Source organism: Mycobacterium sp. NGS61, assembly GCF_059812325.1.
Genome location: NZ_JCALCL010000008.1, coordinates 171,781 through 229,451 on the forward strand (window position 1 = coordinate 171,781; position 57,671 = coordinate 229,451).

Annotated in this window: 49 protein-coding genes and 4 pseudogenes (1 of these 53 running past the window's edge); 28 read left to right on the plus strand and 25 right to left on the minus strand. The window is 63.6% G+C overall.

The genetic code is table 11. The features are described 5' to 3' along the window. Window positions 1–89: 89 nt before the first annotated feature. Entirely contained in the window at window positions 90–2,342 is a 2,253-nt protein-coding gene (locus AC5Y3Z_RS17805) for a heavy metal translocating P-type ATPase (RefSeq protein ID WP_463828068.1), read from the minus strand. Between the two features lie 28 nt (window positions 2,343–2,370). Continuing rightward, a complete protein-coding gene (locus AC5Y3Z_RS17810) occupies window positions 2,371–2,577 on the minus strand; it encodes a heavy-metal-associated domain-containing protein (RefSeq protein ID WP_500001822.1) in 207 nt (68 codons plus the stop codon). Window positions 2,578–3,014: 437 nt separating this feature from the next. Here AC5Y3Z_RS17810 and AC5Y3Z_RS17815 point away from each other — a divergent pair, with 437 nt between their 5' ends. Continuing rightward, window positions 3,015–3,359: an NADH-quinone oxidoreductase subunit A gene (locus AC5Y3Z_RS17815; RefSeq protein WP_500001823.1), complete on the plus strand. Its 345-nt coding sequence runs from the start codon at window positions 3,015–3,017 to the stop codon at window positions 3,357–3,359. Window positions 3,360–3,625: 266 nt separating this feature from the next. On the opposite strand, the gene AC5Y3Z_RS17820 is transcribed toward AC5Y3Z_RS17815, so the two are convergent. Next, on the minus strand, window positions 3,626–3,922 hold the full coding sequence (locus AC5Y3Z_RS17820) for a hypothetical protein (protein WP_500001824.1): 297 nt from the start codon (window positions 3,920–3,922) through the stop codon (window positions 3,626–3,628). 15 nt (window positions 3,923–3,937) lie between these two features. Here AC5Y3Z_RS17820 and AC5Y3Z_RS17825 point away from each other — a divergent pair, with 15 nt between their 5' ends. The 7 genes from AC5Y3Z_RS17825 to AC5Y3Z_RS17855 are packed head-to-tail and all read left to right on the plus strand — an operon-like array spanning window position 3,938 to window position 11,295. Beyond that, window positions 3,938–4,750, plus strand: a complete 813-nt coding sequence (locus AC5Y3Z_RS17825; protein ID WP_500001825.1) for a hypothetical protein — start codon at window positions 3,938–3,940, stop codon at window positions 4,748–4,750. Continuing rightward, a complete protein-coding gene (locus AC5Y3Z_RS17830) occupies window positions 4,743–5,678 on the plus strand; it encodes a complex I subunit 1 family protein (protein ID WP_500001826.1) in 936 nt (311 codons plus the stop codon). The genes AC5Y3Z_RS17825 and AC5Y3Z_RS17830 overlap by 8 nt, the downstream gene beginning before the upstream one ends. A gap of 5 nt (window positions 5,679–5,683) precedes the next feature. Further along, window positions 5,684–6,247 (plus strand): NADH-quinone oxidoreductase subunit J, encoded by a 564-nt coding sequence (locus AC5Y3Z_RS17835; RefSeq protein WP_500001842.1) that lies wholly within the window; start codon window positions 5,684–5,686, stop codon window positions 6,245–6,247. Beyond that, a complete protein-coding gene (locus AC5Y3Z_RS17840) occupies window positions 6,244–6,546 on the plus strand; it encodes an NADH-quinone oxidoreductase subunit NuoK (protein WP_500001827.1) in 303 nt (100 codons plus the stop codon). Before AC5Y3Z_RS17835 ends, AC5Y3Z_RS17840 begins: the two co-directional genes overlap by 4 nt. Further along, a complete protein-coding gene (locus AC5Y3Z_RS17845) occupies window positions 6,543–8,390 on the plus strand; it encodes a proton-conducting transporter transmembrane domain-containing protein (RefSeq protein ID WP_500001828.1) in 1,848 nt (615 codons plus the stop codon). Before AC5Y3Z_RS17840 ends, AC5Y3Z_RS17845 begins: the two co-directional genes overlap by 4 nt. A gap of 1 nt (window position 8,391) precedes the next feature. Then, window positions 8,392–9,876, plus strand: coding sequence for a complex I subunit 4 family protein (locus tag AC5Y3Z_RS17850; RefSeq protein WP_500001829.1), 1,485 nt, complete (start codon window positions 8,392–8,394; stop codon window positions 9,874–9,876). Window positions 9,877–9,897: 21 nt separating this feature from the next. Then, window positions 9,898–11,295 carry an NADH-quinone oxidoreductase subunit N gene (locus AC5Y3Z_RS17855; RefSeq protein WP_500001843.1) on the plus strand — a complete coding sequence of 466 codons (1,398 nt, stop codon included), beginning with the start codon at window positions 9,898–9,900 and terminating at the stop codon, window positions 11,293–11,295. Between the two features lie 488 nt (window positions 11,296–11,783). Here the strand turns inward: AC5Y3Z_RS17855 and arsB are convergent. Both arsB and AC5Y3Z_RS17865 read right to left on the minus strand, forming a co-directional pair. Next, a pseudogene (gene arsB / locus AC5Y3Z_RS17860) lies at window positions 11,784–13,288 on the minus strand (ACR3 family arsenite efflux transporter). 3 nt (window positions 13,289–13,291) lie between these two features. Then, window positions 13,292–13,762 (minus strand): ArsI/CadI family heavy metal resistance metalloenzyme, encoded by a 471-nt coding sequence (locus tag AC5Y3Z_RS17865; RefSeq protein ID WP_500001830.1) that lies wholly within the window; start codon window positions 13,760–13,762, stop codon window positions 13,292–13,294. 103 nt (window positions 13,763–13,865) lie between these two features. Between AC5Y3Z_RS17865 and AC5Y3Z_RS17870 the strand changes: the two genes are divergently transcribed. Next, entirely contained in the window at window positions 13,866–14,225 is a 360-nt protein-coding gene (locus AC5Y3Z_RS17870; RefSeq protein ID WP_500001831.1) for an Rv2640c family ArsR-like transcriptional regulator, read from the plus strand. Here the strand turns inward: AC5Y3Z_RS17870 and AC5Y3Z_RS17875 are convergent. Genes AC5Y3Z_RS17875 through AC5Y3Z_RS17895 form a run of 5 tightly spaced genes read right to left on the minus strand, consistent with a single transcriptional unit; the run spans window position 14,222 to window position 20,065 of the window. Next, window positions 14,222–14,623, minus strand: a complete 402-nt coding sequence (locus AC5Y3Z_RS17875) for a DUF6262 family protein (RefSeq protein WP_500001832.1) — start codon at window positions 14,621–14,623, stop codon at window positions 14,222–14,224. The genes AC5Y3Z_RS17870 and AC5Y3Z_RS17875 overlap by 4 nt on opposite strands. Next, entirely contained in the window at window positions 14,620–16,845 is a 2,226-nt protein-coding gene (locus AC5Y3Z_RS17880) for a tyrosine-type recombinase/integrase (protein WP_500001833.1), read from the minus strand. Before AC5Y3Z_RS17880 ends, AC5Y3Z_RS17875 begins: the two co-directional genes overlap by 4 nt. Continuing rightward, window positions 16,832–18,034, minus strand: a complete 1,203-nt coding sequence (locus tag AC5Y3Z_RS17885) for a tyrosine-type recombinase/integrase (protein WP_500001834.1) — start codon at window positions 18,032–18,034, stop codon at window positions 16,832–16,834. The genes AC5Y3Z_RS17880 and AC5Y3Z_RS17885 overlap by 14 nt, the downstream gene beginning before the upstream one ends. A 20-nt stretch (window positions 18,035–18,054) precedes the next feature. After that, window positions 18,055–19,296, minus strand: a complete 1,242-nt coding sequence (locus tag AC5Y3Z_RS17890) for an ImmA/IrrE family metallo-endopeptidase (RefSeq protein ID WP_500001835.1) — start codon at window positions 19,294–19,296, stop codon at window positions 18,055–18,057. A gap of 58 nt (window positions 19,297–19,354) precedes the next feature. Continuing rightward, the gene (locus AC5Y3Z_RS17895; protein WP_500001836.1) at window positions 19,355–20,065 is read right to left on the minus strand and encodes a hypothetical protein; all 711 of its coding nucleotides are present in this window, start codon (window positions 20,063–20,065) and stop codon (window positions 19,355–19,357) included. A gap of 326 nt (window positions 20,066–20,391) precedes the next feature. Between AC5Y3Z_RS17895 and AC5Y3Z_RS17900 the strand changes: the two genes are divergently transcribed. Beyond that, a complete protein-coding gene (locus AC5Y3Z_RS17900) occupies window positions 20,392–20,799 on the plus strand; it encodes a DUF4189 domain-containing protein (RefSeq protein ID WP_500001837.1) in 408 nt (135 codons plus the stop codon). Between the two features lie 207 nt (window positions 20,800–21,006). Here AC5Y3Z_RS17900 and AC5Y3Z_RS17905 read toward each other — a convergent pair whose 3' ends face one another. Then, window positions 21,007–21,258, minus strand: a complete 252-nt coding sequence (locus tag AC5Y3Z_RS17905; RefSeq protein WP_500001838.1) for a hypothetical protein — start codon at window positions 21,256–21,258, stop codon at window positions 21,007–21,009. Between the two features lie 878 nt (window positions 21,259–22,136). Between AC5Y3Z_RS17905 and AC5Y3Z_RS17910 the strand changes: the two genes are divergently transcribed. Beyond that, entirely contained in the window at window positions 22,137–22,571 is a 435-nt protein-coding gene (locus AC5Y3Z_RS17910) for an anti-sigma factor antagonist (protein ID WP_500001839.1), read from the plus strand. Between the two features lie 298 nt (window positions 22,572–22,869). Here the strand turns inward: AC5Y3Z_RS17910 and AC5Y3Z_RS17915 are convergent, their stop codons facing one another. After that, the gene (locus AC5Y3Z_RS17915) at window positions 22,870–23,835 is read right to left on the minus strand and encodes a Mu transposase domain-containing protein (protein WP_500001840.1); all 966 of its coding nucleotides are present in this window, start codon (window positions 23,833–23,835) and stop codon (window positions 22,870–22,872) included. A 666-nt stretch (window positions 23,836–24,501) separates the two neighbouring features. Here AC5Y3Z_RS17915 and AC5Y3Z_RS17920 point away from each other — a divergent pair. Beyond that, window positions 24,502–24,870, plus strand: coding sequence for a BlaI/MecI/CopY family transcriptional regulator (locus AC5Y3Z_RS17920; RefSeq protein WP_463828082.1), 369 nt, complete (start codon window positions 24,502–24,504; stop codon window positions 24,868–24,870). 52 nt (window positions 24,871–24,922) lie between these two features. After that, window positions 24,923–25,822, plus strand: a complete 900-nt coding sequence (locus AC5Y3Z_RS17925; protein WP_463828083.1) for a M56 family metallopeptidase — start codon at window positions 24,923–24,925, stop codon at window positions 25,820–25,822. 969 nt (window positions 25,823–26,791) lie between these two features. On the opposite strand, the pseudogene AC5Y3Z_RS17930 reads toward AC5Y3Z_RS17925, so the two are convergent. Continuing rightward, window positions 26,792–28,055 (minus strand): annotated as a pseudogene (locus AC5Y3Z_RS17930) (IS256 family transposase). A gap of 676 nt (window positions 28,056–28,731) precedes the next feature. Here AC5Y3Z_RS17930 and AC5Y3Z_RS17935 point away from each other — a divergent pair. After that, a pseudogene (locus AC5Y3Z_RS17935) lies at window positions 28,732–29,794 on the plus strand (IS30 family transposase); the annotation flags it as partial. 447 nt (window positions 29,795–30,241) lie between these two features. On the opposite strand, the gene ltrA reads toward AC5Y3Z_RS17935, so the two are convergent. The 4 genes from ltrA to AC5Y3Z_RS17955 form a co-directional block, all read right to left on the minus strand. Beyond that, window positions 30,242–31,240 carry a group II intron reverse transcriptase/maturase gene (gene ltrA / locus AC5Y3Z_RS17940; protein ID WP_463828197.1) on the minus strand — a complete coding sequence of 333 codons (999 nt, stop codon included), beginning with the start codon at window positions 31,238–31,240 and terminating at the stop codon, window positions 30,242–30,244. Beyond that, a complete protein-coding gene (locus AC5Y3Z_RS17945; protein ID WP_463828204.1) occupies window positions 31,177–31,482 on the minus strand; it encodes a hypothetical protein in 306 nt (101 codons plus the stop codon). Before AC5Y3Z_RS17945 ends, ltrA begins: the two co-directional genes overlap by 64 nt. A 639-nt stretch (window positions 31,483–32,121) precedes the next feature. Next, complete coding sequence (locus tag AC5Y3Z_RS17950) at window positions 32,122–32,298, minus strand: hypothetical protein (RefSeq protein WP_463828205.1); 177 nt, start codon at window positions 32,296–32,298, stop codon at window positions 32,122–32,124. 57 nt (window positions 32,299–32,355) lie between these two features. After that, window positions 32,356–33,138: a YoaK family protein gene (locus AC5Y3Z_RS17955; RefSeq protein WP_463828084.1), complete on the minus strand. Its 783-nt coding sequence runs from the start codon at window positions 33,136–33,138 to the stop codon at window positions 32,356–32,358. 671 nt (window positions 33,139–33,809) lie between these two features. Between AC5Y3Z_RS17955 and AC5Y3Z_RS17960 the strand changes: the two genes are divergently transcribed. Beyond that, window positions 33,810–34,733: a cation diffusion facilitator family transporter gene (locus AC5Y3Z_RS17960; RefSeq protein WP_463828198.1), complete on the plus strand. Its 924-nt coding sequence runs from the start codon at window positions 33,810–33,812 to the stop codon at window positions 34,731–34,733. On the opposite strand, the gene AC5Y3Z_RS17965 is transcribed toward AC5Y3Z_RS17960, so the two are convergent. From AC5Y3Z_RS17965 to AC5Y3Z_RS17975, 3 genes are all read right to left on the minus strand, one after another. Beyond that, window positions 34,664–35,947: a DUF6262 family protein gene (locus AC5Y3Z_RS17965; protein ID WP_463828085.1), complete on the minus strand. Its 1,284-nt coding sequence runs from the start codon at window positions 35,945–35,947 to the stop codon at window positions 34,664–34,666. The genes AC5Y3Z_RS17960 and AC5Y3Z_RS17965 overlap by 70 nt on opposite strands. Window positions 35,948–36,415: 468 nt before the next feature. Then, window positions 36,416–37,660, minus strand: coding sequence for a PPE family protein (locus AC5Y3Z_RS17970; RefSeq protein ID WP_463828086.1), 1,245 nt, complete (start codon window positions 37,658–37,660; stop codon window positions 36,416–36,418). A 12-nt stretch (window positions 37,661–37,672) separates the two neighbouring features. Then, on the minus strand, window positions 37,673–37,966 hold the full coding sequence (locus tag AC5Y3Z_RS17975) for a PE domain-containing protein (protein WP_463828087.1): 294 nt from the start codon (window positions 37,964–37,966) through the stop codon (window positions 37,673–37,675). Window positions 37,967–38,904: 938 nt separating this feature from the next. Between AC5Y3Z_RS17975 and AC5Y3Z_RS17980 the strand changes: the two are divergent. From AC5Y3Z_RS17980 to AC5Y3Z_RS18015, 8 genes and pseudogenes are all read left to right on the plus strand, one after another. After that, window positions 38,905–39,452, plus strand: a pseudogene (locus AC5Y3Z_RS17980) (HAD-IC family P-type ATPase); the annotation flags it as partial. A gap of 189 nt (window positions 39,453–39,641) precedes the next feature. Continuing rightward, window positions 39,642–39,917 (plus strand): DUF732 domain-containing protein, encoded by a 276-nt coding sequence (locus tag AC5Y3Z_RS17985; protein WP_463828199.1) that lies wholly within the window; start codon window positions 39,642–39,644, stop codon window positions 39,915–39,917. Window positions 39,918–40,522: 605 nt separating this feature from the next. Further along, window positions 40,523–40,930, plus strand: a complete 408-nt coding sequence (locus AC5Y3Z_RS17990) for a hypothetical protein (RefSeq protein WP_463828200.1) — start codon at window positions 40,523–40,525, stop codon at window positions 40,928–40,930. Further along, window positions 40,854–41,144: a TFIIB-type zinc ribbon-containing protein gene (locus AC5Y3Z_RS17995; protein ID WP_463828088.1), complete on the plus strand. Its 291-nt coding sequence runs from the start codon at window positions 40,854–40,856 to the stop codon at window positions 41,142–41,144. Before AC5Y3Z_RS17990 ends, AC5Y3Z_RS17995 begins: the two co-directional genes overlap by 77 nt. Window positions 41,145–41,192: 48 nt before the next feature. Then, window positions 41,193–41,573, plus strand: a complete 381-nt coding sequence (locus AC5Y3Z_RS18000) for a hypothetical protein (RefSeq protein WP_463828089.1) — start codon at window positions 41,193–41,195, stop codon at window positions 41,571–41,573. Window positions 41,574–41,931: 358 nt separating this feature from the next. Beyond that, window positions 41,932–43,551 (plus strand): cytochrome bc1 complex cytochrome b subunit, encoded by a 1,620-nt coding sequence (qcrB, locus tag AC5Y3Z_RS18005; RefSeq protein WP_463828090.1) that lies wholly within the window; start codon window positions 41,932–41,934, stop codon window positions 43,549–43,551. 217 nt (window positions 43,552–43,768) lie between these two features. Next, complete coding sequence (locus AC5Y3Z_RS18010; protein ID WP_463828091.1) at window positions 43,769–43,993, plus strand: hypothetical protein; 225 nt, start codon at window positions 43,769–43,771, stop codon at window positions 43,991–43,993. Window positions 43,994–45,717: 1,724 nt separating this feature from the next. After that, on the plus strand, window positions 45,718–46,374 hold the full coding sequence (locus AC5Y3Z_RS18015) for a DUF305 domain-containing protein (protein WP_463828092.1): 657 nt from the start codon (window positions 45,718–45,720) through the stop codon (window positions 46,372–46,374). An 829-nt stretch (window positions 46,375–47,203) separates the two neighbouring features. On the opposite strand, the gene AC5Y3Z_RS18020 is transcribed toward AC5Y3Z_RS18015, so the two are convergent. From AC5Y3Z_RS18020 to AC5Y3Z_RS18030, 3 genes are all read right to left on the minus strand, one after another. Next, on the minus strand, window positions 47,204–48,169 hold the full coding sequence (locus AC5Y3Z_RS18020; protein WP_463828093.1) for a PPE family protein: 966 nt from the start codon (window positions 48,167–48,169) through the stop codon (window positions 47,204–47,206). Window positions 48,170–48,672: 503 nt separating this feature from the next. Beyond that, the gene (lpqS, locus tag AC5Y3Z_RS18025; protein WP_463828094.1) at window positions 48,673–49,080 is read right to left on the minus strand and encodes a putative copper homeostasis (lipo)protein LpqS; all 408 of its coding nucleotides are present in this window, start codon (window positions 49,078–49,080) and stop codon (window positions 48,673–48,675) included. A 182-nt stretch (window positions 49,081–49,262) separates the two neighbouring features. Further along, the gene (locus AC5Y3Z_RS18030; RefSeq protein ID WP_463828095.1) at window positions 49,263–49,925 is read right to left on the minus strand and encodes a hypothetical protein; all 663 of its coding nucleotides are present in this window, start codon (window positions 49,923–49,925) and stop codon (window positions 49,263–49,265) included. An 813-nt stretch (window positions 49,926–50,738) separates the two neighbouring features. On the opposite strand from AC5Y3Z_RS18030, the gene AC5Y3Z_RS18035 reads away from it, so the two are divergent. The 4 genes from AC5Y3Z_RS18035 to AC5Y3Z_RS18050 all read left to right on the plus strand — a co-directional run bounded on the left by AC5Y3Z_RS18035 (window position 50,739) and on the right by AC5Y3Z_RS18050 (window position 53,218). After that, a complete protein-coding gene (locus AC5Y3Z_RS18035) occupies window positions 50,739–51,422 on the plus strand; it encodes a hypothetical protein (protein ID WP_463828096.1) in 684 nt (227 codons plus the stop codon). 235 nt (window positions 51,423–51,657) lie between these two features. Further along, window positions 51,658–51,867 carry a CbtB domain-containing protein gene (locus AC5Y3Z_RS18040; RefSeq protein ID WP_463828097.1) on the plus strand — a complete coding sequence of 70 codons (210 nt, stop codon included), beginning with the start codon at window positions 51,658–51,660 and terminating at the stop codon, window positions 51,865–51,867. A gap of 8 nt (window positions 51,868–51,875) precedes the next feature. Continuing rightward, window positions 51,876–52,664, plus strand: a complete 789-nt coding sequence (locus AC5Y3Z_RS18045) for a CbtA family protein (protein WP_463828098.1) — start codon at window positions 51,876–51,878, stop codon at window positions 52,662–52,664. Further along, window positions 52,661–53,218 (plus strand): histidine phosphatase family protein, encoded by a 558-nt coding sequence (locus AC5Y3Z_RS18050; RefSeq protein WP_463828099.1) that lies wholly within the window; start codon window positions 52,661–52,663, stop codon window positions 53,216–53,218. The genes AC5Y3Z_RS18045 and AC5Y3Z_RS18050 overlap by 4 nt, the downstream gene beginning before the upstream one ends. Window positions 53,219–53,319: 101 nt before the next feature. On the opposite strand, the gene AC5Y3Z_RS18055 is transcribed toward AC5Y3Z_RS18050, so the two are convergent. Next, entirely contained in the window at window positions 53,320–54,579 is a 1,260-nt protein-coding gene (locus AC5Y3Z_RS18055) for a L,D-transpeptidase (protein ID WP_463828100.1), read from the minus strand. Window positions 54,580–55,308: 729 nt separating this feature from the next. Further along, window positions 55,309–56,049, minus strand: a complete 741-nt coding sequence (locus tag AC5Y3Z_RS18060) for an FHA domain-containing protein (protein WP_463828101.1) — start codon at window positions 56,047–56,049, stop codon at window positions 55,309–55,311. A 1,441-nt stretch (window positions 56,050–57,490) separates the two neighbouring features. Between AC5Y3Z_RS18060 and AC5Y3Z_RS18065 the strand changes: the two genes are divergently transcribed. After that, window positions 57,491–57,671, plus strand: partial view of a methyltransferase family protein gene (locus AC5Y3Z_RS18065; RefSeq protein ID WP_463828102.1) — the beginning only. Its footprint extends 440 nt past the window's final position; 181 of the gene's 621 nt are visible here — the first part of the coding sequence; the start codon lies at window positions 57,491–57,493; its stop codon lies beyond the right edge, outside the window.

Consider the following 57,671-nt stretch of genomic DNA (forward strand, 5'->3'; position numbering starts at 1 on the left):
GTACCGTTGCACATCCCGTACCCGATGAGCATGCCGTCAAACCCCAAAAGTTGGCTGGCCGGCAAGGGGTGTGTGGTTGGCTGCCGCGCTCACGTCAACGGCTCGAACCTACGCAGTCGCAGGCTGTTGCTGACGACGAATACCGAGGAGAAGGCCATCGCCGCACCGGCCAGCATGGGGTTGAGCAGCCCGGCCGCCGCCAGTGGCAGCGCAGCGATGTTGTAGGCGAAGGCCCAGAACAGGTTGCCCTTGATGGTGCTTAAGGTCTTGCGGGACAGCCGGATTGCGTCGGTGACAACGCGCAAGTCACCGCGAACCAGTGTCACGTCGCTCGCCTCGATGGCGACATCGGTGCCAGTGCCCATTGCGAGACCGAGGTCGGCTTGGGCGAGGGCAGCCGCATCGTTGACGCCGTCACCGACCATGGCAACGACTCTGCCGTCGGCCTGCAACTGCTTGATGGTCTCGACCTTGTCGCGCGGAAGGACGTCGGCGACTACATGTTCGATGCCGACCTGGCGGGCGATCGCAGCGGCTGCGGACCGGTTGTCGCCGGTGAGCATGATCGGGGTTAAACCCAGCGCGCGCAGCTGCGCGACCGCCTGGGCTGACGTCGGTTTCACCGCGTCGGCCACGACCAGCACCCCGCGCGGCTGGCCGTCCCAACTAACCGCGACCGCGGTCTTGCCCTGCGACTCGGCCCGGTGCATGGCGGTGGCCAACTCCGGCGCGAGCTGCTGCGACCACTCAGCGAGCAAGAGGGGCCGGCCTACCACCACCGCATGACCATCGACGATGCCCTGCACCCCAAGTCCCTGTCGGTTGGCGAAACCCTGCGCGGCTGGTAAGTCGCCGACCTTCGCCCGGGCGCCGTCGGCGATAGCCCTGGCGATCGGGTGCTCAGAAGAGTCTTCAAGCGCGCCGGCTAACCGCAGCACCTCGTCGGGGTGCTGACTTTCGGCGGTGATCACCTCGACCAATGTCATCGTCCCAGTGGTGATGGTGCCGGTTTTGTCCAGCACGATCGTATCGACCTGCCGAGTCGATTCGAGCACTTCTGGACCCTTGATCAAGATTCCGAGTTGGGCACCCCGGCCGGTGCCGACTAGCAGCGCGGTGGGTGTGGCCAGTCCCAAAGCGCACGGACAAGCGATGATCAACACCGCGACGGCCGCGGTAAACGCCCCCGACATTGATCCTCCGGTACTGATCCACACCGCGAGCGTGGCCGCCGAGAAGGCCAGGACCATGGGCACGAACACCGCCGAAATCCTGTCGGCCAATCGCTGCGTGGCGGCCTTGCCGGTTTGGGCGTCCTCGACCAGCTTGGCCATTTGCGCCAATTGGGTGTGCGCGCCGATGCGTGCGGCGCGCACGACGACGCGACCACCCACATTGAGGGTGGCACCCACCACCAAATCCCCGGGTGCGATTTCTACCGGCACGGATTCGCCGGTCAACATGGAAGCATCCACCGCCGAGGAGCCCTCCATCACCACGCCGTCGGTGGCGATCTTTTCCCCCGGGCGGACCACGAATTCGTCCCCGACTGCGAGTTGGTCGATGGGAATGCGTTGCTCCACACCATCTCTGCGCACTGCCACATCTTTGGCCCCCAGCTCCAGCAGTGCGCGAAGCGCGGCGCCGGCGCGCCGCTTCGCACGGACCTCCAGATACCGGCCGGCGAGGATGAAAGCCGTAACTCCGGCAGCAGCCTCCAAGTAGATGTTGCCGGTGCCGTCGGCGCCGTTGACGGTCAACTGAAACGAATGCGTCATGTTGGCCATCCCAGCCCTGCCCCAAAACAGCGCATACACCGACCAACCCAGCGCGGCGAGGGTGCCCATCGAGATCAACGTGTCCATCGTGGCGCTGCCGTGGCGCAGATTGGTCCATGCAGCCCGATGGAACGGCCACCCACCCCACACCACCACCGGTGTGGCCAGCGTCAGCGACAACCACTGCCAGTTGGTGAACTGCAGCGCGGGAACCATCGCCATGGCAATCACTGGCACGGTCAGCATCACCACAATCACCAACCGCTGCCGCAGCAACACCAGTGAATCGGCGTCAGCCGCGGCGGCGCCCGCCCCGTCGCCGACCGAAGTGCTTGCTGCTGGCACGGTCGCTGTGTAACCGGCTTGCTCGATTGCCGCTACCAGTCGATCGGACGAAACACCTGCACCGTAATCCACGCTGGCCTTGCCGGTCGCAAAGTTGACTGAGGCGCTGACCCCGTCGAGCTTGTTCAGGGTCTTTTCGATTCGGGTCACGCACGAGGCGCAAGTCATTCCACCGATCTCGAGCTCAATGTGTTGTGTCGATGTGGTGGCGGTCCCCATGGCTGGTTTCCCTTCCTGGGCGAGGGGTTCAGCCGGCGAGCTGATAGCCGGCTTCTTCGACGGCGTTTTTCAGCGCATACGTATCAACTGGGCCGTCGCTGTCGATAGTTACTGTGCCGCTCGCCAGATCGACGTCGACCGCTTTGACGTGCGCCACGTGCGCAAGCTCCTCACGCACCGAGGACGCGCAATGTCCGCAGGACATTCCAGCCACGGTGACTGTCATAGTGCTCATCTTTTAGCCCCTTTCCGTACCCGGGCCTTCCGCTCACAGTCAAGGATACTTTACCCCCCTGGGGTATGCAAAGGTGGTGTGGGTCACGGCGGTCGGGCGCGTGACCCGTGGCACGGGCTCATCGCCGCGCAGCGTGCGTGGACCCAAAGAATTTCTGTCAGAACCTGGTTATTCCATACCTTAGCGGGGTACCGTACGGCGGATGCGAAACTCGAGCGCCGACGCCGGGGCGAGGGTTTCCGGCCGCCGCCGTGTGGCTGGTGACCGCCGCACCGAGCGGTTATCTGCCTCGGCAACCTCATGTTGCAAGGTGTCAGCACTGGGGCGCACGAGCATCGCGTGCGCTGAGACGAAGTCACCGGTCAGCCGTTCGCGGCCGCGGTTTGCGAATCGGGGACTGCTGACGTGTACCCGCGATAGCACGCTTTAGAACCGGGATGGAAACGGGCATGGTATGGATGGCGTTGATTGGGGTGAGCGGCGTCGCCATGCTCTACTGGTTGCACCGTTTCACCGCGACATCGCCTAGTGCTCTCAGCGTGCTGCCGTTCCAATCAGGATGGCGGCCGCAGGAGCACGCCCTATCCAGGTATCACGTGCGGTGGTATCTGGCGACACTGCTCTTTCTGGCTTTTGATGTCGAGATGTTGTTCATGTACCCGTGGGCGTTGGTAGTTGCCAAAATGGGCGCAGCGGCGATCGTCGAGATGTTCCTTTTCCTGGCAGCGTTGCTGGTGGCCGTGGGGTGGGCGTGGCGGGAGGGCGCGTTGCGATGGGTGTGAGTCAGTTGCTGGCCCGGTACGCGACCCGGCGGGCGCATGTTCTCACCGTGGAGGTTGCTGGGTACTGGGTGGTGCGTGCAGAGGCCGAAAAACGTCTCGTTGCCCGTGGATGGTGCCTGGCGGCGTCACCGGCTGATGCCGACATATTGGCAGTCTGCGGGACGCCAGGACCCGAGCTGACTGGGGCTATCGATCGGGTGTGGGAACAATTGCCCGGGCCCAGGGCTCTGGTCGAGATCCCGAATGCGGAATCGGTGCAACAGGCGCTAGAGCGTGCCCTCGCACAGTTGAGCGATGTAAATACACAACGCACCGACGCCCGTAATCGCGAGTCGCCGGTCGGTGAGCGTGATGACAGCCATAGTCATCCCGACGATCACCATCCGATGACCAGCGGCGGGGATGAGAACAATCTTGCAACCCGGTGCGGCCGTGGGCATTTGGGGCACGACGTGATGGATCCGGAAGGCGTGGATCGCGGTCAACACCACCATGACGCGGCGGACCACGCCAGAGACCGGCACCTCGATTCCAGCGCGATGAGCCACAGCGACCACCGCCACACGGACCTCAGCGCGATGGGCCACAGCGACCACCACCAGAGGGACCCCAACGCGATGGGCCACAGCGACCACCACACGGACCACGGCAGCATGGACCACGGCGCGCATGGGCACATGCACCACGGCGCCATGGACATGGCGCCGGCGGGTATCCCGTTGGCCGCAGGCGGTGAGGACCGCGATGGTCTGGAAATGGATGTCCTGCGAGTGCGGTTGGGTCCGGTTTGTACCTCCTGGCCTGCTGGACTGGTGCTGGAATGCGCACTTCAAGGCGATGTCATTACCGAGGCGGACGCCTGGGTCATCGATAGCGACGCCATGCGGGAGAACCCGCGGCCGCACGTGGGTGAGGATCAGGTATTGGCGGCGGCACGACACTGTGACCACGCCACAGATCTGCTGCTGTTGGCCGGGTGGGCGCGTGCGGCCGCCGCCGCCCGGCGGGCGCGCGACGCCCTCCTCAGCGAACCAGCTCTCCAGCGGGGCACCTCGGCGCTTCAAATCCTGCACCGACAGATTGGCCGGTCACGAACGTTGCGCTGGTCGCTGCGCGACCTTGCACCGATGACCGTCGAGGACTGTGACCGCCTACAGCTGCCCACAATGTGGGCCGGCGACTGTTACGACCGGCTTCTCGCGCACGTGGACATAGCTCAGCGGATGGTGAACGATCCGCTGTGGGCCAGCACATTTCATCCGTCGGGCAGGGTGTTCGTCGCCGCACTGCCGGGTTTGGTGCGTGGTCTGGATTTGGCGACCGCTCGGCTGGTGATCGCCAGTCTCGGTCTTGAGACCGCGCCCGAGGCCGCGGGAGGTCGCGGTGGCTGAGAGCTCCGTCACGACGGTGTCGGGCGTGTGGGCGCCGGCTGCAGCGGTGCTGTTTTTGGGCCTGGGTCTGTTTACGGCGACTCTTGACGGCGCGCTTGCTGCACACGGGGCCGGGAGGGGTGCCGGCGCCGCGAGTGTCGCGGTTAGTGAAATTGCTCGGCTGATGCGGCAGCGCCGGCGCGCCACGGTGGCCGCCGACACGCTGCTGTGGCGGGTGGGGGCCACCGGTCTGCTCGTGGTGGCGGCGCTGATGGTGGCGGTGATTCCGCTGGGGCACTGGACGTTATTCGACCCTGACGTGGGAGTCGTGTGGTTCAACGCGATGGACGTGACGGTGTGGGCTTTGGTGTGGCTTGCCGGGTGGGGGCCCAATTCGGTGCATTCCCTGGTGGGGGGCTATCGGTTTCTTGCCCACGGTTTGGGCTATGAGCTGCCGCTGATGTTTGCCTTGGTGGCCCCGGTGATCGCGGCGCGAAGTCTGCGGGTTGGCGAGGTGGCCGCTGCTCAGCATGGGTTGTGGTTTGTGGTATGGATGCCCCTGGCGTTTGTTGTGTACTGCGGTGGCGTCATGGCGTTTTCGGTGTGGGGCCCGTTTTCCCCGGCGGTCGGCGCCGATGTTCTCGGCGGTGTTGCCGCGGAGCTGTCCGGGGTTGATCGACTCGTATTTCAGGCTGGGCGCTATGCGTTGTTGGTCGCCGGTGCTGCGTTCGCGGTGCCGATGTTTCTGGGCGGCGACGCGGGTCCGTGGTTACCGGGCTGGGCATGGGTGTTGGTCAAAACGCTGGGGTTGTTGTCGTTGCTGGTGTGGCTGGGCCACCGCTTGCCGGCGTTGCGGCCGGACAAGTTCATGGAGATCGGCTGGATTGTGTTGGTACCGCTCACGATAGTGCAAGATCTCGTCGTCGCCGTCATTGCAGTGAGGACGTGAAAAAAATGATCGTCGACATGGTCTATTGGGTCAGCGCCGCCGTCGCCGTGGTGGCGGGGGCAGCGGTGTTTATCGTGAATTCGATGGCCCGCGCCACCTATGCTCTTGCGGTCTCGTTCATCGCCGTCGGTGTCGCGGTGGTGTTGTTGCAGCAGAACTATATCGGCGTGATCACCATCTTGATGATGGTGATGGAGATGGCGGTGATGGCGGTCTACATGGTCATGTTCATGGGCATGAATCCGGCGTTGATGCCGATGAGCATGGTGCACGACAAGCGGCGGGCGCTGGCCGCCGCGGTGGGGACCTTCGTCATGTTGACGTCGGGAATCCTGCTGAGCGACTGGCCGGCGCGGCGCGGGACACCGCCTGCGGACATCACGGTGGCGCTAGGTGAGGAATTGATGGGTCCCCAGATGTTGGCTATGGCGGTGATCAGCCCGGTGATGGTGGCTACCATCGTTGCCGGCATCGTCCTCGCGGCTCACCGCAGCCGCTACGACCGGTTCGGCGATGACCTCAAACGCCGACCCGCCGCCGATCCGCAACCCGGCGGAGTCGGGCGATGACGCTGCAAACCGTGCTGCTGGTGGCCGCCGCGGTGTTCTGCGTCGGGCTCTATGGCGCGCTCTCGCAGCAGGTGGTGGTCATGGTGATGATGGGCCTGGAGTTGATGATCAACGCGGTCATCCTCGCCGCCGGCGGGTTTTGGTGGTTTGCCGCGCCCGTCTCGGCCGGGCAGGTGCTGCTGCTGGTGATCATCGCTGCCATGACGGTGGAGATGGCGATGGGGTTCGCGGTAGCGACCGTGTTGCACCGCGAGCGTAAGGCCGATATGACCGACATGGCCGCAGACTTGGCCGGATGAACGGGGTGAGCGCGTTAGCGCAGCTGGGCCTGTGGCTGCTGATCCTGATTCCGGCGGTCCTCGGCGCGGCGTTGCTGCTTATCCGCTGTGGCGATCGGGTCGCGGCGGGGATCTCGGTGGCGGCGTCGGCACTTGTGGTGGCCTTGTCGGCCGTGGTGGCGTTTGCCCGTCCCGCTGTCAGTGTTTCGTTTGTGGCTGGCGGGCGGTTCGCGTTGACCGTGGATGGTCTGTCGGCGCTGGTGGTCCCTGCGGTTGCGGTCGTCACCCTGGTGGTGCTGATGTTCGCCGCGGTTGATATCACGGTAGCTGCGGCCAGGTTTCACGGTTGGATGCTGCTGTTTGCTTGTGCCGCGATCTTGACGGCAACTGCGGCGACGCTGCCCGCGCTGCTGGCGGCGTGGGAGGTGATGGGGGCGACGTCCTATGCGTTGATCGGCTTTTGGTGGCGCGATGATTTCCGGATGGCAGCGGGGCTTTCCGCCTTTATCACGACCCGCACCGGGGACCTGGGGCTGTATCTGGCCGCCGGCGCGGCCCTGGCCGGCGGCGCCGGGCTAGGGTTGTCGGAGTTACCTCACGCAAACATTCTGTGGCGCAACGTAATTGCATTCGGGATGTTGATCGCCGCCCTGGGCAAAGCGGCGCAGCTGCCGTTCTCGTTTTGGCTCTCGCGGGCGATGGAGGGTCCTAGTCCGGTCAGCGCATTACTGCATTCGGCCGCCATGGTGGCCATGGGTGCGTACTTGTTGCTGCGCGTGGAGCCGCTGCTGGCGGCCACCGGATGGGCCGCGCACGCGGCGGCGTGGAGCGGCGCGGTAACGGCGGTGCTGCTGGGCGCGGTTGCGTTGGCTCAACGCGATCTCAAACAGTTGCTGGCCGCATCGACTGCGGCGCAGCTGGGCTTTGTGGTGATGGCAGCCGGTGCGGGTGCGGTCGGGGGCGGCGCCGCCCAGCTGATCGCCCACGCCTTCACCAAGGCGGGGCTGTTTTTGGCCGCTGGGGCGTGGCTTTCACTGCTGGGCACCAAACAGCTTGAGCAGTTACGCGGTGTGGCCCGGCGATGGCGCCTGGTCGGCTGGACGACCACCGTGAGCGCTGCGGCGTTGGCGGGAATCGCGCCGCTGTCGCTGTGGGCGACAAAAGACGCGATCCTGACGGTCGCCCTTGACCACTCCGTAGGGCTGTATGCGGCCGGGTTGGTGGCCGCCGCGTTGTCGGCAGCCTATGCGGCCAAGATTTTGGTCGCCATCTGGAGCGCATCATCAACGGTCGGTGATGAGAAGGAGGCAAATCGCAACGCGCGGCACGTTTTCGGGCGATTGCCACTGATGGTGTTGGCTGCCGGCGCCGCGGGGTTGGGAGTGTTGGTGTTGCCGCCGATTGCGTCGTCGGTGAGCCGTGTTCTCGCTACCGGGCCGATTGCGCATCCGGGCGTGCTCGAGCTGGCCGGCTCAGCGCTGCTGGCGTTGGTGGTGGTGGCCGCGGTGATTCGCTGGGGGATGCCCGAGCCCCGATGGGCTGCCGAGTGGCTGGGTATGGAACGCGCCGCCCATGCGGTCGTGGTGCGGCCGACGATGCGTCTTGCCGCGGCATTGGCCCGCTTCGATGACCGGATTCTGGACCGGGCCGTGGACTGGGTCGCCGCCGAATCGCTGCGCGCTGGCCGCTGGGTAGCCGGCGTTGATGAGCACGTTGTTGATGCGGCGGTGCGGGCGGTAGCGATGCGGACGCGTCAGCTCGCAGAGTTGGCCCGTAGGCCGCAAACCGGCCAGCTGCACCAGTACTACCTCGCCGCGGTGGTGGCGGTTGCGCTAAGCGTGCTGCTTCTGGTGGCGGTGAACTGAGATGCTCAGTCTGATCGTCTTTTTGCCGCTGGCTGCCGCAGCAGGAGTGCTTGGGCTACCGCGTGGCGGCGCGGCGGCCCGCTGGGTGTGGGTCGGGGTCACCGCCGTCGATCTGGCGCTGGTGGCGGCGGTGTGGCTGCGCTACACCACTCCCGGGGTTAACGGGCTGGCGTTCGAAGAACGGGCCCGCTGGATCCCGGGAGTCAACAGCAGCTACCACATCGGCGTCGACGGCTTGTCCTTGCCGCTGGTCCTGATGACCGCGCTGATTTTTGTGGCCTGCGCGCTCTACGGGTTGCGCGGCGACCGGCCTCGATCCCAGGCAGCCCTGTTCCTGTTCCTGCAAAGCGTCAGCCTGGGGCTGTTCGTCGCTGCGGACCTGATCGTGTTCTTCGTGTTCTTCGATCTGTCGATCGTGGCCATGTACTTCGTGATCGCCGGATGGGGTCACGGGGATGCCGGCCGCTCGGCACTGAAATTCTTCCTCTACACCTTTCTGGGATCCCTGGCGCTGTTGGTGGGCTTCATCGGCCTCTACATCGCCGCCCGTCCGCACACCTTCGACATGCTCGAACTGATCGCCGCGACCCCACTGGCCGCTCGCCCGCTGGCCGGCGGGCTGGTGCTGGCAGCGATCCTGGTGGGTCTGGCGGTCAAGACGCCGACGGTTCCGTTCCACACCTGGCTGCCCCCGGCCCATACCGACGCGCCTGCCGTCGGCTCGGCGGTGCTGGCCGGGGTGTTGTTGAAGATGGGTACCTACGGATTTGTCCGCATCGCGATGCCGATGCTGCCGCAGTCCTGGCGTGCGTGGGCCTGGGTCATCATCGTCGTCGGTATCGTGTCGGTTCTGTACGGCGCCCTGGTGGCGTTGGCGCAACACGACTTCAAGCGCATGGTGGCTTACACCTCGGTCAACCATATGGGTTACATCGTGTTGGCCGTCGGTGCCGCCGGTCTGGTGTCGTCGACCACCGCCGAGGCGCGTGCGGTGGCGATCAGCGGCGCCGTCACGCAGATGGTCAGTCACGGTCTGATCACCGGGGCGCTGTTCTTGCTCGCCGGGGTCTTCTACGAGCGCACCGCCAGCTACGACATGAATGCCTACGGCGGTCTGGCCGCACCCGCGCCGAAACTGGCTGCGGTGTTTGCCGTCGGGGCATTCGCCTCCCTCGGGTTGCCCGGTCTGTCCGGTTTCATCGCCGAATTCCAAATTTTCACGGGCAGTATTGCCGCTACCGCGCTGAGTGCACTCGCCCTGCCCGGCATCGTGCTGACCGCGGCACTGTTCTTGCGCGCGTTGCAGCACCTCTTCACCGGCGACATCCGAGGCCTCTCGCACGGCTTTGTGGATCTGCGGCCTTCGGAATTGGGCTCAGCGGGAATGCTTTTGACGCTTTCGGTCGTGATCGGCATCCTGCCGCGGCCGCTACTGGACGTGATCGAGCCGGCTTCGCGCACGCTCGTCGAGGTTCTGGGGAGATAACCGGTGAACACCGAGGGCGGCATGCGGCCGCTGCTGCTGCTGCCCGAGATGCTGACGTTCGGCGGTGGCCTTCTGGTGTTGATTGCCGGGTCGTTCCTGCCGCGACAGCGGCAGTGGTGGGCCCGAATCGCCGCCGCGGCAACCCTTGTCGGTGTCATCGTGGTCGCCGCGATCGCCATCACGGCCCCGGATCAGACCGCTTTTGAGGGTTCCTTCGTCCTGGACACGGCCACCGCCGTGGCGCGGGTGACCGCCGCAGCCGGCGCGCTCGTCGTCCTGGCGATAGCCGGTGACGAGATTACAGGCGCGGCCCGAGAAAGCGACACCTACGCGCTGGTGCTCTTCTCCACCACCGGCATCCTGGTGCTGGCCGGGACCGGTGACCTGCTTGTCCTGGCCGCTGGCTTTTTGCTGGCCAGCGTTCCGCTGTACGGACTCATCGGGCTGCTGCGCTCCGGGCAGGCCGCCGAGGCGACGATGAAGACGTACCTGATTGGTGCCCTGTTCAGCATCACGTTGCTACTGGGAATCACCGTTGTCTACGGGCTTAGCGGCGTCACCCGATATGACCAGCTCGCCGCCGGGCTCCGCGGCGCCCCGGGCGCGGCCGTAGCCATTGGTGTCGTCGCTGTCCTGGCGGGGCTGATGTTCGAAGCCGGAAGCGTGCCCGCCCACTTCTGGGTGCCCGACGCCGCCCAAGCCGCCAACGGCGTAGCGGCCGTGTTCTTGACAACGGTGCCCAAGATCGGCGCGCTCGTTGCGGCATACCGCGTGGCTGACGTGCTGCCCCACACGGTGGCATGGCCGCTGCTGATCGCGGTATTCGCCGTCGCGAGTATGACGTTGGGTAACTTGGCTGCCTACGGCCAACGCGATCCCCGCCGGCTCCTGGGCTGGTCGACGGTCAGCCAAGTGGGCTACCTTTTGGTGCCGGTCGCGGTGGCCGGGCGCAGCCCGCTGGCCCTCACGTCGTTGCTGTTCTATCTCGTCGGCTACACCCTGACCAACAGTGCCGCGTTCGCTGTCAGCATCGCGCTGCCCGATTGGCGTGACCTCGATGATTACCGCGGCCTGGCTCGGGCGCGGCCCTGGCTCGCTGGGGCATTGGTGGTGGCCCTGCTCGGCCTAGTTGGCACCCCACCGACCGCGGTCTTCGTCGGAAAACTGACCACGGTCACGGCTGCGTGGGACGGCGGTCAAGCGTGGCTGGCCGTAGCGGTCTTCGCCAACAGCCTACTGAGCCTGGTCTATTATCTGCGCTGGATCGCCCCGGTGTTCCGGAAACCATGTAGCGCCACCGAGTTCATTCCCCGGGGTTGGTCCACCGGCACCGCGGCGATCACGGCCTGCCTCAGCCTTGCACTCGGTATCGCCGCAGGACCGCTCTGGGACGTCCTTGCGCCGGCACCGACACGGTGAGCCAACGAGCTAGCTTCCCGACGGCGCACATCGGTGCACTGGCGATGCGGTGTCAGGAATCGACGAAGGACGTGGGCGGCGCAACACATGATTCGCCATCCCCTGGACCGAACCTCGACGCGGAGGCGCGGCAGATGCGGGCGGTTCAGCCGCGGACGAAGAAGGCAGCTAACGAGTGCCGGGCGCCCACTGTCCCGTTTATCGTAGATTCCCTCACCCAACTACTATCTGCGTACGGAACTAGTAGATAGAATTCATCAGTGCCGGGCTGGTGTTCCACCATGAGGGAACTCGACGCTGGTGTGCACCCGGGGCCCACAGCGCCCGTAGGCAGCCGCGACATGGTGTGGCAAGACAGCGTTGGTGGCCGATTTATCTGTAGGCCGTTAAGAGGTGTGTCTGACTGTGTCTGATGATGGGTTGTTGAGCTTGGATGATCGTGGGGAACAGGCTTATCTGTAGGCCTGTGTCTGGTGGCGCGTTGGGTTCTAGGTGTGTGCGGGTGTCAGCTCGGTGATGAGCGCCTGAACGCGGTCGGCGATGTCGTCGCGGATCTGTCTGACGATTTCGAGTGGTTGGCCTGCGGGGTCGTCGAGTTTCCAGTCGCGGTAGGAGACGCCGGGAAAGTAGGGGCAGGTGTCTCCGCAGCCCATGGTGATGACGACGTCGCTGGTTTGGGCGGCCTGGCTGGTGAGCACGGTGGGCGTGGCGGCGGTGATGTCGATGCCGAGTTCGGCCATGGCGGTGATCGCGACGGGGTTGATTTGGTCGGCGGGTTCGGTTCCCGCGGAACGGACTTCAATGCTGTCGCCGGCGAAGTGTTTGACGAGCGCGGCTGCCATTTGGGAGCGTCCGGCGTTGTGGATGCAGACGAACAGAACGCTGGGAATGTCGCGGGTCACGGGGTGTCCTGAGTGGTGGTTGTGGCGGGGTGGGTGAAGCGGTGTCGCAGCGCCAGGGAGAGGTAGACCAGGGCGATCAGGACGGGCACCTCGATGAGGGGTCCGACGACCCCGGCGAGCGCTTGGCCAGAGGTGGCGCCATAGGTGGCGATCGCCACGGCGATGGCGAGTTCAAAGTTGTTGCCGGCAGCGGTGAATGCCAGCGTGGTGGTGCGTGGGTAGCCCAGGTGCAGCGCGGCGCCGAGGGCATAGCCGCCGCCCCACATGATCGCGAAGTAGGCCAGGAGGGGCAGGGCGATGCGGGCCACGTCGAGGGGGCGGCTGGTGATCTGGTGGCCTTGCAGGGCGAACAGGATCACGATGGTGAACAGCAGCCCGTAGAGCGCCCAGGGACCGATGATCGGCAGGAATCGTTGCTCGTACCAGTCGCGGCCCTTGGAGCGTTCTCCGAGGCGCCGTGAAAGGTATCCGGCGATCAGTGGGATGCCCAGGAAGATCACCACGGATTTGGCGATCTGGGCCGGTGAGGTGGTGATCGTGGTTTGCGGGAGCCCGAGCCAGCCGGGCAGCACCGCCAGGTAGAACCAGCCCAGCGCGGCGAACATGAGGACTTGGAAGATCGAGTTCAGTGCGACCAGCACGGCGGCGGCTTCGCGGTCCCCGCAGGCCAGGTCATTCCAGATGATGACCATGGCGATGCAGCGGGCCAGCCCGACAATGATCAGCCCGGTGCGGTAGGTGGGCAGATCCGGCAGCAGCGCCCAGGCCAGGCCGAACATCAGCGCCGGGCCCAGGACCCAGTTGAGCAGCAGTGAGCTGATCAGCAGCCGCCGATCGCTGGTGACAGTGTGCAGCCGGTCGTAGCGGACTCTTGCCAGCACCGGATACATCATGATCAGCAGCCCGGCGGCGATCGGCAGGGAGATCCCGTCGACGCTGACCTTGCTCAACGTCACATTGATCGAGGGCACCAACCGGCCCAGCAGCAGCCCGGCGGCCATGGCCAGCCCGATCCAGACCGGCAGAAACCGGTCAAGCGTGGAAAGCGCTGCCGCAGGAGGGCTTTGAGTCTCAGCAGAGGTAGCGGTCATGGGTCAGCAGCACGCCCGCGCGGTGGCCTCGGCGTCCTGGTCGGGGGTGCAGCACACCGGCTGGCCTGCTGGGGTGATCTCGAGGTGCTCAGGGTTGGTGCCGAACGTCTCGGAGTCGGCGAGCACGGTGTAGACCTCCCAGCGCTCCCCGCCGGGTGCGGTGACCCAGACCTTGTCCTGGGTGGCAAAGCAGCAGGTGGTGTTGATCTGCTCGTCGGTGAACATCCCCGCCTCCTGCAGGCGGGCGATCTCGTCATGCACGACGTCGCTGGATTCGACTTCCACCCCAAGGTGGTTCAGCGTTCCGCCCTGGCCGGGGTTTTCCAGCAGCACCAGTTTCAGCGGCGGGTCGGCGATCGCGAAGTTGGCATAACCCGGCTTCACCTTCGCCGGTTCAGTCGCGAAAAGCGTGGAGTAGAACGTGATTGCGGCATCAAGGTCGTCGACGTTGAGCGCGAGCTGAGCACGAGACATCAGAACCAGCCTCCCGGGTGTGAGACATATATCGAACTATCGGACTGGGATCAGCATGCCCACCTTTTCGATGTATGTCAAGAAGCTGTGGCATGATGGTCGCATGCCTAAGACGTTGCCGGTGATCGATATGACCGCGCCGGTGTGTTGCGCGCCGGTGGCCGCGGGCCCGATGAGTGATGCTGATGCGTTGGCGGTCGCGTTGCGCCTCAAAGCTCTGGCTGATCCGGTACGGGTCAAGATCGTGTCGTACCTGTTCAGCTCGGCGGCCGGTGAGGAGATCTCGGGAGACCTCGCTGCGGTGCTGGGGTTGAGCGAGTCGACCGTCAGTCATCATCTGACCCAGCTGCGTAAGGCCGGCCTGGTCGTCTCCCAGCGCCGCGGCATGAACGTCTTTCATCAGGTGCGCCGGGATGCGCTGCAAGCGTTGTGCACTGCGTTGGATCCTGACTGCTGCGCTTAGTGGGTGATGTCGTGCAGTTTGTCGAGTTGGCCGTGCAGCACGGCGATGGTGTGGTCGCGGTCGCGTAGTGCAGCTTTGAGGTCGGCGATCTGGGCGTCTTTGGCGGTGAGCCGGCCGCGCAACGCAGCCACGATGCTGTTGTCGCCCTGCGGTGGTGGGGTGATGTCGTCGGTGACCGCGGTCAGGGGCCGCTGGGCGCGGATGAGCGCCAAGATTTCGGGGCGGCGGTGAATGCTGTTGCGAGTCACCCCTGCTCGGCGGGCCACGCTGCTGATGGTGATGTCGGCGTGTTCGCGGCGTAAGGCTTTGAGGGCTTTGTCGATGCGGGTGTCGACTGCGCTGCTGCGTTTGCGGGTGTGGGCGGCCAGGGCATTCACTGAGGCTTGGGTGGCGCTCATGGGGTCTTGTAGGGGTCGGCTTTGCGCAGGGCGGAGTCGTGGGCGCCGCGGGTGGCGATGACCTCCAGTGGTAGGCGCCGTGCGGTGCCGGCACCGGCGATCGCTTCGTGGTGGAGGGCTTCGTCGGCGGCCAGGCGTTCGAGGATGGCGTCCAGGGAGTTCAACTCGCGCAGTCGTTCTCGGATCCAGACGTTGTCGTCGGTGAGGTCGCGGCCGGTGCGCTCGCGGTATTGCTGGCGGCGTAGGGCGATCAGGGCGGTGGTTTTAGCCTGCTGGTCGCGCAGTTCGTCGGCGTGGGTGGCGTCGGTGGCGAAGTGCCCGCACGACAGGCATGCGTTGCCTTTGTCGCAGGTCTTCAACGGTGGGAGCAGGCATACCCCGTTGGGCAGCACCCGGTCGGTGCGCTGGGAGAGCTGGGTCATGTCCAGGATGTCGGTGGGGCTGATCGCGATGTCGACGCCGTGAGCGCCGATCTTTTTGTGTTTGAGGAATTCGGCTTCGGCGGTCGCGGCCAGGGTGGCGGCGTAGCGCAGGGTCATCTCGGGGCTTTTGTGCCCGAGGTAGCGCTGCACGACGTGGACGGGCACTCCGTCGTTGAGCAGTTCGGTGGCCCGGGTGTGGCGCAGCCGGTGGGTTTGGCTGAACCGCAACGGGTTTCCCGCCGTGTCGGTGAGGCCGTGCAGGGCGTCGAGTTTGGCCAGGGAGGCGTTGTAGGTGGCGTAGGGGCGTGGGCGGCGCCCGGCCAGGTTTTGCTTGACCCCGATGAAGAGATATTTGGGGGTGAGGTCGGGGTGGTTGGTGCTCAGCCAGGCTTGTTGTTCGGTGATGACGTTGACGACGGCTTGTTCGACCAGGATCGTGGGTACGACGCCGTCGACTTTGGTCTGCTGGTAGCGCAGCTTGGCCACGAACGCATCCGGGTCATCGGAATCGGTAGGACGTTCCGCGCCGGGAATGGGTTGCAGCGGGGCATGATCGAGCATCAGGATCTCTGAGGCCCGCCGCCCGGTCAGGGCTTGCAGCAGCCAGATCCGGGCCGCCTGCGGATCACCGAGCCCTTTGATGATCGAGAGCCTGCCATCGGGGTGGGTGATTGGCACCGGCGCGTTGTGATCGGCGGCCAGGACGTCGAGGTAGGTCAGCATCTGCTGGAGCTCGCCGGTGGAATACCACGTCAGCTCCCGGGTCCGGTTGGCCCGCCGTGCCCGAAACGCCGGCCCCCACAACCGGGTGTGGGCATCGGTCAGTGCCATCCAGCGCTGGTCGCCGGTCGCGGCGGCGGCCTCCGGGGCGTGATCGACCATGAAGGTGTAGAACACCTGGGTCTGGGACCGGGTGGCGTCAATCGCGCTGGCCGTCAACGGCTTTTCCGGTTTGGCTGCCGCGGCCGGGGAGCGCAGGTATTCGCTGAACTCGGTGAAGATCACCCGCAACTGCGCGGGATCCTGACTCAGCACAGGCTCGGTGTAGTTGTGGTCGGTGACGAAGACCCCGAAGTGCCGGGCCATGTCGCGGGCCCGGTCGGTCGCGGTCGACCAGCGCATCAACTCGGCGTCTAGGGCGGTGCGCAACCAGAACCGCACCCCTTCACGCAGCCAGATCGGAGAAATGGCCCCGATGTTCACTGATCGGTCGTGGCCGGGTTCGTGTTCGCGTTGCGGGATACGCGGGTCGGCCCGCAGGTCCCAGGTGTCATGCGCCCACCAGGGCGTGTCGGTGCAGCGCACCGACAAATACAGGTGCAGATGCTCGAGCAGGCCGGTGATGTTGCGCCGTGTCCCCGGCGAAGGCAGCCGGGCGTTGCGTCGCTCAAAACCCAGCACCGCCTGCCGGATCACCGTGGCCGGGGTCATCTCGGTGATAGACGCCGGTGACCGCCCGTGCGTTGTGCGGTGTTCGTCGGCGGAGGCCGCCAACGCGTGGCTGGCCCAGGTGAGCAGGGAGGGTTCGATTTTGCGGAGGCCCTCGTGGCGGCACAGCCATACCCACCATGCCAGTTCCTGGGCGAACCGCGGCGGCGCCCCCTCGGGAGTGAAGTCGTGCTCATCGAGGCCGCGATGGGTTCGGGTGTAGTAGCGGTTCTGCAAGAAGATTGTGTTAGCCGGGGCGGCGTCGATGCGGTAGACGGGCCGGCGCCATTCCTCGGGGACGGCTGCCCACTGCGCTTGCCAAGACGTGGCTGGCGGCAACGGTTTTGGTGCCGGGTGGTCAGTGGGCGCCATCGTGGAGGCCTTTCCAGCCCGCGACATAGTTCTTCCACTGCGCCAGTGAGCGCATCTCGGCGTCCTGGGTCACCCAGCCATACGTCGACAGAGTGGTCTGCACGTCGGCGTGGCCCAGGCGGCGCATCACCACGTGCTCGGGCACCCCGGCCAGCAGCAGGGCGGTGGCGTGGGTGTGGCGCAGCCAGTGCGGCGTCCAATCCCCGGGCAGCACCGGGTGGGCGGCTCTGATACCGCGGACCTTCTCGTAGACCGTTTCGACCCGCATCGGGGAAAACCGGGGTCCGTGGACGAGGTTGACGAACACGAAGTGGGTGGCAAGATCCGGAACCGCGACGTCGGCGGCCATGGAGACCAGCTGCCACACGTACTCCGAATACAGTGCTTCGAGGTCGTCGCCGACATAGACCCGCCGCGCGCCGGTCTTGACCCGCACCCCGTGCGGGTGGTCTTGGCGGTCGACGATCTCGATGAACGGTGTCGCCCCCGCGCCGATGTGAAAGTCCTGATGCCGCAACGACAGTGCCTCACCTAGGCGCATCCCGGTCTCGGCGAGCACGGCGAACAACAGCCGGTTGCGCACCCCGACCGGTCCGCCGGCCCAGTCTCCGTCGTGTTGCACCGCGCAGGCGTCCAGGATGGTGTTGACCTGGGCCGGGGTCAGCACCGGGGTCTGGGATCGATTCGGGCTGCGTAGCCGGTAGATCGGGTGATCGCCCTGGCGTTGCGGGCCGACGCCGTCGAGGAACCCGACGTAGCGGCGATACCGCCGCCAGCTGCCCCGTGAGGTGAACAGCCGGCGGTAGGGCTTGTCGGTGTGGTGGGCATCGGCGTGGTAGCGGTACATCGACAGCACCGCCGCTGCCCGAGGTTGCAGCGAGGAAGCCGCCATGCGCTGCTGGGGTGGCCCGATCCGCGCCGAACCGGGCAGGTCCCCGGTCCGCAGATACCGCAGGAACTGCCCGAACAGGTTGGTGGGAAAGTCATCCCACGAATGCCCGGTGTGTTCGAGCACGGTGAACCATTCCGCGATCCCAGCGGCATAGGCCCGCACCGTGTGCGGCGAAGCCCCGCCATCACGCAGGAAACGCAGATACTCCGCCGCCGGGCCAATCGGCAACCCATCAGCACCGACCACGGTGTAGGTGTCAGGCTCGTCGACGAAACTCACCCGCTGCACCCGCGCCACGACCGCTCGTTTCCTGGACTCTAGCCGCGCCGGCTGCGTGAGCTCAGCGGCACCACATTGTCGTACTCGCCCGGCAATAGCGGCGTAACACCGCTATTGACCGGCACAAAATCAATCCTCGAGCGTCTCGGCGCGGCAGGGGCCTGGCGCTGGCCGGCCAGGAAGTCCTCCAGCACGTCCTGGGGCCACATCAAGTCATACGGGGCCAGCATCGCCGCGTTACGCGCCGCGAACCCCAGCTCCAGCCACTTGCTGATCAACCGGGGTCGTTCCACCGGGCGGTCGTTCCAGCCAGGCTCCACCCGGCCCCAGGTGGTGTCGGTGTCGGTGTTGGTGCGGGTGTAGAGCTGGCGGCGCAACGCCTCAAACCGGTCCGTGCTCAACAGATTCGAGGTATGCAGATGCTTGAGCAGCGCCCCCAAAGACAGTCCCCACTTTGCTTTCACCGGTAACAACTCCGCCAGCGACGGTGTCGGGGAGACCTCCTCGGCTAGGACCGCCGCCGGCGCCAGCAACTCCGAGGCGAACGCCGAGGCCTGCTCCTCGCGCTCCTCGGTCACACTGCCCGAGGCATGCAACGCCAAATGCCCGACCTCATGCGCCAACGTCCACCGGGTGCGCTCCCAGGAATTCGACTGCCGCACAACAATTAGCGGGCGAGTGTGGAACTCCCCGACCCGCACCGAATACCCCAGGTGTTTGTCGAGCTTGCCTGTGGAGTCCTCATCACCCAGAATGCGCCGCGACGAGGACGTCAACAGCCGGCGCATCACAATGACCACCCCGCTGCGCTCCACCTCATGGGTCAAATAGTCGATCGCCACATCGGGATCTAGCCGCCACGACCGCCGCACCGCGGCCGCCGCCTGCACCACCGGGGTATCACTGGGCAGCACCGGCAGCCGCACCGGCGGCAGCTGAGCACGCGCATTCAGCTCATCAAGGAATTCACCTGCCAGCGCAGCGAACTGCGCCAGATACTCCCGCTCAGTCACCGTGATCGACCGCGGCGCCCGAAACAACAGATCCGAAGGATGTACCCGCGACGTCGGAGCTGTCGTGAAGAACTTCGCCGGGAACCGCAACACCTCAGACAACCGGGTGAAATCGTCGACCGGCAAGACCGCTGTCAGTGACTTCTCCAACCGGTTGAGCCGAGAATGCTTCCAGCCCAACGCGTCCATCACCGAGGTCACCGTCATCGCCCGCATCACCCGGGCCTGATTCACCCGCACCCCAAAGACTTCCACGCTCGCGTTCATGGCAGCCTCGATTCAACAACGACCCCACGACAAAGGACACGCCCACTCCCAGCTGGCGTTACGCAGGCTCGTCGGGATCCTCGGTGCCCGAGCCCTCCACCGGCGGCGCCTCGTCCTCGAAGTCGTCGGTCGGTGTCCGGTCGCGCCGCCCCCCGGACAACAACGGCGATTCGGTCACCGGCGGCAGATCCGCGGTCGCCAAAATCTGCACCCGCGAGGCATTGTCGACGTCCACCACCGCCGCCAGCACCGCCTCGTCGAGCCCCATCGCGTCCTCGGTCGGCCACCACAACGCGAACAACTGCGGCACCCCTGCCGGCGTCGACTTCGGCAACGCGAACACCGGAGCCTCCGCCCCCTCGTCGAGCGGCATCTGCTCTCCCGCCCCGACCGGCCGCCGAGTCAGGGGATAGTCCCCGCCGCCTGGTGTCACCACCGTGCGGACCCGTTCGCCGTGCAGCATTCTCGCCGGCCACCGCCGAACCCTGAAATCCATTCCGCGAGAATCCATCACCTGCACCGACAACCCGCTGCCACGCTCGGTCAACAATGTGTCCCCGCGCATCGGGCCGCGCACCTCGCGCATCCGCAGCAGCATCTGCCGAACGTCGGTACAAAACGCCTGACCGTGAATCTCGCGTGGGTCGGGAAACAACTCCTCCCACATCTTGCCGACCCGAGGGATGGCCCACTCCAAGTCGAAGCGCAACGTCGCCAACGACGGCCGATTGTCGGCCACCACCCGGTCCAACGACCCTTGTAGGTTCATGTGGCGAATTTCGCACACCAAAGCAGTCTAGGCAAGCAACACCACCGGCGTGGCGCGAACCGCGATATCCTGCATCCTTCACCATCGTAGGATACACGTATCGCATGATGAATACGCAGTTCAACACGCATACTTACCCGCCTTAGTAGCACCAATTACTGATAAGCGGTCTGACTCCGACGTCTTCGTCGCCGGATCCAATGCGACACAACGGTCGTGATGACCATGTGTGGGCTCACCGAAGGACTTTGTACCCTACCCCTGTGGGGTACGCGCCGGGATAGTTGAGGTCACCAGGTAAACAATTTCTGGGAAGGAGCAAGGATATGACGACCAAACTCATGCGTCGGGCCGCATTAGGGGTAGCCGGGCTGGCCGCTGTCGCCGCGACAAGCGTCACGCTGGTGGCAACGGCTGGCGCCCATGACGTTTCGATCCCCGAGCTGCCCATCCCGCCTCGCATCTACTACGGGGCGATCGCATATGCACCCACCGGTGAGGTCGGCATCGCGCGGCGCAAGGTATCTTCAACGCTCGCGGAGATAACGGCCCTTCGGGAGTGCGGCGTGAATAGCTGCACCGTCCTCAGTAGCTTCACCCGATGCGGCGCAGTCGCCTACGACGGCTCCAAGTTTCAAGGAGCAACCGGCTATACGCGCGCCGCGGCAGAACAAGCCGCCATGGAGAGCCTGGGCGGCGGGCGGATTGTGACCTCGGCGTGCAACCATCCGTAGGACCCTGACCGTCGGGCTTTAACAGACCCTAGCCAGGAGCCCGGTGAGCGGCTGTGCGGTCATGCAGCACGTTGGCGGACCACGAATGCCCGGCACGCGACGGCCGCCCGGATCAGCGCATCGTCGCGCTGCAGCCGCTAATCATTACTTCGGTGGCGGCGACACCGCGCTCCGTTGGAGGGGCGCCTAGCTCACGTTGCCGATGGGTCAGCGGAGGTGGTCATCGCGGATCAGTTCTTGAAAAAGCTCGCAATCGACTGCATGCCACTCGCGAATGAGGATCTCATTTGTTTGCGGATCGCGCACCACTTCTGCACGCCAGGGCAGACAGTCCGGGCACGCTAGGATCTCATAGGCAATCCCTGCGTCGTCGAAAGCGCGCAGGTCGACGCTTCCAATCGGGGCATCGAAGCGAATGTTCGGGCGCGCGTCGGGCGGACGATGTGAGGGGTCGGTCACGCGCGGCGAGGCTGGTCGGTCTCTGTGTAGGTCGTCGTCACTGACAAAGTCGCAGGGTACCAGTGGCCGGTGTAAGCGCCGTTCAAGACAGCTGATACAAAGTTGGCCGCCGATGTTTCCCGCTGCCGCCCATACTCGGTCGTTCACCCTGTACGTTTCATCACGGGTGTCGTGTCCGCATGCGGCGCAACGAAAATCGCGCAAAATTATATTCCATCGATACGATATGACGTTGCCGCTTGAGAGGGTGAATTCGCGCCATCCGTGGCCGCCGCGAACGCGGGTGATTGCTACCGCGTTGCCGTGGCAATAGGCACTGATGAACTGGGCTACAGCTTTTTCGACCTCGCAGAGATCGTCAACGACGGCATCGGTGAGAGGGCTTGGACTTCTAAGTCGCCACCCGAGGCGGATTCCGGAGGCTGGCCAATACGGGAAATGTGGCACGCGACTTAGTCCCCGTGCACCCGCGGACTCAATGCCCGTATTCTGTGTCGCGACCGTGTACTGCAGCGTCTGCAGTTGACGGCCGGGTTCTTGGATCGAGACCTCTGATCCACGTTCAACCCTCCCGCCGGAGCGCTACCACGGTAGTGACGTCCCCACAAGTGAAATCCGGCTACCCGTTTACACGAGAAACCCTTCGGAGGTAAGGTAGCGCGGCACGCCTCCCACGTAAACCCTTCCGGGGTACGGGTAACCCTCACGGGTTTAACAACACGAATCACCCGGTGAGACACACCCGGGTCCGGGCCCTTAAGCAGCGCAGGGGCAAGCATCCCTTCACACTTTTCCATGGCACACCTTAAGGGGAATGTTGTGTGCTGCACTGAAATGTTTGATCCCGCCCCGCAATCCGCGACGCGCTAGGCCCTGTCGTGAGCACGGAAGACGGCATGTTGCGAGCCACCACCGAGCGCATCGGCTCGGCGATGATGGTGCACGCCAGCGGGGAGATCGACGCGAGCAATGTGCGGACCTGGAGGCTGCTGCTGCGCGACACTGTGCGCGCTACCGCCGCACCGGGCCCTCTCATCGTCGAGACCAATGGAGTGGATTTTATGGCGGTGTGCGGCTTTGGCGTCTTGGTCGAAGCCTTGGAACATTGCCGCAACCAGGGCGTTCAGCTGCGCCTGGTCAGCAGCCATCCCATCGTGGCGCGCATTATTGCTGCGGTCGGCCTCCAAGCCGAGCTGCCGGTGTATCCGCACGTCAGAGCGGCGCTGCATAAGCATTTGCGTACCCGGCCTGTCGAACCGTCAACCCGAGGCCCCACTTCACCGCCACCACGGTGGCGCTGGCCCCGCTGGTGACGGGGTTGCTGCGATCCTCAGGCCGGCGTGAGTTCGCTGCCGCATTCGGAGGGTCCGCCGGGCTAGTCGTGCGTGAATGTTCGTCTGGGATGGTTTTATCGGTGGTGGAGCGGCCCGAAGATGGTGACCGCCGCGGTCGTTGAGATCAGCGTGTCACGGACGGCGTCCGTCCAGCGCGCCGGCTTCCCAGCGCGGGACCGGTTGCGCCGCGCAGCGTCTAGCCCGCACCGGCGCCGCCGCCTGAGCACGGAGGCAGCTAGCCTGCGCTGCGTTCGGGTCTCACTTTTGCACACCTGGTTTACAGCGACCCGTCCGTGAAGTTGGTGCGCCGACCACCACACCGCGCAACGTCATGGACCCCGATTAGTTGGCCGCGCCAGTACAAACTGACCGTGCGCGCATCGGCGCGGGCGTCGAGTCGGCGTCCGACCAGTTCGCCGGGCGCGCTGTAGAAGGCTTTGGCGACCCGCACCTGCCCGCTCGGGGCGACCCTGGGGTGGGTCCAGGTCGGGATGCTGAACACTGCGTCCGGTGGGGGGGCCAGGGTGGGCCGCTCGTCGGCGGCGAAGACCTGCGCGGGGCGCCATCCAGTGGTGCTGTGCACCCGCAGTCCGGCGACCGCGGCACACCAGTACTTTGCTTGTCCACGGCAGTCGGCGAGATCCCGAAATGGCACGCGCGCAAAGAATTCTGAGCGCACGTAGGCGATGTTGTGTTCCACTGGCGGTATGTCATGCGGGTGGCGCGTCCCGGTGAGGGTCACGGTGAAGCACCGCGCGTCGGCGTAATCGCGGAACACGTCGCTCAGCGCCGGGGCAGTGCCGTAGGCGCGGTCGACGATGGCCGCAATATTGTTGGGCACCGCCACCGCGAACACCCCGCCGAAAAATTCCCACGCGGCCTCGAATCCCTCGATGACCGCGCTGGGTGTCTGTCGATACATCGGGTACACAAAGATCTGTCGGGAGTACACCGCAGTGAAGATCAGCCCGTGCGTCACTCGACGCCGCCCGTCTGTCGTGTCGGTCAGCATGCCGAGCCGGCCGAGAACGACTTGCACCATGCGCCCCGGCTCGCACGCGGACAGCGACAGGATGTCTTGTTGGCGCCCTATCTTCAATTGCTCCGCTGCATACTGGCGCAGCGCCCGAAAAGGCACCACGACCCCGCGCCTGCTTAGCAGACCGTGCACGGTCTGCAGCGTTGTACCCTGATCGAGCCACGCTGTGATGAGCTCGGCCTCGGCGGCCAGCGTCTCCCCCACCGCATTGCTTTGAACGCGCCGAGTTGGACAGACGTCAAGACTCATCCTGGCCCGCAGATCATCGGCGATGCGCAGGCGCTGTCGGCGCTGTCGGCGGACCCTCGGACACGGCCCTCCCTTCGTCACGGCCGTGAGCCGTGTCCACGAAGTGTTACTACCTAGGTACAGAGATAGTAGATAGGATCAGTCTGAATCGCAATCATGTTTGCGGCGTTGACATTCGGCGCGCCGGCACCGCCACCCGCCGGGTGGTGAACGTCGGCGCGGTGTGGGTCGACACTGGTGCGCGTTCCCGCCCCGGCAGCGAAGGATTTCGCGTCGACGGCCGGCGGGCGATTGAGGATCGGGTTCGGGGCGCCGTCCCACAGCGTGTGTCGCGACCCGTCCGGAGCGCTCGCCGGCGGGGCTAGCCTTAGCGATCGACATGATGTATCCCGTCGCTGTGTCGTCATTTGGCGGACACTGGGGTGTCGCGTCATGCTGGCGTGGGGTTGGACTGGTGGCCTTTTTGCGCGGGGCGTCGGGGCCATAGCGGCCTACCGGTGGCACTGTGCTGCCGCCCCGCCTGCCTTACTATCTACGTACGGAGGGTACTTATCCGGTCGTCGATGCCGCGCAGCATCAAGCGCAGCACGACGACCAATGCCGCCACCTCGGGAGGCCGCTTTGAGGATTCGAGGATTCGGGGAGCTGGAAGCGGTCGTCATGGACCGGATTTGGAGCCGCGACCCGATCGTCCCGACTACGGTGCGCGAGGTGTTCGACGAACTGGCAGCCGAACGCACTATTGCCTATACGACGGTGATGTCCACGATGGACAACCTGCACACCAAGGGCTGGCTGAGGCGAGAACGTGCGGGTAAGGCTTACAAATACTGGGCCACTTTGTCCCGCGAACAGCACAGCGCTCGTCTGATGCGCGAGGCGCTGGACGGGGGCGGGCACCCTGATCTAGTGCTTCACCACTTCGTCGCGCAGATCGGCCCGGAGGAATCGGCGCGGCTACGTGCTGCACTGCGGCGGCGATCGAAGTGAGGGTAGCTCAGCGGTGATCGTCGCGGTCTGCCTTCTGTCGTATAGCGTTGCCATGCTCATCGCGGGACCGCCGTCGCTGGGCGCGTTGACCCGCCATGGACTTGTGCCCCGGTGGGGGGTTGCGGCGTGGTTGCTCGCCATCGGCACGGTGTTGCTGAGCTGGCTGGCGGCAGCGGGGATGATCTTGGTCGATCTGGTCATCCACTGGCGCTACCCGCGAGCGCTCCTCCATTCGTGTCTGACCTGGCTGCACGTCATCGTCAGTGACAACGCCGGGCTGGCACCGACCGCGCTGGGCGTCATAGCAGTGACGCTGGTGCTGCTGGCCGTGGTCTGCAGCGTGCGACTGGCCAGGACCGTAGCGCGGATGCGCGCGCGGGCCTTCGCGCATGCCGCGGCTGTGCGTCTGGTCGGACATCACAATGCAGACGCCTACCTGGTGGTGCAGGCCAACGCGCCGCTCGCCTACTGCGTCTCGGGTCGGCCGCCGGCCATCGTAGTGACCAGCGGTGCCCTCTCCGCGCTCGACGATCAACAGCTGGCCGCCGTGCTTGCCCATGAACGGGCCCACCTGCAGGGACACCACTTTCTGGCGGTCACAGCGCTGCGCGGTCTGGCCGCGGTCTTCCCGAGGCTGGGCCTGATGCACCAAGGCGCCGCCGAGGTGTCGCGCCTGCTGGAGATGTGCGCCGACGACGCCTCGGCCCGCCGACACGGCTCGGAGGTGTTGCTGTCTGGTTTGATCACCATGTGCCGTGCCACACCGGCCGGGACCTTGGCGGCCGCCGATGTGGCCGTGCTGGCTCGCGTCGACCGGCTCGCCACGCCACCGGGAGGCGTTGCGCAAGCACGCGCCCGCGCAGCATTGATCAGCCTCATCGCGGTCATGGTTGCCGCGCCCCTCACGATCGCGGCACTGGCCGCTTCGGGCGTCATGATGTGTGGAATGTAGCGGTGATGACCGAGTGTGCGCGGCACAAAAACGGTTCGAACCCATCAGGTTTGTGATGCGCACCGATGCGAGAGCAACGACACCGCGTGCGCGCCTTCCCCAAAACAAATCATCTGAACTCCGGATGGGAGTGGCGCCTCGCACGGCTAACATACTGACCTACTAAGTAGTATAGTACGTTCAGCAGCGTTGCCGAACCGAAGGAATCCAATGAGGACAGTCACAGCGCCCACCGCCTCAGTTCAGTCTCACTGGCTTTACCAAACCCTCGCGATGGTCGGTATCGCAGTCGGCATCTTCATCATCACAGCAGGCGTGTACCTGCTCATCTATCCCCCATCTTGCTGCGCTGGCATGTGAGCGGCCCCGATTTGCCCCTCCCCGCGGTGAATCAGCCTGGGGCACATAGCCAGAACCCCAGGCTGGCGTGCACCCGACGTCGCCCCTCCGCTCGCCCAGCGCCCCAGTAACCGACCGGACGCACCGTGGGCATGGACTTTCCACTACTGCAGCAATACATCAGTCGGCGCAACTCAGAAGGACTCACCATGTCGGACCCTGACCAACCCACCCCGGACCAAGCTGTGACAGACGCAGGCACCACTAGTCCTACTACCACGCGCCCAGCTCGGGCACGCTGGCTGTACCCGACGCTCGCCGTGACAGGGATCATGGTAGGGATCTTTATCGTTGCAGCCGGTCTATTTATGCTGTTCGCACCCTCGAGCTGGCACCCCGCGAAGAGTTGCTGTGCACCAATGGAAGCACAGATGAAGACCATGGAGGACGATATGAAAAAGATGCCGTGTATGGGCTCAACCGCTCCGATACCAAGTATGAGCCCAATGCCTCACATGCCGTCATCGCCACCAATGCCGAGCACGTCCCCCATGCCAAGCATGCCCATGCCCTCGCGATAACAATAAGAGGGGACTGTCCGATTAACGGTGGATCCGACCCTGGCATTGGTTAGTTGCCGGTCGGGGTGATCCGGCCGTTGAAGGTGATCGCGAACGCATTGAGCGCGGGCTTCCACCTCATTGCCCATCGTGCCTTGCCGCGGCCGGTGGGGTCTAGGGAACGGGTCACGAGATAAAGGCATTTCATCGCAGCCTGTTCGGTCTTGAAGTGCCCGCGGGCACGAATAGCGCGCCGGTAGCGGGCGTTGATCGACTCCACGGCGTTGGTGCTGCAGATGACGCGGCGTATCTCGACGTTGTAATCCAGGAACGGCACGATTTCGCTCCAGGCGTTCTCCCACAGCCGGATGATCGCCGGATACTGCGGACCCCATGTGGCGGTGAACTCGACGAAGCGTTCCTTGGCCGCAACCTCGGTCGCCGCGGTGTAGACCGGCCGGATATCTTTAGCGATCTGATCCCAGTATTTGCGTGAGGCGTAGCGAAAGGTGTTGCGCAGCAGATGGATTACGCAGGTCAGGATCAGGGCGCGATCCCACACGGTGTTGACCACCTCGGGCAGCCCTTTAAGCCCGTCGCAGACCACGATGCACACATCACCCACACCGCGGTTCTTGATCTCGGTGAGCACCGACAACCAGAACTTCGCACCCTCACCGCCCTCGCGGCCCACAGCCCCAAAATGTCGCGCTCGCCGGCGCAGGAGACCCCGACCGCGACGTAGACGGGCCGGTTGGTGACTTGCCCGTCGCGGATCTTCACATGAATCGCATCGATGAACACCACCGGATACACCGGCTCCAGCGGCCGGTTGCACCACTCGGTCATCTCCCCGACGACCTTGTCAGTGATGCGGCTGATGGTGTCCTTAGACACCGTGGCGCCGTAGACCTCGGCGAAGTGTGCGGCGACCTCACCGGTCGTCAATCCCTTTGCCGTCAGCGACAAGACGATCTCATCGATCCCGGCCAGCCGCCGCTGACGCTTCTTGACGATCTGCGGGTCAAACGAGCTGTTGGTGTCTCGGGGGGCACTTCGATCTCGACCGGGCCGATCTCGGTCAGCACCGCCTCAGCCCGGGTGCCGTTGCGGGAGTTGCCGCTGCCCCGCCCAGCCGGGTCGTGCTTGTCATAGCCCAGATGCTCGGCCATCTCCGCATCCAGCGCGGTCTCGAGCACGTTCTTGGTCAACTGATTCAGTAGCCTACTCGGACCGACCAGCTCGACACCTTGTTCCTTCGCCTGCGCCAGCAGCTGCTCAGCGAGCTGCCGCTGATCCAATTCCCTCACCACGGGATCGAGTGTTTCTGACATCGTCAGTCCTTCCCGCCAAGCTCACGCCCGGCGCGTCAGACCAAGATCAGATCCACCGTTTTTCAGACAGTCCCAATAAGAGTGACTATCTGGCACCCAGCCGGTAAGGGAATTGTCACCACGCCGTCAACAGCGTACCGATGGTCAGTGGCTATGGCTGCGGGGTCTGGGGTGCCGTCTTTGAGGGGCCCCAGTTAAAGTCATCGGGGCCCGGGTTCTTTCATGTGCCCCGTCATCGAACAGCTGTGGTCCATTCCGGCGTCATGGCCTCGGTGCCAGCCATAGTGGCTGCCCGTTGACCAGCCAAGAAAGAACCCCGAGAAAAAGATGACTGCAACCGAGAGCACTATGCCAGCAACTATGCCAATCCATGCTGCGAACTGGACTACCCGATTGGGTTGCTTGAGTCGCTCCCCGTAGTCAGCGTGCTCTGTCGCGGTGGTCGGTTCAACTGGGAAAGAGTGTGATCCTGTCATGCTTCGAAACGGTGTCATACGCATACCCCACCCCGGTAGGGACTAAAGACCTGTCGCTTGCCATGAGGATGGGACCAGTGTGACCTGATTGTTGCCAGGGTGATGGGACCACCTGGATCGCCAATTATGGGACCACCGGCGCGTCGCGTCGGTGGTCTTTTCGTGCGTTCATTCGATCGCGGTGACAGCTCAATGAACTACAGGGTGCCGGTGTCCGTGAAATTGCGCGACGACTCGAGCGGGGCACCGTCGACAATATCGCGGGAGCTGCGCTGCAACGCCTCGACCCGAACCTACCGAGTCGAGTACAAGGCGTCGACCGCTCAGTGGCATGCCGAGCGACGGGCCCGCCGGCCGAAGACGGCCAAGCTGGTTACCAACGATCGGCTACGCCACTACGTCCAGGACAAGCTCTCCGAGGTGGTGCGAGATGCTGATGGCCACGTCATGGTCGGTCCCGCCAGCTCGCCGTGCAAGGGCCGCAACAAGCCCACCGTGGTGATCGAGCCTGGGTTCAGGCGTGGAGTCCCGAGCAGATCGCCCGTCGCTTGCCGGTGGAGTCCCCCGATGATGAGACCATGCGGATCAGCCACGAAGGCCATCTACCAGACTCTATATGTCGAATCGCGCGGGGCGCTGAAACGGGATCTGGTCAGCTGCTTGCGCCGGGGCCGAGCGTTGCGGGTGCCCCGGGCGCGGACCCGGTCCAAGGCGTGGGCACACGTCACCCCGGAAACCTTGATCAGCCAACGTCCACCCGAGGTGGCCGATCGCCCAGTTCCGGGTCATTTGGAGGGCGATCTTCTAATTGGGTTGCAGCGCAGTGCAATCGGTACTCTGGTGGAGCGCACCAGCAGGTTCACCATGCTGAATCTACCTCCCGCGCGAAGTTGGATATGGGGTGATCCCGCGGACCACGAACGGCCCAGCTTTGGCCGGCTACGGCGCGATCACCATGGCCACCGCCCTGGAACAGACGATCACCACACTGCCCGCCGAGCTGCGCCGATCGCTGACCTGGGACCGTGGCAAGGAACTGTCGGCGCATGCCCAGTTCTCGATCGCCTCGGGTGTCAAGGTGTACTTCGCTGATCCGAAGAGTCCGTGGCAGCGCGGCACGAACGAGAATACCAATGACATCGCGGCCATCGCTCACACCCTCAACACCCGCCCCGCATAACCCTCGGCTGGCGCACTCCTGCCGAAGCCTTCAATGAACATCTAAACTCGCTCCATCGAGCCGGTGTTGCGACCACCGATTGAATCCAGCCTGCGATCCGCGGCCGAAATGATGAACCAACTCACATAGATCTGAGTTGGCCTGCCACACAGCATGATTGAATGCCTGCAGCGGCAGGTCCTCGGTGCGCATACTGGCTGCGACGGCGCAACCGGAGACCTTTCGGCTGCAGGCGTCGGTGCCGAAGGCGGTGTAGCAGAATCCCTGCCAGGTGCGCACAAAGGTGTAGGGGTCGGACCGGGGCGCCCTGTCAGCCTTGCGGCTGGTGGGTTTCCCCGGCCCGCCCTCCGAACCGGACGTGCCCATTCCTGAGCATCCGGCTCTCCCTCTGATTCATGCCGCTGGGATGCTCGTCCATGGGTTCGGGATCCGGGTTCCTCGGTAGCGATACCGGGTCACTGGGACCGTGGGTGCGCTGAAGAACTCGATACCGTCCGCCGCGATGTGCCACCCGGGCAGGTAGCGGCGGATCACGGTGTGCACGTTGAGTTTGGGGTGGCGTTCTTCAGCCAGCCGACGATGCGCCAGAAGGCGAAGTGGTCGACGTAGGAGAAGGTTCGCTTGGATACCCCATGCTGGAAGTACGTGCACCAGCCTCTGATGGCCGGATTGAGCCGACGCAAGAGATCTGCGAGCGTGCGATGGGCGTTCCGGCGAGTCAAGAGACGGATCTTCTCCTTGATCGAAGCCAGAGACTTCTTCGAGGGATAGGTGTAAACCGTCTTCTTGATTCCGCAGCGTCCTTGCCAGGTCCGGCGCTGGATACGCCAGCCCAGGAAGTCGAACCCGTCATCGATATGGGTCAGGTGGGTCTTCTCCTCCGACAGGCGCAGACCCATCGGAGCCAGCACTATGGCCACTTCGCCGAGCAGCGCTTCAGCCTCGGCGCGGGGTCCGCGGACGAGGACAACAAAGTCATCGGCATAGCGGATGAGCTTCATCGCCGCGCCCCCGGCGCGCAGATGCTTGGCGCGGGTCCAGTACGGTCCGAGCGCTTCCCACTTCGCGGTGAAGTGCTCGTCCAGCACAGACAAGACGATATTGGCCAGCAGTGGTGACAAGATCCCACCTTGCGGAGTGCCGGTGCGGGTGTCCCTGTTGAGGCCGTCCTCGGTGAGGACGCCGGCCTTCAGGAACGACCGAATCAGCGCCAGCACACGTTTATCGACGACCCGACTACGCACGCGCTCCATCAGGGCGGTGTGGTCGATCTCGTCGAAGCACGCCTTGATGTCACCCTCGAACACCCACTCATAGGAGCGGTTGCCCGTTGTGTAGTAGTGAATCTCGGCGATCGCGTCCTGGGCTCGTCGTCTCGGCCGGAACCCGTAGGAACTGGGTTCGAAGTCGGCTTCGAAGATCGGCTCCAGCACCAGCTTCAAGGACGCCTGAATGATCCGGTCGGTCATCGTCGGAACCCCCAGCGAGCGCGTCTTGCCGTTCGCTTTAGGGATCCGGCGCTCCCGCACCGGCAGCGCGTGGACTCCCCGGACTTCACCTGCAGACAAAGCTCGGCGAGCATCTCGGCCACATCCTCGGCGGGGACATAGCGGGGAATGACCCCATCCACACCGGCGGTGCGGCCGCCCTTGTTACCCCGTACCCGATCCCACGCCGCCAGCAAGAACGCAGGATCGTAGACGAGGTTGAACACATCATCGAAACGTCGGCCGGAATCGGCCGTCGCCCAACGGTGCAGCTTCGTCTGCATCGCAAGTATTCGGTGCCATGCCCACGTCGTGTCAACGACATCGGCAGGCCACGAAACACCCGTATTCACCGGTGACTCCTTCCCATGCATCGGTTGCTGCGCAATCAAACTGAGCCCCTTCGCCATGTGGCCGGCTTTCCCGGCCTCGGACTACTACGAGCTCTCCGCCCCCTGCCGCCGGCATCAGTCGGCGACGGTACCTTCCCACTCGCCCGAACCGGCTGCCCGGTTCGAGTGGGACCCACGGCAGGGTTCCCGCGTTCACTGTTGACCGTTCGACGGGATCGGCATCCAGCTATGCCCCTGCACCATCGCCATGGTTACGCCGCAGGCTTTCACCATGGCCTCCCGGACCGACGACATTCTCCGATCCGGCGAGTTCCCCACCTGGACAACCACATCCGTTTACACCGGACGCGGTGACTTCAGTCAGGTGGGCACGCGGTGCGACCCAGCCCATGTCCGCCAGGTTCAGGGCTGGTGGGTACGCTTGAGGGGCGTTCGGACACTGGTTCCTCACGTATACCTCTCCGTCTTGCTAGCCGAGCCCGCACCATCTGGCAGTCCTGGTGCGACTCGTCGTTGTCAGGGCTGCTGTCCACCCTTACCCCCGTCCGGGGGATCAGGCTGCCCTCAGCTTCAACCCGCTGCTGCGACAGCGAAAACGTGGTGGTCTCTCACCTCCACTCGGTCAAACAGCGCCTCGCGGCGCACGATGTCGGCGACCCACAACCGGTTCGGGGCGGCCGTCTTGAACTCCCGATCGACCAGGTCTGCCGTGCGTTGCCCGGTCGGGTCAGTGATGGTGGTGAACACCGTTCGGCGTGCTGCAAGTCACTGTTGAGTGCTTTACTTGCTGTCGAGTCAACTCCGCTACCGGTCTTGCGCGGTTGTCGGGACGGGGTCCTGAGCTGTCGTTGTCGGCGGCGTGCGCCGCGTGCGGCGATGCAGCACGCTGACCCCCGCGACGGCCGCGCAGATCGCGGCTGGGACGATCAACGCGTATCCGCCGAGCCAAGCGCCGGCGAGGACTCCTGCGACCCCGCCAGTAAGAAACAGCAGCAACGTTGCGGTTAGGACGGCAGCTTTCCATTTGTCGATCCCGTGGCTGCGGCTGCGGCCCAGCATCAGTCCAAGGTCGGTAACAGTGCCGGTGAAGTGAGTAGTGCGGATTGCCATACCGTGAAAACTGGACGTTAGCCCATTTTGCAAGCCCAACGCAGCGGCGGCGAGCAACGCCTGCACAACGGTTTGTTCAATTCCCGCCGTGGCGATAACCGCCTTAACGGACACCTCTTCTACTCCGGCAGCGGCTAGCAGCAGCAGCACGGCTTCTGCGACGAGGACGGTGGCGTGCCGCCGGTCGGTCTGGACCTGCGTGCGCGCCAGGATTGCACCGGCGGCAGCCGTGCCGGTCAGAAACCCGAACAGAATTGCGGTGAGCACGTGGCCCTCGTACAGCCAGGGGTTGGCGGTGGTCATCCCCAATTGAGTGGTCACCCCGGTTAGATTTCCTACCGGAAACGCCAAGACCAGCAAAGCGACCGCGTTGACGAAGCCGGCGACAGAAGCTAGCAGCGCGCTGTAGCCCAGCACCACAGCCGGTGTGGGGGGCCAGGGCGAAGGTATCGCCGTCTCGGGCAAGGTCGTCTCCATCCGGTGGGGCCGCACACTAATTGCCATCAGCACGTGCGTGCCGGGAGGCTTACCAAGTCATCTCGGCGTCATCAACTTCCAGTTCCTGTGTAGATGTTTTGGCCACAGAGCGCAACAAGTGCATTCACCCGCCTATCGAGGAGCTGCGCGCTGAGCGCAGCACGTTAAGAGCAGAAGCAGGACGGAGCATGCCGGGGAATGTTTACAGCCTTCCGTAGAGGTTCTGCATCGCAGCGACCTGCTGCTTCTGAGATTGAGGTGAGTTGGCCAGAGCGACAGCCTCCCGGTTTTTGACTGCAGGCGGTCCTTGGTCGGCCATGCCGCCGACAGCGCGACGATGGTGACCGTTCGCAACCTTGAAAACGCCGAGATGTTGGTCATCTTTGCGCTTTGCAGCGCGCCAAGTCAAAGTTATTGGTCCAACACCACGCCGCGCTTGCCAAGGATGGCGTTGAACGTGCCTGTGTTTCTTGGCCCGCCTCTAGAGGCGCGGGCAGCCCTGCATGGACGCGGTGTGCGGCGTCCGCACGGCCTGAGATAGCCCCCGAGTGACCACGATGCTGCGTCGTCGACGTAGATTACCGGTGGGAATACCGTGGCCAGCCCGTACCCCATGCCTGGTAACCCGAAGATGTTGAATGGCACCGGCCTGCGACTCGATTGAGGAGGTCATGGTGGGTGGACACAGCCACGAGAGTTCGCCTGCGGGAGAGAACTTGCCGACCGGTTCGGCTGGGGCGGACCACAAAAATCGGCTGGCGCTGGCCCTGACGATGACCGCCAGCTATATGCTGGCCGAGGTAGCAGGTGGCATCCTCACCGGGTCGTTGGCCTTGATTTCAGATGCCGCGCACATGGGCACCGATGTGCTGGGATTGGGTTTGGCGCTGGCGGCGATCCATTTGGCCAGTCAGCCCGCCGCGGGGCAACGCACCTACGGTGCCTATCGCCTTGAGGTTCTTGCTGCCGTGATCAACGGACTGTTGCTGTTCGGTGTGGCTGGCTACGTGCTCTATCAGGCTTTCCAGCGCATTCTTAAGCCCCCAGAGGTTTTGGGCGTGCCGATGCTGGTAGTTGCAGTCATCGGGTTGGCGGTAAACGTAATCAGCTTCCGGTTGCTCTCCACCGGCGCCAAAAACAGCCTCAATGTCCGAGGTGCCTATCTGGAGGTGCTCTCCGACATGCTGGGCTCCGTGGGCGTGATCGTCGCCGCCGTGGTGATTTCGACCACGGGCTGGCCGTACGCGGACGCAATCGTCGGCGCTGGTATAGGCCTATTCATCCTGCCCCGCACCTACCAACTGACGAAGCAGGCGCTGCGGATCATCATGGAGGTGGCACCTCCCGACATCGACATCGCCGAGGTACAACGCCGGCTCACGGCGATCACCGGCGTCGAGGCCGTCCATCATTTGCACATCTGGACCATCACCTCCGGTATGGAAGCGGCCACGGCTCACCTCGTTGTGCCTCGTGATGAGGACTGGCACAGCGTGCTCGATACCGCTCACGACATCCTCGCCGGCTACGGCGTCACCCACCCCACCATCCAGGTCGAACCCCCCGACCATATCGAACGCGCCAGCGTTGTCTGAACCGCCGCATCTCCGCGTCCTGCGTGGACTCTCACAAGCCGCCGAGATGGCGAGTTGTTGGCACTGGGAAAGGCACTTGACGCAATTATCGGTAATTCGGTTCTGCCGCAACATGTTCGAATTTCAGTTCTGTCGTGACAGATGATCGGACGTGACGAGCCGATGACAACTGTATCGTTGTCGTCAATCCCATAGGGTGTCCGATAACCCTGAACAACGGCGAAAACTGTCAACGCGTGGCTGTTCGCGTCTCGCGTCGGCGGGCCACCGCCTGACCTCTGCAACGGCCACCGGAGTCGGTCAGGCAGTTCAGGCTGGGAATACAGCCATGAGCGGGAGACGCCAGCGTGGGCGGCAACCTGCGTGACGGTGCGCCGCTCGCCGGTTTCGCCGAGTTTCTGCAGGGCTTGTCGGGCGCGTTCGAGGGTGTCTTTGCGACGGCGTTGGGCGGCCTCGACCAGGTGGTGGCTGTTGTTGCGGCGCATCGGATGAGTCCTTTCACAGCATGTTTCACCGACCGCTATGGCGCAACGGCAGTCGTGTCGGTCGGCTTCGAGGGTAGCGATGATGGTGATCAGGTTGGTTTCGACCGTGCGGTTCATCTCGGCCGGGCGGGTGTGGCCGTCGGTCTCCGCGCGGGCGATCAGTGCGCGGGTGTCATCGAGTTGCCTGCGGTGGTGAGGCGGGAATTCGGCGGTCGTGACTAATAGCGGGCAGGTCAGGCATGCGTTGGCGTGTGGGCACGACTTTTGCAGCGGTAGATCGCAATAGCCGTTGGGCAGCGCCATCTCCGCGCGAGTGAGGTTCTGTTCAATCCATTCGCCGTCGGCGAGTGGTGCGTCGATCGTGGTGTCGACGGGCTCACCGTGGATGTTGATCTTTTGGGCACGTTCCCACTGCTCACGAATCGTGCTGTCGGTCGGCCGGGCATACACGGCGGTCATGGTGTGGTTGGTGTGGTCGAGTAGCCGTCGGACCACTTCATGGGGCACGTCATGGTCGATCCACCGAGTGCCTGCCGTGTGCCGAGACTGGTGAGCGGTGACATGCACTGGTTTACCGACTTCGTCTGTAACACAGCATGTTTCAAGCCACCGCCCCGTCGCCGGCTCTTCGCTTAGTGCATTGAGTGCTTGGAGCTGTCCGGCCGTCAATCCCACGAGCTTCTCGCGGTGCGGAGGATCCAGCAGCACTGCGCCGTCGGGTGTGTTCACGCACGTGACTCCGGATCAACCGGCACGCGAATTTCGTTTGGTGGGGGTACCTGGTACTGAAAATAATTACCCGCCATTCGCTCCTCATCGCAGGCGGACATCGCAATTAGTAGCCTAAGCAAACTACTCCATCGGCAGGAAGAAGACGGCTAGGCATTCTTCGATCCGCGCGGTCAGCTGCGTATTTGTCACAGGCCAATCTGCCGGGTAGAGGCTTTACCCGCTCGTAAGCGAGTTCGCCTCTGACGGGATTCCGCTGAGGTTTCCGGGCTGGCGATAAGTGCTAACAACGCCACCGCCTCGGCGCAAACATGCCCCAAATGCCACACCAACCAGCGCTTGGTCGCGATCCAGCTAATTCCCCACCAATTATAAAGCAGCAATCGCTTTGCGAGGCGTTTGGCTCGCAGTTGTCAAGAATTCCGTTGGTGTGCTCACAGCATGCGCGCACCCATGCCTGGCTGCGTGCTATCCGCCGGACGGCGGTTGCGCGATTACGGTCGGCTTGAAGCCGTAGCGGGGAGCGGCGAAGTTCGCCACGCTGCGGCCAGTGCCGGCGCCGGGCGCCATCGGCAGCCCGCCGAATGCAGCGGTGGCGGGTTCTGCGGCAGCCGCACCAGCAGCGCTATTGAGCGCCACGGCGATGGGGGTTGCCGCCGGAGTAGCCGTCCAGCTTGCTGGAACCGACACTGCCCCAACCTTGGCCGCGTTACCGACCGCTCCAGTGATCCCGCCCAACCCGCTTCCCAGACTTGGCAACGCATTAGCCGCGCCGCTCGCGGCGCCAGCGGCGGCCTTGGCGGCACCCTCAGCGGCCTTTCCGAAGCCGGGGAACGCGCTGTGAAAAAGGCCGTCGATGTCCTTCATCGCGGTGGCAGTCAGACGCAGCGGCGAAACCAACCGGATGTAAGTGTCAAAACCGGTGCTGCCATCTATCGTTTGCGAGCCGGTGATGCCTTCCATAATGTCGCCGAACACCCCATTAAGGACAATCCCGTCACCGTTGGAATTCCAGGCCAGACCCGTCGAACCCAGCGCCGCCTGCGGGTTGGTAAGCCAGGGCGGAGCATTTGTCAGCCCGCCCGCCTGACTCAGCGCTCTCACCACATCGTGATACCCCGCTGCCGCGAGAGAAGTGTTGAGGGCGTTCACCTGGGCGTTGATCTGACTGCCGATGCCGCTGATGGAGGTGGCGATGTACTGCGGGGTCGGCGCCGGCAGGTCCGCTGCCGCCGCCGAAGCACCCGAGTAGCCGTACATCGCGGCCGCGTCCTGCGCCCAGAACTCGAGGTACTGGGCTTCGGTGGCGGCGATGGCCGCGGTGTTCTGGCCCAGGAAATTCGTGGCCAACAACCCAGCCAACAGGGCACGATTGGCTGCGATCACCGGTGGCGGCACCGTCGCCAGAAATGCGGCCTCATAGGCAGCCGCCGCTGCGACAGCCTGCGCGCCGGTTTGCGCGGCCTGCTCGGCGGTAGTGGTCAGCCATGCGATCTGCGGGGTGGCTGCTGCCGCCATAGACGCCGCCGAGGGCCCCAGCCACGGACCGTCGGTCAAGCCGGTGACAACCCCTGCGTAGGACGACGCGACGGCCGCCAGTTCGCTGGCCAGCCCTTCCCAGGCCGCGGCGGCGGCCAGCATTGGCCCCGACCCCGGTCCCGCGTACATCAGCGCGGAGTTGATCTCCGGCGGTAAAGCTGCGAAATCCACCATTAAGTTCTTGTCCTAACCGACCGCGGCGGCGTTGGCGGCCTCAGTGGTGGCGTACGAAGAGTCACGACCCAACGTGGCCGCTAACTGCTCTCGGACCGCCGCGGCCTGCTCACTAATCTGCTGGAACAGATTCGCGTGGCTGACGAAGTGGTTGACCGTGATCAGCGCCAGCGGGTCAGGCGAGGCTGGCACAACCGCATCGTTGGGCCCGCAGCGGCTGGCCCGGCGGGGCATTCCCGATCTGATGAACATCAGTCCATCGGAAGCACCACCCAGTGCGTCCGGCTTTGCGAAAACAGTCAACATTCCCGCCCTCCCCCAGATTCACGTTGCATCGCAGCATGCAGCGGCTAGTGACCCCCACCGTCGCTCGTCGCTTAGCCGATCCCTGGCCACGTTATGCCAGGCTTACACGGATCACACAGGCTCCGGAAAGCTTGTTCACTGCTCAGCCAGTAACTGTTCATTTGCCGCGCCGGATCCGTAGTCACCGCAGGAGCTCAATCTCAATCAAACATATTCATTTTTATTATCAGTTTGAAACGAACCATCTGAGGGTGCTCGCATACGCGATTGGAACGTGCATCGGCAACTCAACAAAAGTGCTGCGAGTCAAAGGATCCCTTGGGCGTTCTGACAACTGCGACGCGCTACCATGGGGTCCGGTCCCCGGGCGGCGAGCCGACGGCCTTGTGTGATAACCGATTCGGACAATAGGGCCTAAATGCGGAGTGCAGCCGACATGGGTGACCTGCCCATATCTGGGTTGTTGCGACGACTTGCTCGGCACGCCATCCCGCTCGGCCGTGCTGATGCGGTCCGCTTGCGAATCACACAAGCCATAGTCCTGCCCAACCGTGAGTTGATGAGTTCGACCTGAACCACAGGCGACACCGTTAGGCACGCTGTCGTCGTTTCAATGTTTGCTGTTGGCAATTCTGCACGCGCTCACTGCGCGGCATCGAGGGGCCGCGAACGAATGCGGTAGACCGCGACGACATTGGCGACCGCGTCGACGATCTCGCCGCCCGCCTCTGCCCGGCAGGGCCCACTTACATGGCGGCGACCACGACAACACCGAATTGCACCACTCAAGGTTGGCAAACTCAAAGCACGATCTTGCCAATCTCTCTACGGTAGGTGCTCAGCGCGCTGCCGTGGGTTACCCCCACCCACAGCTGAGACGATTAGAGCGCGTGCGAGCGGTGGCGGTCCAGGGCGGCAGACCTCTTGCTGGGCAACCAGGTCTTATTATCCTGCGCGACGGAATCCGGCCCGAGGCCGCCGAAGTGCTGACGCGGTTGCGGGCTAACGGGATACGGCGCATCGTCATGTTGACCAGAGATCACCCTGACACCGCCGAGGTGGTAGCCCGTAACTAGGTATCGACGAGTGGTGCGCAAGGTGATGCCCGTAGGACAAACTCACCTCAGTGCGCGACGTTCCAAATGACAGATACGCCGGGAGGGTCGGTGACGGCGTCAACGATGCGCTGGCGCTGGCGACCGCTGACCTCGGGATCGCAATGGGCCTGGCCGGCATCGATGTCGCCGCGGAGACCGCGACATTCCCCTCGCGAACGACATCTCGTATGATCGCAGATGTCTTGGTTTTGGGCGCCGCGGCGGTCAGAGTCATCTGGCAAAATTGCGGAATGTCCAGCGCTGTCAACGCCGCGGGGCTGCTGATCGGCCTCGGTGCAGCATTGTCGCCCGTTCGGGCCGCGATCCTGCACAACGCGTCGTCGGTGGCAGTCGTCACGAAGAGCTCGCGTCGGATCCGTTGTCGGCTTACCTATGACCGAGAGCAGTCGACGCCCGCTGAAGACGAGCTCAAGCAACCGGCCTCAGCGGTGGCTGCCTCACGCGCGGCAGCGGCAGCGGCAATGAAGCGTCCGTCGCCCCAGCCGCGCATACCCCGGCTGTCGTTGAGCGGCGCAAGATTGTCGATGCTGCTAAACGCAGCGCTGTCCGTGGCTGCAATGATTGTCGCGGCGCCAGTCGCGGCCGATGCCACCGACGACGCCTTTATTGCGGCGCTGCAACGTCACGCAATCCCCGTCGCCAACTCCGAGAAAGCGGTCGCGACCGCTCATACCGTTTGCAGCGATATCAGCACAGGTCATACCGAACGCTCGCTAGTACTGCCGCTGGCCCGAGCCGCGCAACTCAGCGCGCATGAAGCGGGGTATTTCATCGGCGCTGCGATCGCGGCCTACTGTCCGGCTAACAGCGACGGCTCGGACGTTGGCGGATAGCGCCCCTACCGTCCAGCGCTTACTTGTCACGCTCTGCCGAGCATCAGCGCCACTACAACCAGCGTGGCGATCGCGTCGGCACTGAACCGCCGTGGCAACAAATGAACCGCCTCGGGGTCTGTTCCGGTCTTTATTGGAGGATCAGGAGCATGCCCGGTCAGTATTCGCCGGAGTTTCGCGATCGTGCGTTGCCGTTGTTGGACTCCACGCTGGAGCTTCGCAAGTCGGAGTTCGAGGCGATCCAGTAGGTGGCCGAGCCAACTCGGCGTCTCGGAGGAGTTGGTGCGCCGGTGGCGGCGTAAGCCCCAGGTTGATGCCGGCGAGCGATCCGGCACGACGAGTTTCGAACATGCCGGATTCACCGGCCGAAGCGAGAAGTTGCCGACTTGCACGAGCCAACGAGATTTGGAAGTCTGCATCTGCGTTTTTCGCAGTGGAGCTCGACCCCGAAATGATCGCGCAATTCGATGCACATCGCGATCAGTTCGGGGTCGAGCTCATCTGCGGTATTGCGGGCAGCAACCCCGGGATTCCTGTCCTCTCGAAGCTACCGAGCCGCGCGGACCCACCCGGCCTCAGATCGCGAAATCCTCGACGCACAGCTGATGGCCGACCTGCGGGAGGTGCATGGCAAATACTCGGTCTACGGAGTCAAAAAGATGCACCACACCATGAAACGTCGCGGCTGGCATCTAGGCCGCGAACAGACCCGACGCTTGATACGCCGGCCCGGCCTGCGTGTCGCCACCTGCGCACCGCGGCGGCCACCTGATAGGCAGGAAGCCAAACCCGAAGAACATAATTTTCATGCATACATGCGCATTTCACTATTCTTTGTTAGTCTGGGTGGAGGTGGTACTCGACCAGGGAGGGCCTATGGAGTCCAGGCGTGGATCAACGGAGACTGGGGAATCGACGCTGCTGTGCCCACGGTGTGTGTCGCAGATGCTGCCAGTGCAGCGGTTCGGGGTGACGATCGATCAGTGCACCGGGTGCGGCGGCATTTTCCTTGACCGCGGCGAGATGGAGCAGCTCGCCGAGGCCGAGGGCAAGTTTTACGCCACCCAATCCCAGCAACCGCCCCCGGGAAGCTATCCGCCTCAGCAGCAGTTCTCAGCGCGGCCGGTCTATGCAGAGGCTCCCCGTCCACGGGGCTTTCTCGGTGGGCTGTTCGGCGAGGGCTACTATGGTGGCCACCGCGGAGGTTATCGTGGCGGCCACCACTGATCGTACGGGCGAAGCGAATCCTTTCGGCGCCGCCAAACGCATCCAGGCATGGCATCAACCACGCGGATGGGGGTGTCGGCGGACGCGGACAGCAAATGGTTATCGCCAGCGCAGGGCCTTATCGTGGCTTTTGTGGCCGTCGAGGTGGTCATCGGCCGTCGCGAGTCGCTTGTCGTTGATCCCCGACACGGCTCAAATGCTCACGAGCGCAGTGTCGCTCGTGTTGGCGCTGATCGCGATCCGGCTGGCGCGGCGTGTGATGATGCCGAGTCTCGCACGGTCCGCTCCCGCATCGAAACGGTGCCGCATGGCGAGTTCGGGCTCGAGCACACCACACCGCAGGCTGATTATGCTGTCGCCGATGGAAGGCAGGGCGGCGACGAACGTTGCGCCGAACCCTACGGGCCAATACACCGCCCTGACCGGTGATGGACCGTGCCACGACAAGCCTGTCACCCCCGACGTAGCCACAGGTACTCCAGCTCGCGGACGTAGTGCCCAGCGCCGGGTCCGTGGCGAGACGGGTGACGGTCGAATGACTAGATACCGGTCGACCTCGCGGCGAAAAGCGCGGTCATGTGACCCCGGCGCCGACCGGGCGATGGCGAAGGCGCAACACCGGACGCTATGCATACGTCGCGCGGTCGACCAGTCAACCGGCGCCCCAACTGCGCTGCACTACGACGTCACGTTGACGTCGTGCGCGATTGAGCTTAGAGGCCCGTGGGAACGCCGATCCACCCGACGCTAGTGTTCCCGCGTCAACACCGAAGGGACGAGTCAAGTTGTGATCGCGAAACTTCGCGAAATTGTAGTCCGCCAAGGGGAAGCTATCGACGAGCGCTGCCATCCCTCAGCAGCGATGCGACGCCAGCTGAACAAGGTGTTTCCCACCCACTGGTCGTTCCTGCTCGGTGAGATCGCCCTATACAGCTTCATCGTGCTGCTGATCACCGGTGTCTACTTGACGCTGTTCTTCGATCCGTCCATGGCCGAGGTGCGCTACAACGGGGTCTACCAGCCGTTGCGTGGCGTGCAGGTGTCACGGGCGTACGAAAGCGCGCTGGACCTCAGCTTCGAGGTGCGCGGCGGGCTGTTCGTGCGCCAGATCCACCACTGGGCTGCGCTGATGTTCGCCGCGGCGATCATGGTGCACCTGGCGCGCATCTTTTTCACCGGCGCATTCCGCAAACCCCGGGAGGCGAACTGGATGATCGGTTCGCTACTGCTGATCATGGCTATGTTCGAGGGCTACTTCGGCTATTCGCTGCCCGACGACCTGCTCTCGGGTACCGGGTTGAGGATTGCGCTGTCATCGATCACTATGAGCGTGCCGGTAATCGGCAGCTGGCTGCACTGGACGCTGTTCGGCGGCGACTTCCCTGGCGACATCATCATCTCGCGCCTGTACACCATCCACGTACTGATATTTCCGGCGATCTTGGCGGCGTTGATCGGGGTGCACCTGGCGTTGGTGTGGTTTCAGAAGCACACCCAATTTGCTGGGCCCGGTCGCACCGAGAAGAACGTGGTCGGCGTTCGCGTCATGCCGGTGTTCGCGATTAAGTCCGCCGCATTCTTCGCAGCGACCGTCGCCGTCCTCGGACTGATGGGCGGGCTCTTGCAGATCAATCCGATCTGGAACCTGGGGCCCTACAAGCCGGCCCAGGTCTCGGCGGGTTCGCAACCGGACTTTTACCTAATGTGGACCGAGGGACTGGCCCGGTTGTGGCCAGCATGGGAGTTCTACATTTGGGGCTACACGGTGCCTGCGGCTTTTGCCGTCGCAGTGATTATGGGTGTGGTTTTCGCGCTGCTGACCGCCTGGCCGTTGCTTGAAAGACGACTGACCGGTGACGACACCCACCGCAACCTGCTGCAGCGGCCTCGCGACGCCCCGGTGCGCACCGCCATTGGGGCGATGGCGATCGCGTTCTACATGGTGCTCACCCTGAGCGGCATGAACGATATCATTGCGCTGAAGTTCCAACTTTCGCTGAACGCGACGACGTGGATTGGGCGCATCGGAATGGTGGTGTTGCCGCCGATCGTGTTCTTCGTCACCTACCGGTGGTGTCTCGGATTGCAGCGCAGTGACCGCGCGGTGCTCCAGTACGGCGTCGAAACTGGCATCATTCAACGGCTGCCGCACGGCGCCTATATTGAGCTTCACCAGCCGCTGGGTCCCGTCGAGGATGGCCATCCCACTCCGTTGGCATACCAGGGCGCCCCGGTTCCCAAGCGGATGAACAAACTGGGCCTGGCTGGCTCACCCGGTAGCGGCAGCTTCCTATCGCCCGATGCCGTGTCAGAGCGTCAGGCCCTGGCCGAAGCTGCACACGCCCGCAAGCATCGGGCGATCAGCGCCCTACGCGACTATCAGGAGAGCATCATCCGGTATCGGTGAACAACCCACGGGGCCGCCGGACGAAAACGCTGATGAGCTTGGCGCGAGTAGCCCACGTCCTGGCTGCACGACTGCGCCTATTGGCCAACGCTGATCGCCCGTCTTCGAGGACTCGGCGCTGATCTTGGATGCCAGCGACCGCTCGCCTATAGGCGCTGGCATTCAACGCCCAAATAGATGCTGACGGTCGTCTTCGCCTGGATCCTGGCCTCGGTCATTGGCCACGCGGATCATCGGCACCGGGTTGTGCTCGGCGCACTCGGCTTCGACGTCGTCGGGAATCAGCTCGGGGGTGCCGCCGATTCGGGTGTTGCTGTCGTCTTACCCGCAGATGCCGGCGGCGGTGCTTGCCGAGTGGGGCGGTGCGGGCGGGTTCGAGTTCGTACTTGCGAGAGCGGGTCCCAAGCGATCCGCCGGAGTACCTGCCCGCCGATCCGGTTGACCGCCTCGAGTATTTACCGGGGCGAGCGATTCAGTGGGACCTGTGGTTCCCGGCACCCAGGATCGCGGTCGGGTTCGGCCAGGAGGCGGTGCTACCGGTGGTAGTGATGGCGGCGTTCTCCCGGTTCGTCGCCCTGGTAATGCTGGGCCTCGCGTCACACCATGGACCTTGTGGCCGGGATGTGGCAGCTACTTCCGGGCGGCTTCGCCGCGGCGGCTCCTGACTTGTGGGGGACAACGAGGCCGGATCGGGCCGAGGTCGGTTGACTGGTCCGGTCACGGCGTTGATGGGCAGGCTGGGTTCGCGGTTAATGCAACTCAAACCATATGATCCCGAATGCAAGGGGATTGTGGAGCGAGCAACCGCTATCCGGAGACCTTGTTCCGGCCGGGGCTCAGCTCGCTTTGCCGGCGGACTTCAACAGTCAACTGGGCCAATAACTTCCGATCGCTAACGCCCGTCGGGTGCTCGCCTTAGATCATAGTCCGGTCGACTTCCTCGATTCCCATCGAGCCCAAATGCTGGCGTTGCCGCCCGTGGCGCCGGTCACTGGACTCAGGAGGACTATCTGCCGGTGCTCTCCCGGGAGGTCGCGGCCCCGCGAGCCTCCGGTGCGCCGCCGGCATCCGCTCGGAGGGTTCCCAACCCGTTAATTGTTGGAGCACTTTGACTTCGATCACCAATCGGTCTTGCACCGAGACATTGTCGCCCACCTGGGCACAGTGTGCGTTCCTGGCGAAGTCCGCGACGTGGTGCTGCTCGGCCCCACCGGGAACCGGCAAGACCCACGAGAAGCACCCAGTCGTCAAACCTATTGCCAACGGCGTACGGGGAAAAGCTTAGTGATCTCCGCGGCAACGGATTTCGCTAACCGTCAAAGATCTGGCATCGGAGACGTCATCCTGTGGGTGGTAGGCCGCCCTCGACTGCAAACTGAGTCATCAGAGCAGCTGCCGGAGGTGGTAGCGCCAGGCACCGGGCCGTGTCGCGCCAAGACCGCGGTAGCAATCAGCTGGGACGGCCAGCCGCGCGTGGTGCTGGACCTGGCCGACGCGGTGAAACCTGACGTCAGCCGAGGCTGTCGACAGCTGCGCGCGCTGGGATTGAACCGGTCATGCTCACCGGTGACGCAGGTCCGCCGCCGCCGCGGTGGCCGGACAGGTCGGCATCGAAAACGTTGTCGCCGACGTCCTGCCGCCCAAAAAAGTCGAGACCGCCAGGCGATTGCAATCGACGGCGAATCTTTGCATGTTGTTAAGGCATCAATGATGCGGCCCGCCCTTGCCCCGGCCAATGTCGTTCTCGCCATGGGCACCGGCACCGGTGTTGCCACCGAGAAAGCGGCTCGATGCTGGTCCGCGTAGTTATGCGCGCAATCCGCCTGTCCCGCAGCACCTTAGCTCCATCGAGCGCAATCCGTTCTGGGCCTTCGCCTATAAGATCGCTGCGCCGCCACCGGCGGCGGCCAACCCTGCTCAAATCTGATGCTCAGCGGTGCTGCGATCGCCTTTTTCTTCGGTACCCTGTCGTTAGCAGCAGCCTGCGACTGCACGGGTTTAACCTGCTGACGTGATCGCGGCAGATTACCATTCAACGATTGCCCGGCTAGCCAACATAGTCCGTGGGGTTTGACGGCATGCTCTTTGGGTACCGGATGCGCAGCGCTGATGTACCTATCCTCGGCATATTCAACACGGAATGCGTGAGTCCGAAAGGAAGTCACTGTGAGGCGACGGCTATTTACTCTCGTTGCAGCAGCTATCGCGGTGTTAGTAACGGTGGTAGCGTGCGGCGACTCAGACAATCCTTCCGCGCCCAGCAATACCTTTCGCATGCCTTCCGCAGCGTCAAGTCCGGCCGAAGGCACTGTTGCAGCGCACAATGCTAACGACGTCACTTTTGCCCAGCGCATGATTACTCACCACCAGCAAGCAATTCAGATGAGCGACACCATCCTTGGCAAACAAGGCATCGATTCTCGCGTGATCGACCTCGCCAATAAAATCAAGGCAGCGCAGGGCTCCGAGATCCAGCAGATGCAGTCCTGGTTGAGCCAGTGGGCGCAGCAAACGCCTGCGACAACTTCCCTTAGCGTCACACCCACAACCACGATGCCGGGGATGCCGGGCCACGCCGGCATGCCCGGGATGGAAGGCATGATTTCTGAACAGGACATGCAGGCTCTGCAAAATGCGCAAGGCATCGACGCCAGCAAGCTTTTCCTCACACAAATGATTCAGCATCACCAAGGCGCAATTACCATGGCTCGAGACGAGATTCATTTCGGTCAATACACCCCGGCGATCACGCTGGCACAGTCGATCGTAACTAATCAGCAAAGCGAGATCGACACCATGCAAGCCATACACAACTCGCTCTAGGGCAGGCATCGCGACCGCTGGCCAGAATAATCCGCAGTTCATCGGATCTGTCTGATGATCGATGATCTTCGAGATTCGTGCATCGCCGCGACAGGCGGACGATCGGCTCCGACCTGCCGGCATGCAGTGGGGACCCGGCGTTACGGTAACGCGGAGCCACGAACACATTGCCCGAAGGAGGTCGAAGAAGATGGACGAAAGCGGGAGGATATGCAGGCATACTCCGACATTCGCGGCGTTGCGGTCACAGGCTTCACTTACCGACGGTGATCAGCACCATCAAGGGCGAACGCTATCGTCGATACAGCATTTCGGTCAATTATCCCTCTTAGTCATAGCGGCCGGATAACCGGTAATCGCGGTCGACTACCAATAAGTGATCGCCACAGGCACCGAATTTTCTGTTTGGCCGCTGCAAAAGGGCTATTTATCAGCCGAGATTGCTTGAATTGGGCAAATTACGGCATCGCAGCGGAAGGCGGACGCTAACCTCATAGCAGTAACCACAACGCCAGGACAACGTGAGGCAGCGCCTGACTGCTGAGCGCGAGGGGCAGTCACACCAGAACTGTTTGGAACAGCCCGCACTCTCGCGGCGGGAGCGACACCTACCCAGCCATCACATTCTCGGCCCGCTGCGCTGCGGTGAGCCGCTACAGTCCAAACCGTGAGCTTGCCTGCGCGGTTCGGTGGTGATGACGACGGTCGAAATCTGGGTACTGTTCCGCTGCGGCGAAGACATTGACTACAGCCCTTCCGCGAATGGGTCGACTGTGTACTCCCCGTTCCCCTACTACGTATCTTACCGCGAGGCAAACATTTTCACTGACTAGCCTCGTCTCAGGTATTCGATCCAAGCTCGCGGCACCGAGAGTTCGCCGACTGCGGCCGCGGGCCCGACACCGCCGCGCGTTGCTGGTAATTGGCTGCCAGAAGTCGTTCCCAGACGGCACTTCCTGGGCACGCAGCGACCGCTGTACCAAGCCTGTACCGACATCGGCGATGGCCAACCGGAGGTGTCCCCGCGATCGTTGTCAGGGTTTGTTAGCGTGGAAACCAAATCCAGCACTGCCGACATGGGCGAGGGTGTTCCACAGCCACCGGGATTCGTGGGATTCTGGACGGGAGTTGGCAGTTTTTGTGGCGTGCGAGGTGAGCTTGCTGGTTTTGCCAGCGTTGTTAACGCTTCTGAGACCACGCAATACGTTTGTCCATCTGGCGTGAGCTGGGTTTGCGTTGTCGCGGTAGGTGCGTCCGCGGATCCTGCAGCGATCGGTTCGATACCTGGCATTGGGAAGGGATTCAGCCGCGTCGCCTTTGCCGCATCGCGCGCGTAAGCGTACATCGCACCGGCGTTGCGCGCCCACATTTCGTTGTAGTTTGCCTCGAGAGCGGCGATGACATGCGCGGACTGAGCGAGTTGGTTCGCGGCGGCAAGCCAACGCAACTGGCTGCGGTTTGCGCTGATCTGCGGCGGCAGCACCGTCTTCATCAAGGCGGTTTCGTAAGACTTGGCGGCAGACCTTGCTTGTGCTGCAGTGTGGTGGGCGCCCAAGGCTGCTAGGCCGATCCATTCCAGGTAGGACTTGACCGCCTTGATCGTCGATGTGGTTGAGGGTCCCTGCCAGGCCTCGCTGCCCATACATGAGATGGCTGAGATGATAGAAATCTCTGCGGCATACAGTGCATTTCCGAGCTCGTCCCATGCCGCGGCGGCCGCACGCAAAGGCTCCGAACCCGGACCACGAAACATTTTGTTTGAAATGATCTCCGGCGGTAGCAGTCCGAAATCCATCGTGTCGACTCGATCACACAGGCGCTGATTCGAACGGAAGCAACCGTCGGAGTGCGTTGCTTCGCGTGCCGTCAGGCACGGGAATCCTGGACCTGATCGCGGCGGGCGGCTCCGTGGTGATGCGAGCCGACAAGAATGTAGAGATCAGGACGCGCCCAACAACGGCAGTGCGGTTGCCGGCAGCGCCTAGCGCCTGCTTGCGGCTCGGCTGCTCGTGCTGACAGTCATATTCCAAGAAGAGTGTGGTGCGGACGTGAGTGTCCTTTCGCAGCGGCGTCGGGTAAGCCCCCAAACGAACATGTCTGCGCGGCCAGGCCCCGGGCGCCGTATCGACAGCAAATATGCCCCGTTCGGGAATGGCGTCAGATCAGTTGGGCGCAAGCCGTATACAGAGGCCGAAAGAGAAGTAGGCCGGCACCGCCACGCAACAATGGGGTCAGCCCGGTCGCCGATTCAGTCAGCGATGCCATAGCTGCGCAGCGCCTGATGATGACGCCGACCGGTCAGCGACGTGCGATGCACAACCTGCTCAACAGATCTCGACCCGTGATGGCGATGCCGCACATTGATGGCGGGCTGCGTCCGGACTGCGGCATGCCCCCGACATCCCATCGCGCGATGACGGCTGTGAGGGCAACCGTCCACAGCGCGATCAGGCCCGGCACCAGGCGAGGCAAGATTGTTGTGTCGAACGCCTTCGGACATTTCGGCGATGGGAACTGGTTCAGATGCGTGGGATCACCGTTGACGGCGACCGCACCGGTGAAGGAGGTCAGCGTGGAATGGGCGGTGTCGCGTCTCGGCGGTGCGGTGTGCTCAAACTCCGCCGCGGGCCCCGCCAGTAACCACAGTATTGCTGCAATAACGACTGCGGATCGCGACGACGACTGCTTCAGTCCGCCGGTGAACATGATGCGTCGAATCTAACCGGTTTTCGGCACAGCCGTCCATATTGTGTGAACTAGTTTCGTCATTTAGGTCAGCCGAAGTATCGGGCGAGCAGACCCGGCAGGCGCGACGTGTGCGCGGCTCAATGGGTTAGGTCTATGGGGCATTGCCTGCCTCGGCGGGGGCGTTGATGCTCCTATAGTCGTCAAGCGGCCAGTTGGTGGGCTTCGGGAACGGTGCGCAGTGGGCGCGTGAGTGCCCAGATTTCTCGGGTGAGGAAGCGTTTTAGGCAGCGGATGATCTCGGCTTGGGTCTTGCCTTCGGCAGTGCGGCGGGCCACGTAGGCTTTGGTCGGTTCATGGTGTTGCATGCGGACAACGACAGCGCGGTAGAGGGCGGCGTTGGCTTGGCGGTGACCACCCAATTGAGCCGATAGCGGACGGTTTTGCCGGTCGATGCCGGGGCACCCCAACTCATCGCTGTAATGGGGATCGGCGACGACACCGCTGCCCAGATGCTCGTTGTCGCCGGCGACAACTCTCACCGATTCAGCACCGAGGCCGCCTGGGCCAACTGTGCGGTGTCTGCCCTCAGCAGTCGTTCGTGTTCGCCGATTTCGTCGTTGAGTAGCAGCCAGCGGCGGGCGATCGAACGCAAGGTGTGTTTGGTAGCGATCGACGGTGGTGATTTGGCCGGGCCGCAACCCGCCGCAGCGGCGTATCAGCACCATTTTCGTCAGGGGCTGTAGTTGTTCGCGTAGCTGGGCCAGGGCGCATTGACGATGATTGTCTTCAGCGGCACCTTTGCTGCCGTACGGGCTTTGACGGCAACGTCTTTGGCGATTTTGATTTTGGCGGATCATCTTCACCGTGCCGTCGTTGGGTTTCGGGGTGGCGGTAGCGTGTTCGCCCAAAACGGTGCGTGCGGCGTTCTCAGCGTCTAGGAAATCAGTGTCAATGTGTGTGATTACCCGCGAAGCGGCCTACGCGACGGCGTCATCGACGCCCGATGGGGCACTGGACCAGAACGCTCCCGACTAAGTGAGTCGCCGTCATCGGCGCTTGCCAGGAAGCGCTGATTAAGCGCGGTGCTACGTGGTGTTGCGCGCGCAGTCACCCGCTGTTGCTTCGATGCGAAGAACTGGCGGAAGGCGACGTATCTGCAACGGTGTCTGGTGACGGGCCCCGTGTTCAACCGAGTACGAGGACGTCCTCACCGGCACCTGACACCCCGCGAGCCAGCCCACCCCGGTTTTCGCGACCGACTAGGAACAACACGGGTAGTTCATCATCAGTCTCGATGAGAGGACAGTTGGGCAATAGGTGTTCGTGTTGTATGGAACACCGCAATTGTTGGGGCGGCATCTGCGTAGACGCGGGTCACCGCGTTTGCCCCGGGCAGCGCACCTGTGCTGCGTTGGCATTGAACCTCGGCACTGATGACTAAACTGAATCCAGCCTGTCGAATGGCGGCGGCTTGGCATACGAGAAACCTGTGGTGTGAGGCAACGGTGAGGGATTGCGCTACTGCAATTCGGCGGGGCGAAAGGTCCAGCTGTTCGCGAAGGCTACGATCCCGGCACACGACTGGCAAGGTTTCCGCGCGGCATGTGGGGCCGCGGCGGCGGGAACACCGTGTGCGCAACAGTTCTTCGGTGCGCAACAGCTAGGGGCGAAGGACGATGACGGAGTTCGAGTATCGGCCATCCCCCGGTAACCGGGTGGTGTGGTTAATCAACAGCGGTGGCGGCCTCGTGAACACCGTTGACAGCCTGGCGGAGGTCGAGAGGGCTATCGAGGACACCATCGCTGCCTACTGCCGCAAGCAGACGTTGACCGTGGTCGCTATTCGCGGCGGCCACGGATGGCGTGACTTCATCACCTCGAGAGGTGAGACGGTCTCCCTTGAGTGGTCGATGGAACTGCGGAAAATCTGTTGTGCCGATTGCGGGCTTGACGGGGATGAAGCGCGCCGGGTAGAAGACGAAGTGCGGACCGCCGCAGGCGATAACGACGGCCGGCTCTGCACCGGCTGTCTTGAACAGCGACTGCACCGTCGGATGACAACCGGGGATCCTGCCGGAAATCTCGCACGGAACCCCCAACCGAGCTCGCAGAGGTTGAGCGACCGCCAACAATCCGCTCGGCCGCCACGGCCTGATGTCAGTTTTAGCGCGCCGATCGGAAGCGTTGATCTACGGGCTTTCAACGACGATGGTGATGCATGCGAAGTGGTGGCTTGCCCGGATTGCCTACCTTGGCGAGCAGAAGTGGCTCGCGACCCCGTAAACAATGAAATTGTCGTCCGCGAGTGGCATGCAGTCGAATGTCCGCTGTTTCAGGAATTAATTCAAGACACCGACTGATTTTGAAGGGTGGCCTATCTCGGTCTGTGGCACAAACAGAAGCATCTGAGTTGGCTCGCCCTGGGGTGGTGGGCTAGAAGGATTGCTGTTGAGCCGTCTAGACTGCCAAGTCGACGAGCTTTCGAAAGCTAGCGAAACTCCGGAACGGTCGCGTCACCGTCTACGGTCAGACTTGGCGCCCGTGAGCTACCTCGGCAACACCAAAGGGGACGCGTAATCCCAGCAGGAGGCAATTGTGGCGAACTCTTCATCGATCCCAGCCGAACCTATTGATCTGACGGCGGCAAAGGCGCCGCTGTGGATGGCGGCGACGGCGGCGCTGGCGATGGTGGCGATCTACTTCATCGGCATCGACCAAGGCGCAGTATCATTGTTTGGCAGCGACACTCACCTGCACGAATTCTTCCATGACGCTCGGCATTTGCTCGGGTTTCCCTGCCACTAAGCCGAGTCATGGAGAAGCGTTTGATTGCGCGTGGCGTCCTTGCGGGGGTGGTGGGTGCCGCTATCGCGTATGTCTTCGCCCGTCTGTTCGCCGAACCCGCCATCGGCCGCGCGATTGAATTTGAAGATGGCCGCACTGAGGCTGCGCATGCTTATGGCGTCCATCAGCACGGGGGGGAGTTGTTTTCCCGCGGCGTACAGGGCAACGCGGGATTAGGATTCGGGCTCCTGATTTTCGGCACCGCGATTGGCGCGTTGTTGGCCGTGCTGTTCTGCGTTACCTACGGTCGCTGGAAAAGCGCTGCGCCGCGGCCTCTTTCGATTCGCCTGACTGCCGCAGGTTTCGTCGCGGTGTACTTGGTGCCGTTTGTGAAGTATCCGCCGAATCCCCCCGCCGTGGGTCAGGCTGACACCATCGCAACGCGGACCCTGTGCTACTTGGGGATGCTTTTATCTTCGGTGCTTTTTGCCGGCCTGGCGGTGTGGCTTGGCCGGCGTCTGTGCAGACGGCAAGGCGCGTCCAACGCCACTCTGCTCGCGGCCAGTGCTTACACGGCGGCAATCGTAGCCACGATGCTGATCCTGCCGGACGAGACCGAGACGCCCGGGCCGATGCGTGATGCTGCCGGTACGATCATCTTTCCCGGGTTTCCCGCCGATGTCCTTTATCAGTTCAGGCTGGCCTCGTTGGGTACCCAACTAGTGATGTGGGTGACAATTGGCCTGGTCTTCTCGATGCTCGCAGGGCGGGTACTGGCCCCGCGAACGCAGCGCGAACGGGTCTCTACCGCGAAGTGACCGGTGTCTTGCGACTGGTGCTGGTGTCGCACGGAATGACCGACGCGATGGCAGCGCGCCGCTTTCCCGATGACGAACCGCTCAACGACATCGGCCGGGCGCAGGTCGACGCAGCTTGCACGACCTTCGATGTCAGCGGCCAAAATCGCCAATTCACCGCACCTGAGCAACGCACTCGCCAGACTGCGACGTTGTCCGGCCTGACGGCGGCAACCATAGAACCTTGCTTAAGCGACTTGAATTGCCCAGCCTGGCGTGGCAAGTCCTTACGCGGCCTCAACGATAACGATTTGCAATCCTGGCTCACTGACCCGGCAGTGACTTCACACGGCGGCGAATCGATCTATGAGCTGATCGAGCGGGTCTCGGGCTGGTTAACATCTTTGACCGACGCCACCCAATCGACGGTGGCCGTGACCCATCCCGCAGTGATCCGAGCGGCGATTCTTGCAGCACTCGGTCTTCCGCCAGAATCATTCTGGCGCATTGACATCCACCCCGCTAGCCGCACTGTCCTGCACTTCCGCGGTCGACGCTGGGCTCTGCGTCTGTGATGATCGACGCGGCCGGTTACTCGTTGAGCTCTGGCCAGCCCGCACATGCTCTATGCGTCTAGTAAGGTTGATGCCCGATAGGATCGGCCGCTTGATTCAAGTTACCTCTGCGCGCTGCCGGCCAGCCACAGGTCCCAGGGCACACTCCAGTCGCCGTTTTGGTCGATGGTTAAGGGCGCGCCTCCGGTGTTGCGGACTTCGACGATGTCGCCGGGCTGGGAGAATTGGTAGAACCAGCGGGCGTTGGCGGCGTTGAGGTTCAGACAGCCGTGGGAGACGTTGGTGTTGCCCTGCGCCCAGACCGTTGCATCGAGCTGGTGTAGGTAGATGCCGTCGGGACTGATGCGCGTGGCATAAGAAATGGTCTCGCGGTAGCCGAGCCTGGAGTTGATCGGCAACCCGTAGGTGGATGAGTCCATGATGACGGGGTTGGCTTTGTCCATGACGGTGTAGACACCGGGCTGGGTCCAGAAGCTGAAGGTGCGACCGCCGATGGTTTGGCTGCCACCCATGCCCATGGAGGTCGGCATGGTGCGTACGAGTTCCCCGTTGTTATAGACGGTCACCTGTTTGGTGGCGTCATCGGCGATGGCGATGTGGGCGTCGCCGATGCGAAAGCTGACCTGGGCGTCTTCTTGGCCATAGAGTCCCTCGCCGAGCGCTGTGCCGTACAGACTGGTGGTCACGGTGATATTGGTCCCTGGGGGGTAGTAGTGCTGCGGGCGCCAGTGCGCGGTCTGATCGTCCACCCAGTTCCATGCCCCCTCGAGGGGCGGGTTTGTGCTGATTCGCAGGGACCTTTGGGCGGCGGCGCGATCGGGAATGGCTTGATCGAAGCGGGCCACCACCACCGTGCCCACACCGTAGATGCCGCCGTCACGAAGAGAGGTGTCTGCGGTGGTGGTGAGCCGCACCGCGGTCTGTCTAGCGGGCATCACGGTCGAAAAGGTTGTAGTCCAAGTCGTTGTAGTCGTATCGGTGCCGCGACCGGTGGTTGTCAGCGTGTAGGTGCGGCCGTACCCCAGAGGCACGGCGGGCTTCCACACCTTTTGATCCGGTGTCAGGACACCATCGATGACCTTGCCGGTCTCGTTGACCATCTGCACCGCGACCAGCACGCCTGTGCTGGCCGTGACCACAATCGGAGTCGAAGGATCGACATTGCGGCTGCCGGGTGCAGGATTGACGGTCAATGTAGCCGGCCCTCGCGGCGCGCTCGCGGCCGGTGCAACTCCAGGCGCTGGCGTGACCGGTCGTTGCTGCGCAGGGCAGATGGCCGGTGACACGGTGACGTCGATCAACACCGCCACGGCGATCACCTGCACAGCGATGCGCCACCTACCTCGCTTAGGTTGGGTCACCGCGGCCCACCTCCCAAACCGTTCAGCGGTTACCCTGAGTGATCTCACTACACGTCACCAACTGCACGACAACGGGGCGTTCGGGTGGCCGATCTTTAGGGCCCTGGCCAGGTCGACAGAGACGAGCGCGGGCCTCATCGGCCAACCTGCCGTGTGCCAGGTGTTGCGCTGGGGACAACGCTGGTCACAGAACCGCGTCCACGGCAGCTCACGCACGATCTAACCGAGCGTTTCGGAGCGGCTGCTTTGACGCACCGCCAACGCGAGCATGACGAGGTGATTGCGATGTGCTGCCCCGGGTATCGCTGGGCGAGCATGCGCGCGTTGGAGGTGGCGCCAGCGGGTATCGCCGAGTGTTGAGGCTATGACGGTCGCCCTCCCGCGTCGATATAGGTAGGGTGCTGTGCCCGCTGCGGTTGCCATCACGGACTTCTTTCTTGCTGATCGTTGTTCGCGCACGCCTGCCTCGACGCTGTTGCCTTCTAGCAGCCGGTGGCGGCGTGCAATTGAGATTTCCCACCCAGCCACCAATGCTTCCTTTTCCGCGAGGACGGCGATAGAGAGGGCTATGTTCGACGACCGCCTGAACAGGTCGTTGAGCACCGCCCTAACCAGCACAACCGCACTCATCAGCGCAAAGCGGGGTTTGTTCACATCAGCGACCCGCCGGTTCAAGGAGCTGTGTCCGCGCCCAACGCCGCGTTGCGCGCTCAACCGGTGTCAGCACGATCATCGGATCGGGCGCCGCCACGGTACCAGGTGGTTTCCTGACACCACTAAGTGGGTGTTGCCGATCGTGACGTTGTCACCTTCGCGCAACCGGGCCCGGGTGATCGACACACCATTGACACAAGTCCCGTTGGCGCTGTTCAGGTCGCGGATTTCAAGACCCGTGCCTGTCCGAATTAACATGGCGTGTGCGCGTGATACGTAGGCATCGTCGATGACGAGCTCATTGGTCACAGCCCGACCAACAGTCCCCCGCACCACCGGGGCAATTGACGTCGGCATGCCTACCGTGTCACCGACCCCGCCGACCTCTGCAAGCCGCGGATGATGTTGCGGCCGGGTTAGTGGCGTCGTGCTGGCGGCGTCAGCCGAGGTGTGAATGGAAAGTGAGGCAGGTATCCGTTTGAGCGTTGGCAAACTACAGGGTATCGAAGCAGCGCCGTCGGTACCGATACCGAAGGTCAATTGGGGTCCATATGGACCACCAAGCGTGATGGTCTGGCGATCGCGAATGACGAATAGGCTGACGCGAACGCCGTCGACAAATATGCCGTACCGGCTGAGGTCTACGACTTTCCACTGCGGGCCATCGAGTTGCAAAAGCGCATGTCGGCGCGAGACCCATTGGCGGACTACTGGGTCAGCGTCGCGCAGCCAGATGTCGCAGTCGTGGTGGCGGCCCACACTGACTTCCCCGCAGTTGAAGGTGTACCGCGCCGAGCCGAGCCAAACCGTCAGCACACGCGACCGGCCCTCCCAGGGTTGCTGGTCCCGCCTCGGCAGATGATCCGGTCCGATCGGTGTCACTGGAGACCTTTTGACCCGATGCGGATGGTCCTTTCCGCACTCGCACCCCTGCCGATACGGTCCCAACGCTGAGACCAGCACAGATTTTCGATGCGGTCTCTGCAGCCCAACACTTTTCGTGACCTGGTGACCGGCGGCCAGCCGGATGCGACGCTGGGTGAGCAACATCGAGTTCGGAACGGGGACTTGTGCACACCCTTTTTCGCTTTGCGTTTCCGAGTCGTTTCGCAAAAGCGTCTGCTGCAGTTGTGAGGCACGGAACTTTCCATTTCCGCCGGGTCTGGATAGCTTGGTGCGGGCCAATCCGAGGTGCTCACTGGGAGTGTAGATGTCGGCCCGAAGGCCTGGCTGGTGCGAACGCAAGACCGTCCAGGAGTCCGAGTTCCACCTCGCTGCCGTGCACGGGCGCTACGCGCATGTCGGCTCGGATTGCACATTGACAGCTGAGAACCCCAAACGATGGTGGCTCGTCGCCGGTCGTCGGTGCACACCCGAAAATGGCGGCGAATACCGCTACAAAACCGACAATGATTTTCGTAACCATTTATGCATCCCTCGGCTTTGTCATTGCCCTCATACTACAGACGCTGTCCCTGGGTGCCAGGCATATTTGATTGCTGGTTGATCTATCGGCTACCGCACGGCACGGGTTTCCAGAATCTGCAACTTGGCCGCACTTCGGGATCTGTTGACTCTCGGACGACGACGAATCATCAGTTAGGCGCCTTGGTGGCGCGGGTAGTTAGATCAAGGCCTTCGCGATGGCGCGTTTCTAAGCCGTATGCGTCCGCCGGTGTGCGGGAATGAGTGAGCGTGAATGATTTTGCGTAAGCAGAATTGTCGCGTGTCGTCCGAATAAAACGATTTAGCGATCCCAAAACGGGATTGAAGTCACTATGGCTGGGTACAGGGCGGCGCTCCACTACCGGAACAATCTGGTGGGCGCCGGACAAAATTTGCTGGGCGCTCAGTCGCCGAGTCGCGTTGCTTCGTCCCGTCACATCGAATCCCGGCAGGAAGCGGCAGGACCGGTTCGATTGGCCGACGCGACGATGTCTGATCCAGCACAACACATACACTCGCACTCCCCTGCGGCGCGCGGCGCGTAGCGATTGCCCATCACAGCGCCGACGTCGTGAGTAGGTAATGAGCAAGCTGATTCGCCGGGAGGGGGCACACACGTCCTTTTCGACGCTGAACCTACAAACCAACGACCTGTGAGGCAAGCGGGCAGACAGTACCGGAGCGAGGCGCGCTTATCCCCCATTGGCGGCGGTTGATCGCCCATCGTGCCTGCGCGACGGGTGTTCAGCGGGCCGATGGTCACGACCCAGCCACACATGCTTAAATAAGCATATACTGATAGAATGAGATGATGGCGAGTCAATCGTGGACGGCCCTGCTGGCGGTGCTGCTTTATGCCGTGTTCGGAGTAGTGGGGTTCGGGTGGCGCAGTTGGCGGCAGCGGCAGAGGACAGGCTCGACCGGCTTTCGCGGTGTCCAAGGGCGGTTCGGCTCGTTGGCGTGGATCGCCGGCGCCGGGTTCGTTGCGGCGA

Coding starts and splice junctions, on each gene's coding strand:
- AC5Y3Z_RS17865 (WP_500001830.1), bottom strand. CDS start 13,762: ATGTCTCGTGCTCAGCTCGCGCTCAACGTCGACGACCTTGATGCCGCA.
- AC5Y3Z_RS17875 (WP_500001832.1), bottom strand. CDS start 14,623: ATGAGCGCCACCCAAGCCTCAGTGAATGCCCTGGCCGCCCACACCCGC.
- AC5Y3Z_RS17900 (WP_500001837.1), top strand. CDS start 20,392: ATGACGACCAAACTCATGCGTCGGGCCGCATTAGGGGTAGCCGGGCTG.
- AC5Y3Z_RS17825 (WP_500001825.1), top strand. CDS start 3,938: ATGGGCCACAGCGACCACCACCAGAGGGACCCCAACGCGATGGGCCAC.
- AC5Y3Z_RS17855 (WP_500001843.1), top strand. CDS start 9,898: ATGCGGCCGCTGCTGCTGCTGCCCGAGATGCTGACGTTCGGCGGTGGC.
- AC5Y3Z_RS18000 (WP_463828089.1), top strand. CDS start 41,193: ATGGCATCAACCACGCGGATGGGGGTGTCGGCGGACGCGGACAGCAAA.
- AC5Y3Z_RS17880 (WP_500001833.1), bottom strand. CDS start 16,845: ATGGCGCCCACTGACCACCCGGCACCAAAACCGTTGCCGCCAGCCACG.
- AC5Y3Z_RS17970 (WP_463828086.1), bottom strand. CDS start 37,660: ATGGTGGATTTCGCAGCTTTACCGCCGGAGATCAACTCCGCGCTGATG.
- AC5Y3Z_RS17895 (WP_500001836.1), bottom strand. CDS start 20,065: ATGAACCTACAAGGGTCGTTGGACCGGGTGGTGGCCGACAATCGGCCG.
- AC5Y3Z_RS18035 (WP_463828096.1), top strand. CDS start 50,739: ATGACGGAGTTCGAGTATCGGCCATCCCCCGGTAACCGGGTGGTGTGG.
- AC5Y3Z_RS17835 (WP_500001842.1), top strand. CDS start 5,684: ATGATCGTCGACATGGTCTATTGGGTCAGCGCCGCCGTCGCCGTGGTG.
- AC5Y3Z_RS17925 (WP_463828083.1), top strand. CDS start 24,923: ATGCTCATCGCGGGACCGCCGTCGCTGGGCGCGTTGACCCGCCATGGA.
- AC5Y3Z_RS17805 (WP_463828068.1), bottom strand. CDS start 2,342: ATGGGGACCGCCACCACATCGACACAACACATTGAGCTCGAGATCGGT.
- lpqS (WP_463828094.1), bottom strand. CDS start 49,080: ATGTTCACCGGCGGACTGAAGCAGTCGTCGTCGCGATCCGCAGTCGTT.
- AC5Y3Z_RS17890 (WP_500001835.1), bottom strand. CDS start 19,296: ATGAACGCGAGCGTGGAAGTCTTTGGGGTGCGGGTGAATCAGGCCCGG.
- AC5Y3Z_RS18045 (WP_463828098.1), top strand. CDS start 51,876: ATGGAGAAGCGTTTGATTGCGCGTGGCGTCCTTGCGGGGGTGGTGGGT.
- AC5Y3Z_RS17845 (WP_500001828.1), top strand. CDS start 6,543: ATGAACGGGGTGAGCGCGTTAGCGCAGCTGGGCCTGTGGCTGCTGATC.
- AC5Y3Z_RS17955 (WP_463828084.1), bottom strand. CDS start 33,138: ATGGAGACGACCTTGCCCGAGACGGCGATACCTTCGCCCTGGCCCCCC.
- AC5Y3Z_RS17815 (WP_500001823.1), top strand. CDS start 3,015: ATGGAAACGGGCATGGTATGGATGGCGTTGATTGGGGTGAGCGGCGTC.
- AC5Y3Z_RS18020 (WP_463828093.1), bottom strand. CDS start 48,169: ATGGATTTCGGACTGCTACCGCCGGAGATCATTTCAAACAAAATGTTT.
- AC5Y3Z_RS17975 (WP_463828087.1), bottom strand. CDS start 37,966: ATGTTGACTGTTTTCGCAAAGCCGGACGCACTGGGTGGTGCTTCCGAT.
- AC5Y3Z_RS17840 (WP_500001827.1), top strand. CDS start 6,244: ATGACGCTGCAAACCGTGCTGCTGGTGGCCGCCGCGGTGTTCTGCGTC.
- AC5Y3Z_RS17810 (WP_500001822.1), bottom strand. CDS start 2,577: ATGAGCACTATGACAGTCACCGTGGCTGGAATGTCCTGCGGACATTGC.
- AC5Y3Z_RS17960 (WP_463828198.1), top strand. CDS start 33,810: ATGGTGGGTGGACACAGCCACGAGAGTTCGCCTGCGGGAGAGAACTTG.
- AC5Y3Z_RS17870 (WP_500001831.1), top strand. CDS start 13,866: ATGCCTAAGACGTTGCCGGTGATCGATATGACCGCGCCGGTGTGTTGC.
- AC5Y3Z_RS17850 (WP_500001829.1), top strand. CDS start 8,392: ATGCTCAGTCTGATCGTCTTTTTGCCGCTGGCTGCCGCAGCAGGAGTG.
- AC5Y3Z_RS17990 (WP_463828200.1), top strand. CDS start 40,523: ATGGCCGACCTGCGGGAGGTGCATGGCAAATACTCGGTCTACGGAGTC.
- AC5Y3Z_RS17985 (WP_463828199.1), top strand. CDS start 39,642: ATGATTGTCGCGGCGCCAGTCGCGGCCGATGCCACCGACGACGCCTTT.
- AC5Y3Z_RS17945 (WP_463828204.1), bottom strand. CDS start 31,482: ATGCAGACGAAGCTGCACCGTTGGGCGACGGCCGATTCCGGCCGACGT.